The organism is Lutaonella thermophila, from assembly GCF_055387725.1.
On the sequence record NZ_AP043783.1, the window covers coordinates 1276798 to 1334468 of the forward strand.

58 protein-coding genes and 1 tRNA gene (2 of these 59 only partly in view) are annotated in these 57671 nt (G+C 33.5%); 37 read left to right on the top strand and 22 right to left on the bottom strand.

Annotation, left to right across the window (positions count from 1 at the left end):
- The 3 genes from ACZ5CF_RS05900 to ACZ5CF_RS05910 form a co-directional block, all read right to left on the bottom strand.
- On the bottom strand, window positions 1-127 hold the beginning of the coding sequence (locus tag ACZ5CF_RS05900; protein WP_464578220.1) for a TonB-dependent receptor. 2057 nt of this gene lie to the left of the window's left edge; only the first 127 of its 2184 coding nucleotides appear in the window; its start codon is at window positions 125-127; the stop codon falls past the left edge of the window.
- 52 nt (window positions 128-179) lie between these two features.
- Window positions 180-494: a DUF6660 family protein gene (locus tag ACZ5CF_RS05905; protein WP_464578221.1), complete on the bottom strand. Its 315-nt coding sequence runs from the start codon at window positions 492-494 to the stop codon at window positions 180-182.
- A 113-nt stretch (window positions 495-607) separates the two neighbouring features.
- A tRNA-Arg gene (locus ACZ5CF_RS05910) sits at window positions 608-681 on the bottom strand.
- 106 nt (window positions 682-787) lie between these two features.
- On the opposite strand from ACZ5CF_RS05910, the gene ACZ5CF_RS05915 reads away from it, so the two are divergent.
- Window positions 788-1300 carry an adenine phosphoribosyltransferase gene (locus tag ACZ5CF_RS05915; RefSeq protein ID WP_464578222.1) on the top strand — a complete coding sequence of 171 codons (513 nt, stop codon included), beginning with the start codon at window positions 788-790 and terminating at the stop codon, window positions 1298-1300.
- Here the strand turns inward: ACZ5CF_RS05915 and ACZ5CF_RS05920 are convergent.
- On the bottom strand, window positions 1297-1449 hold the full coding sequence (locus tag ACZ5CF_RS05920; protein WP_464578224.1) for an SsrA-binding protein: 153 nt from the start codon (window positions 1447-1449) through the stop codon (window positions 1297-1299). The genes ACZ5CF_RS05915 and ACZ5CF_RS05920 overlap by 4 nt on opposite strands.
- 157 nt (window positions 1450-1606) lie before the next feature.
- Between ACZ5CF_RS05920 and ACZ5CF_RS05925 the strand changes: the two genes are divergently transcribed.
- The 11 genes from ACZ5CF_RS05925 (at window position 1607) to ACZ5CF_RS05975 (ending at window position 17331) form a co-directional block, all read left to right on the top strand.
- Window positions 1607-2545: a calcium/sodium antiporter gene (locus ACZ5CF_RS05925; protein ID WP_464578225.1), complete on the top strand. Its 939-nt coding sequence runs from the start codon at window positions 1607-1609 to the stop codon at window positions 2543-2545.
- 151 nt (window positions 2546-2696) lie between these two features.
- Window positions 2697-4883 (top strand): glutamine synthetase III family protein, encoded by a 2187-nt coding sequence (locus ACZ5CF_RS05930; protein WP_464578226.1) that lies wholly within the window; start codon window positions 2697-2699, stop codon window positions 4881-4883.
- Between the two features lie 347 nt (window positions 4884-5230).
- Entirely contained in the window at window positions 5231-6406 is a 1176-nt protein-coding gene (locus ACZ5CF_RS05935; RefSeq protein WP_464578227.1) for an AIR synthase related protein, read from the top strand.
- A 43-nt stretch (window positions 6407-6449) separates the two neighbouring features.
- The gene (gene prfA / locus ACZ5CF_RS05940) at window positions 6450-7526 is read left to right on the top strand and encodes a peptide chain release factor 1 (RefSeq protein WP_464578228.1); all 1077 of its coding nucleotides are present in this window, start codon (window positions 6450-6452) and stop codon (window positions 7524-7526) included.
- A gap of 71 nt (window positions 7527-7597) precedes the next feature.
- Window positions 7598-8428: an orotidine-5'-phosphate decarboxylase gene (gene pyrF / locus ACZ5CF_RS05945; RefSeq protein ID WP_464578230.1), complete on the top strand. Its 831-nt coding sequence runs from the start codon at window positions 7598-7600 to the stop codon at window positions 8426-8428.
- The gene (locus ACZ5CF_RS05950; RefSeq protein WP_464578231.1) at window positions 8428-9228 is read left to right on the top strand and encodes an ABC transporter substrate-binding protein; all 801 of its coding nucleotides are present in this window, start codon (window positions 8428-8430) and stop codon (window positions 9226-9228) included. Before pyrF ends, ACZ5CF_RS05950 begins: the two co-directional genes overlap by 1 nt.
- Before the next feature lie 217 nt (window positions 9229-9445).
- On the top strand, window positions 9446-9958 hold the full coding sequence (locus ACZ5CF_RS05955) for a hypothetical protein (RefSeq protein ID WP_464578232.1): 513 nt from the start codon (window positions 9446-9448) through the stop codon (window positions 9956-9958).
- Window positions 9959-9960: 2 nt separating this feature from the next.
- Window positions 9961-10911 carry an MBL fold metallo-hydrolase gene (locus ACZ5CF_RS05960; protein WP_464578234.1) on the top strand — a complete coding sequence of 317 codons (951 nt, stop codon included), beginning with the start codon at window positions 9961-9963 and terminating at the stop codon, window positions 10909-10911.
- 82 nt (window positions 10912-10993) lie between these two features.
- Window positions 10994-14410 carry a methylmalonyl-CoA mutase family protein gene (locus ACZ5CF_RS05965; RefSeq protein ID WP_464578235.1) on the top strand — a complete coding sequence of 1139 codons (3417 nt, stop codon included), beginning with the start codon at window positions 10994-10996 and terminating at the stop codon, window positions 14408-14410.
- 112 nt (window positions 14411-14522) lie between these two features.
- The gene (locus ACZ5CF_RS05970) at window positions 14523-15872 is read left to right on the top strand and encodes a hypothetical protein (RefSeq protein ID WP_464578236.1); all 1350 of its coding nucleotides are present in this window, start codon (window positions 14523-14525) and stop codon (window positions 15870-15872) included.
- 67 nt (window positions 15873-15939) lie between these two features.
- Window positions 15940-17331, top strand: a complete 1392-nt coding sequence (locus ACZ5CF_RS05975) for an alpha/beta hydrolase (protein ID WP_464578237.1) — start codon at window positions 15940-15942, stop codon at window positions 17329-17331.
- Here the strand turns inward: ACZ5CF_RS05975 and ACZ5CF_RS05980 are convergent.
- The gene (locus tag ACZ5CF_RS05980; protein WP_464578238.1) at window positions 17310-17723 is read right to left on the bottom strand and encodes a hypothetical protein; all 414 of its coding nucleotides are present in this window, start codon (window positions 17721-17723) and stop codon (window positions 17310-17312) included. The genes ACZ5CF_RS05975 and ACZ5CF_RS05980 overlap by 22 nt on opposite strands.
- A 112-nt stretch (window positions 17724-17835) precedes the next feature.
- On the opposite strand from ACZ5CF_RS05980, the gene ACZ5CF_RS05985 reads away from it, so the two are divergent.
- Window positions 17836-18276, top strand: a complete 441-nt coding sequence (locus tag ACZ5CF_RS05985; RefSeq protein WP_464578239.1) for an Lrp/AsnC family transcriptional regulator — start codon at window positions 17836-17838, stop codon at window positions 18274-18276.
- A 3-nt stretch (window positions 18277-18279) separates the two neighbouring features.
- Here ACZ5CF_RS05985 and ACZ5CF_RS05990 read toward each other — a convergent pair whose 3' ends face one another.
- From ACZ5CF_RS05990 to ACZ5CF_RS06005, 4 genes are read right to left on the bottom strand one after another with little or no spacing between them, the layout of a single operon-like run.
- The gene (locus tag ACZ5CF_RS05990; RefSeq protein ID WP_464578240.1) at window positions 18280-19839 is read right to left on the bottom strand and encodes an amidohydrolase family protein; all 1560 of its coding nucleotides are present in this window, start codon (window positions 19837-19839) and stop codon (window positions 18280-18282) included.
- Window positions 19840-19861: 22 nt separating this feature from the next.
- Window positions 19862-22375 carry a M14 family zinc carboxypeptidase gene (locus tag ACZ5CF_RS05995; protein WP_464578241.1) on the bottom strand — a complete coding sequence of 838 codons (2514 nt, stop codon included), beginning with the start codon at window positions 22373-22375 and terminating at the stop codon, window positions 19862-19864.
- A gap of 48 nt (window positions 22376-22423) precedes the next feature.
- On the bottom strand, window positions 22424-23173 hold the full coding sequence (locus tag ACZ5CF_RS06000; protein ID WP_464578242.1) for a DJ-1/PfpI family protein: 750 nt from the start codon (window positions 23171-23173) through the stop codon (window positions 22424-22426).
- 4 nt (window positions 23174-23177) lie between these two features.
- Entirely contained in the window at window positions 23178-24383 is a 1206-nt protein-coding gene (locus ACZ5CF_RS06005; protein WP_464578243.1) for an MFS transporter, read from the bottom strand.
- Between the two features lie 179 nt (window positions 24384-24562).
- Here ACZ5CF_RS06005 and ACZ5CF_RS06010 point away from each other — a divergent pair, with 179 nt between their 5' ends.
- Window positions 24563-25234, top strand: a complete 672-nt coding sequence (locus ACZ5CF_RS06010) for a DUF1684 domain-containing protein (protein WP_464578244.1) — start codon at window positions 24563-24565, stop codon at window positions 25232-25234.
- Here the strand turns inward: ACZ5CF_RS06010 and crcB are convergent, their stop codons facing one another.
- The 3 genes from crcB to ACZ5CF_RS06025 all read right to left on the bottom strand — a co-directional run bounded on the left by crcB (window position 25235) and on the right by ACZ5CF_RS06025 (window position 26974).
- Entirely contained in the window at window positions 25235-25600 is a 366-nt protein-coding gene (gene crcB / locus ACZ5CF_RS06015; RefSeq protein WP_464578245.1) for a fluoride efflux transporter CrcB, read from the bottom strand.
- Between the two features lie 4 nt (window positions 25601-25604).
- Complete coding sequence (locus ACZ5CF_RS06020) at window positions 25605-26621, bottom strand: SRPBCC family protein (RefSeq protein WP_464578247.1); 1017 nt, start codon at window positions 26619-26621, stop codon at window positions 25605-25607.
- Between the two features lie 179 nt (window positions 26622-26800).
- Window positions 26801-26974: a hypothetical protein gene (locus ACZ5CF_RS06025; RefSeq protein WP_464578248.1), complete on the bottom strand. Its 174-nt coding sequence runs from the start codon at window positions 26972-26974 to the stop codon at window positions 26801-26803.
- Between the two features lie 364 nt (window positions 26975-27338).
- On the opposite strand from ACZ5CF_RS06025, the gene ACZ5CF_RS06030 reads away from it, so the two are divergent.
- A complete protein-coding gene (locus ACZ5CF_RS06030; RefSeq protein ID WP_464578250.1) occupies window positions 27339-27725 on the top strand; it encodes a pyrophosphohydrolase domain-containing protein in 387 nt (128 codons plus the stop codon).
- A 25-nt stretch (window positions 27726-27750) separates the two neighbouring features.
- Here the strand turns inward: ACZ5CF_RS06030 and ACZ5CF_RS06035 are convergent, their stop codons facing one another.
- Window positions 27751-28818, bottom strand: coding sequence for a branched-chain amino acid aminotransferase (locus ACZ5CF_RS06035; protein ID WP_464578251.1), 1068 nt, complete (start codon window positions 28816-28818; stop codon window positions 27751-27753).
- A gap of 117 nt (window positions 28819-28935) precedes the next feature.
- On the opposite strand from ACZ5CF_RS06035, the gene ACZ5CF_RS06040 reads away from it, so the two are divergent.
- The 9 genes from ACZ5CF_RS06040 to ACZ5CF_RS06080 all read left to right on the top strand — a co-directional run bounded on the left by ACZ5CF_RS06040 (window position 28936) and on the right by ACZ5CF_RS06080 (window position 37226).
- On the top strand, window positions 28936-29397 hold the full coding sequence (locus ACZ5CF_RS06040) for a DUF4920 domain-containing protein (RefSeq protein WP_464578252.1): 462 nt from the start codon (window positions 28936-28938) through the stop codon (window positions 29395-29397).
- Between the two features lies 1 nt (window position 29398).
- Complete coding sequence (gene mnmC2, locus ACZ5CF_RS06045; RefSeq protein WP_464578253.1) at window positions 29399-30067, top strand: tRNA (5-methylaminomethyl-2-thiouridine)(34)-methyltransferase MnmC2; 669 nt, start codon at window positions 29399-29401, stop codon at window positions 30065-30067.
- On the top strand, window positions 30064-30969 hold the full coding sequence (locus ACZ5CF_RS06050; protein ID WP_464578254.1) for a TIGR01777 family oxidoreductase: 906 nt from the start codon (window positions 30064-30066) through the stop codon (window positions 30967-30969). The genes mnmC2 and ACZ5CF_RS06050 overlap by 4 nt, the downstream gene beginning before the upstream one ends.
- Before the next feature lie 93 nt (window positions 30970-31062).
- Window positions 31063-31632: a nucleotide exchange factor GrpE gene (locus ACZ5CF_RS06055; protein ID WP_464578255.1), complete on the top strand. Its 570-nt coding sequence runs from the start codon at window positions 31063-31065 to the stop codon at window positions 31630-31632.
- A 9-nt stretch (window positions 31633-31641) separates the two neighbouring features.
- Entirely contained in the window at window positions 31642-32757 is a 1116-nt protein-coding gene (dnaJ, locus tag ACZ5CF_RS06060; RefSeq protein WP_464578256.1) for a molecular chaperone DnaJ, read from the top strand.
- A 137-nt stretch (window positions 32758-32894) separates the two neighbouring features.
- Window positions 32895-33830: an ABC transporter ATP-binding protein gene (locus tag ACZ5CF_RS06065; protein WP_464578257.1), complete on the top strand. Its 936-nt coding sequence runs from the start codon at window positions 32895-32897 to the stop codon at window positions 33828-33830.
- Window positions 33823-35160, top strand: coding sequence for an ABC transporter permease (locus ACZ5CF_RS06070; RefSeq protein WP_464578258.1), 1338 nt, complete (start codon window positions 33823-33825; stop codon window positions 35158-35160). The genes ACZ5CF_RS06065 and ACZ5CF_RS06070 overlap by 8 nt, the downstream gene beginning before the upstream one ends.
- Window position 35161: 1 nt before the next feature.
- On the top strand, window positions 35162-36016 hold the full coding sequence (locus ACZ5CF_RS06075) for a mechanosensitive ion channel family protein (RefSeq protein ID WP_464578260.1): 855 nt from the start codon (window positions 35162-35164) through the stop codon (window positions 36014-36016).
- Between the two features lie 46 nt (window positions 36017-36062).
- A complete protein-coding gene (locus ACZ5CF_RS06080) occupies window positions 36063-37226 on the top strand; it encodes a sigma-54-dependent transcriptional regulator (RefSeq protein WP_464578262.1) in 1164 nt (387 codons plus the stop codon).
- Window positions 37227-37371: 145 nt separating this feature from the next.
- On the opposite strand, the gene ACZ5CF_RS06085 is transcribed toward ACZ5CF_RS06080, so the two are convergent.
- Window positions 37372-38193, bottom strand: a complete 822-nt coding sequence (locus tag ACZ5CF_RS06085; RefSeq protein WP_464578263.1) for a hypothetical protein — start codon at window positions 38191-38193, stop codon at window positions 37372-37374.
- 188 nt (window positions 38194-38381) lie between these two features.
- On the opposite strand from ACZ5CF_RS06085, the gene ACZ5CF_RS06090 reads away from it, so the two are divergent.
- From ACZ5CF_RS06090 to ACZ5CF_RS06100, 3 genes are read left to right on the top strand one after another with little or no spacing between them, the layout of a single operon-like run.
- Window positions 38382-39260 (top strand): PPK2 family polyphosphate kinase, encoded by an 879-nt coding sequence (locus ACZ5CF_RS06090; protein ID WP_464578264.1) that lies wholly within the window; start codon window positions 38382-38384, stop codon window positions 39258-39260.
- Between the two features lie 11 nt (window positions 39261-39271).
- Window positions 39272-40672, top strand: a complete 1401-nt coding sequence (locus ACZ5CF_RS06095) for a M20/M25/M40 family metallo-hydrolase (RefSeq protein WP_464578265.1) — start codon at window positions 39272-39274, stop codon at window positions 40670-40672.
- 58 nt (window positions 40673-40730) lie between these two features.
- A complete protein-coding gene (locus ACZ5CF_RS06100) occupies window positions 40731-41663 on the top strand; it encodes a peptidylprolyl isomerase (protein WP_464578266.1) in 933 nt (310 codons plus the stop codon).
- Between the two features lie 39 nt (window positions 41664-41702).
- Here ACZ5CF_RS06100 and ACZ5CF_RS06105 read toward each other — a convergent pair whose 3' ends face one another.
- Window positions 41703-42266, bottom strand: a complete 564-nt coding sequence (locus tag ACZ5CF_RS06105; protein ID WP_464578267.1) for a thioredoxin family protein — start codon at window positions 42264-42266, stop codon at window positions 41703-41705.
- 92 nt (window positions 42267-42358) lie between these two features.
- On the opposite strand from ACZ5CF_RS06105, the gene ACZ5CF_RS06110 reads away from it, so the two are divergent.
- Both ACZ5CF_RS06110 and ACZ5CF_RS06115 read left to right on the top strand, forming a co-directional pair.
- On the top strand, window positions 42359-42664 hold the full coding sequence (locus tag ACZ5CF_RS06110; protein WP_464578269.1) for a phosphoribosylpyrophosphate synthetase: 306 nt from the start codon (window positions 42359-42361) through the stop codon (window positions 42662-42664).
- 16 nt (window positions 42665-42680) lie between these two features.
- The gene (locus ACZ5CF_RS06115) at window positions 42681-43013 is read left to right on the top strand and encodes a tRNA-binding protein (protein ID WP_464578270.1); all 333 of its coding nucleotides are present in this window, start codon (window positions 42681-42683) and stop codon (window positions 43011-43013) included.
- Between the two features lie 47 nt (window positions 43014-43060).
- On the opposite strand, the gene ACZ5CF_RS06120 is transcribed toward ACZ5CF_RS06115, so the two are convergent.
- From ACZ5CF_RS06120 to ACZ5CF_RS06130, 3 genes are all read right to left on the bottom strand, one after another.
- Window positions 43061-45589 (bottom strand): M14 family metallopeptidase, encoded by a 2529-nt coding sequence (locus ACZ5CF_RS06120; protein WP_464578272.1) that lies wholly within the window; start codon window positions 45587-45589, stop codon window positions 43061-43063.
- 87 nt (window positions 45590-45676) lie between these two features.
- Window positions 45677-46048, bottom strand: a complete 372-nt coding sequence (locus ACZ5CF_RS06125) for a PUR family DNA/RNA-binding protein (protein ID WP_464578273.1) — start codon at window positions 46046-46048, stop codon at window positions 45677-45679.
- A gap of 79 nt (window positions 46049-46127) precedes the next feature.
- The gene (locus ACZ5CF_RS06130; RefSeq protein WP_464578274.1) at window positions 46128-47885 is read right to left on the bottom strand and encodes an ABC transporter ATP-binding protein; all 1758 of its coding nucleotides are present in this window, start codon (window positions 47883-47885) and stop codon (window positions 46128-46130) included.
- 144 nt (window positions 47886-48029) lie between these two features.
- Between ACZ5CF_RS06130 and ACZ5CF_RS06135 the strand changes: the two genes are divergently transcribed.
- The 4 genes from ACZ5CF_RS06135 to yajC all read left to right on the top strand — a co-directional run bounded on the left by ACZ5CF_RS06135 (window position 48030) and on the right by yajC (window position 50983).
- On the top strand, window positions 48030-49130 hold the full coding sequence (locus ACZ5CF_RS06135; protein WP_464578275.1) for a Glu/Leu/Phe/Val family dehydrogenase: 1101 nt from the start codon (window positions 48030-48032) through the stop codon (window positions 49128-49130).
- Window positions 49131-49241: 111 nt separating this feature from the next.
- On the top strand, window positions 49242-50153 hold the full coding sequence (gene nusB, locus ACZ5CF_RS06140) for a transcription antitermination factor NusB (RefSeq protein WP_464578276.1): 912 nt from the start codon (window positions 49242-49244) through the stop codon (window positions 50151-50153).
- Window positions 50154-50195: 42 nt separating this feature from the next.
- Entirely contained in the window at window positions 50196-50684 is a 489-nt protein-coding gene (locus ACZ5CF_RS06145; protein WP_464578277.1) for a DUF1573 domain-containing protein, read from the top strand.
- Window positions 50685-50689: 5 nt separating this feature from the next.
- Window positions 50690-50983 (top strand): preprotein translocase subunit YajC, encoded by a 294-nt coding sequence (gene yajC, locus ACZ5CF_RS06150; RefSeq protein WP_464578279.1) that lies wholly within the window; start codon window positions 50690-50692, stop codon window positions 50981-50983.
- Between the two features lie 56 nt (window positions 50984-51039).
- On the opposite strand, the gene ACZ5CF_RS06155 is transcribed toward yajC, so the two are convergent.
- From ACZ5CF_RS06155 to pepT, 3 genes are all read right to left on the bottom strand, one after another.
- Window positions 51040-51630 (bottom strand): YdeI/OmpD-associated family protein, encoded by a 591-nt coding sequence (locus ACZ5CF_RS06155; RefSeq protein WP_464578280.1) that lies wholly within the window; start codon window positions 51628-51630, stop codon window positions 51040-51042.
- A gap of 48 nt (window positions 51631-51678) precedes the next feature.
- Entirely contained in the window at window positions 51679-51828 is a 150-nt protein-coding gene (locus tag ACZ5CF_RS06160) for a hypothetical protein (RefSeq protein ID WP_464578282.1), read from the bottom strand.
- Window positions 51829-51896: 68 nt separating this feature from the next.
- Entirely contained in the window at window positions 51897-53129 is a 1233-nt protein-coding gene (gene pepT / locus ACZ5CF_RS06165) for a peptidase T (RefSeq protein WP_464578283.1), read from the bottom strand.
- A gap of 117 nt (window positions 53130-53246) precedes the next feature.
- On the opposite strand from pepT, the gene ACZ5CF_RS06170 reads away from it, so the two are divergent.
- Window positions 53247-54293, top strand: coding sequence for a quinone-dependent dihydroorotate dehydrogenase (locus tag ACZ5CF_RS06170; protein ID WP_464578285.1), 1047 nt, complete (start codon window positions 53247-53249; stop codon window positions 54291-54293).
- Here the strand turns inward: ACZ5CF_RS06170 and ACZ5CF_RS06175 are convergent.
- Entirely contained in the window at window positions 54290-55909 is a 1620-nt protein-coding gene (locus ACZ5CF_RS06175; RefSeq protein WP_464578287.1) for a class I SAM-dependent methyltransferase, read from the bottom strand. The genes ACZ5CF_RS06170 and ACZ5CF_RS06175 overlap by 4 nt on opposite strands.
- A gap of 66 nt (window positions 55910-55975) precedes the next feature.
- Between ACZ5CF_RS06175 and ACZ5CF_RS06180 the strand changes: the two genes are divergently transcribed.
- From ACZ5CF_RS06180 to ACZ5CF_RS06190, 3 genes are all read left to right on the top strand, one after another.
- The gene (locus tag ACZ5CF_RS06180; protein ID WP_464578288.1) at window positions 55976-56590 is read left to right on the top strand and encodes a LysE family translocator; all 615 of its coding nucleotides are present in this window, start codon (window positions 55976-55978) and stop codon (window positions 56588-56590) included.
- 41 nt (window positions 56591-56631) lie between these two features.
- On the top strand, window positions 56632-57498 hold the full coding sequence (locus tag ACZ5CF_RS06185; RefSeq protein ID WP_464578290.1) for a hydroxymethylglutaryl-CoA lyase: 867 nt from the start codon (window positions 56632-56634) through the stop codon (window positions 57496-57498).
- Between the two features lie 139 nt (window positions 57499-57637).
- Window positions 57638-57671, top strand: the start of a protein-coding gene (locus tag ACZ5CF_RS06190) for a porin (RefSeq protein ID WP_464578292.1). 1130 nt of this gene lie beyond the right edge of the window; the window shows 34 of its 1164 coding nt (coding positions 1-34); it begins with the start codon at window positions 57638-57640; its stop codon lies off the right edge, out of view.

Below are 57671 nucleotides of genomic sequence, written 5' to 3' on the forward strand. Positions count from 1 at the left end.
ATACAGTAGCACCAAAAAGGGGTTCGTTTTCTGTTTCAGATAAAACTTTTATAGTGATATTATTTTGAGCATTAATTTTTAATAAAGAGAATAGTAAGAGCAAAATGCCCAATACTGAATTTTTCATTTTTTTTGTTTTTAAAATGTTATTTATTAGCTAATTAAAAATTGGCTGGTTGTTAGCTAATAAATTTAGGAGGGTGCCAAATAGAAAACAGAAAATTGTATTGATAATTAGTGTTGTATTCTGTTAAAACCTCTGTTGAGATAAGTGTTTTGTGTTGAAGGGTGTAGTATGGTATGGGTTGGTAGGTAATGGTAATTCCGCAACAAAAGCAAATGCATGCAAAAGAACAAGAATCGTCCGTGTCCTCTTGGTGATTATGTTCTGTGGTAGCGCCTAAAACCAAGTCTTCTGTGTTGTAACCGTCAGAGCAAGGTTTAGTTGCCAGAACAAGCAAAATAGTTGCTAGTATTAATGTTACCAATTTCATATAAATGCAAAGGTATAAGTTTAGGTTGAGTTTAATTAAAAATAATTTTAAAAACATAGGCAGAAAAAAAAACAAAAAACCGCATAACACAGTTATGCGGTTTTTGTTGGTAGTGACCTCGGCAGGACTCAAACCTGCAACCTCTTGAGCCGTAATCAAGTGCTCTATTCAGTTAAGCTACGAGGCCATTTTGCGGGTGCAAATATAATGGGTTTTGGTTTGTTGTGCAACTCAAAATTTAATTTTATGTGTTGTTTTTAGGTTTCCTATATTTGACCATACAAATAAAAGCTATGAATATAGAAACATATATTAGAGATATTCATAATTTCCCTAAACAAGGCATTATCTTTAAAGATATCACACCATTAATGGCGCACCCGGAAGCCATGCAAAAAACGGTACAAAGCTTATTAAATTTAGTTGGAGAAGATAAAATACATAAAGTAGTAGGCATAGAAAGCAGAGGTTTTTTCTTTGCTACACTTTTAGCCCAGCACTTGCAAGCTGGATTTGTACCGGTTAGAAAAAAAGGAAAATTACCTTTTGATACCATATCTGAAACGTATGATTTAGAATATGGTAAAGACAGTATAGAAATACATAAAGATGCTATTAAACCGGGAGAAAATGTATTACTTCACGACGATGTTTTGGCTACCGGTGGTACTGCAAAAGCAGCTTGTAGCTTAATTGAACGGTTAGGAGGTAATATTATACAATGTAATTTTTTAATAGAACTTACTTTTTTAAACGGACGAGAAAAGCTAGAGAACTACCCGGTAAAATCACTTTTATCCTATTAATCTAAAGCGTTTTTTGTTACAAAAGCACGCCAACCTATAATTGCAAGTTGCCATTTTTTTGCTTTGGTCAAGTCTAAACGCTTTTTTGTAAATGAAGGCAAAAGTATTTTATTGAGTTTAGCAAGTAGTTTAAAGAGTGTTTTTTTCATTAGTAAAACTTTTGTTATCACAAAATTACACGAAAAAATGTTCAGATTAGAAAGCTAATGTGCTTATAAAGATTAATAAGTAAATATTTTTTTAGAAAGGATTCTCACAAAAATACATAAGCTAAATTTCATGTAGTATATTTGCAAAAAACTATTTATGCTTAATGCTTTTCTTATTGTTGCCGGATTAGCGCTGTTAATTTTAGGGGGAAACTGGTTGTTAAAATCTGCCGTTGCACTCTCACTTCAATTAAATGTCCCCAAAATAATTATTGGAATGACAGTAGTTTCTTTTGCTACATCAGCTCCAGAATTAATAGTAAGCGTAAATGCAGCGTTAGATGGTTTTCCTGATATAGCCTTGGGTAATGTAGTAGGTTCTAATATAGCCAACTTAGGATTAGTACTGGCAATAACTATAACACTCTCTAAAATAGAGGTAGAAAAAAGCTTTTATACAACAGATTGGCCTGTAATGATGGTGGCTTCTGTATTGCTTTATTTCTTTTTAACCGGAGATTTGGTTATAAAACAATACGAAGGAATCATCATGTTTAGCTTTTTATTAGTGTTTTTAGTGTATTTACTTAAGTTTCAAAAAACGGCTGTAGTTGATGAGGCTCCTGAAGATGATGAACTTTTACCTTTATATAAAACTGCACTTTTTTTAATAATAGGAGGAGTTTCTTTGTGGGGAGGCTCTGAGCTTTTAATAAAAGGGGCAGTTGGCTTAGCTGAGCTTTTTGGAGTAAGCGAAAGAGTAATTGCAGTAACAGTAATATCTGTTGGTACAAGTATTCCCGAATTAGCAGCATCTATAATTGCAGTGCTTAAAAAAGAGAAAGCAATTTCGTTAGGAAACCTAATAGGTTCTAATGTGTTTAATATTTTAGCCGTGCTAGGGCTAACAGCAATAATAACACCTATACCTGTTGTAGATAGTAGGCTATTATCAAATGATATTTACTGGATGTTAGCCATTTCTTTTTTAATTCTTCCACTTGTTTTCTTACCAAAAGGCTTACGATTAGGTTGGAGAGATGGTATTGTGCTACTTGGTATTTATATAGCCTTTGTTTATATAACATCAATATAATCGACATCACCCCCTAAAAAATAGGGGTTTACTTGTTTTATTTTGTGTTTTTAATCGTTTATAGGTGTTTTTTATAGGGGTGTTGTAAAAAAAAAATATTGTTTTTTGATTGATATTCATATATTTGTTGAAAATTTAAACAACAATTATTATGTCTACAATCAGGTTCAAAGCACTTCAAGAAACCTTTAACCGAAAACCTATTACTATAACAGAAAATGGAAGACGCTCAGAAGCATTTGGGAGTCATGTTTTCGATGAAAATGTAATGAGACAATACCTTACCAAAGAAGCATTTAAAAATGTAATGGATGCAATAGAGTTTGGTAAGAAAATAGACAGAAGCCTTGCCGATCATGTATCAACTGGTATGAAAGAATGGGCTATTTCTAAAGGAGCAACCCACTACACACACTGGTTTCAACCACTTACAGGTGCAACTGCTGAAAAGCATGACGCTTTTTTTGAACCTCTTGGTAACGGACAAGCAATAGAGAAGTTTGGCGGAGGACAATTAGTACAACAAGAACCTGATGCATCAAGCTTTCCGAGTGGCGGTATTCGAAATACTTTCGAAGCACGAGGTTATACAGCTTGGGACCCAACTTCACCGGCATTCATTTACGGCACTACACTTTGTATACCTACTGTTTTTGTTTCGTATACCGGCGAAGCTTTAGATTATAAAACACCACTTTTAAGAGCGCTTCAAGCTGTAGATCATGCAGCTACAGCAGTGGCAAAATATTTTGATAAAAACGTAACCAAAGTCAACGCTACTTTGGGTTGGGAACAAGAATATTTTTTGATTGATAAAGCATTAGCAGCATCAAGGCCTGATTTAATTTTAACCGGAAGAACATTATTGGGTCATGCACCAGCTAAGGGGCAACAATTAGACGATCATTATTTCGGATCAATACCCACCAGAGTAATGAGTTTTATGCGCGACCTTGAAAACGAGTGTATGAAATTAGGAATTCCGGTAAAAACCAGACATAATGAAGTTGCACCAAACCAATATGAGTTAGCTCCAATTTTTGAAGAAGCTAACTTGGCTGTAGATCATAATTCATTGTTAATGGACGTAATGTCTAAAATTGCAGAGCGCCATGACTTTGTGGTCTTATTTCACGAAAAACCATTTGCCGGGATTAACGGATCGGGAAAACATAATAACTGGTCTTTAGCAACCAACACTGGGGTAAACCTCTTGCAACCAAGCAGTACCCCAATGAAAAACTTACAATTTTTAACCTTTTTTATAAACACAATTAAAGCTGTAAACGATAATGAAGAATTACTTAGGGCCTCAATAGCATCTGCAAGTAATGATCATCGTTTAGGAGCAAACGAGGCTCCTCCAGCCATAATTTCTGTATTTATAGGAGAGCAATTAACCAAAGTTTTAGACGAGTTAGAAGATGTTTCTAAAGGAAAATTATCTCCCGAAGAAAAAACAGAACTAAAGCTTAATGTAGTTGGTAAAATACCTGAGATCTTATTAGATAACACCGACAGAAACCGTACTTCACCATTTGCATTTACAGGCAACAAGTTTGAGTTCAGAGCAGTTGGTTCTAAAGCTAACTGTGCTAAACCAATGACCGTTTTAAATACAGTAGTTGCAAAGCAATTAATGCAATTTAAAGAAGAGGTAGATGCTTTAATTACCAATAAAAAACTTAAAAAAGACGAAGCTATTTTTAATGTTTTAAGAGAATACATAAAGGCATCTAAACGTATTAGATTTGAGGGTGATGGTTATAGTGAAGCTTGGGAAAAAGAAGCAGCTAAACGTGGTTTAAGTAATAATAAATCTACTCCTGAAGCCCTAAAAGTGTTAGTAAATAATAACACGGTTAAGCTGTTTGAAGAAATGGGAGTAATGAACCATAAAGAAATAGAAGCCAGATACGAAATAGAGCTAGAAGAGTACACCATGAGGGTACAAATAGAAGGACGAGTGTTAGGAGATATAGCCAGAAATCATGTAATACCTACAGCTGTAAGATACCAAAACACACTTATAGAAAATGTACAGGGCTTAAAAGATGTTTTTGGTGACAAGTTTACAAAAGTGGCTAAAGAGCAAATAGATTTAATTGAACAAATATCTAATCACATAGCGCAAATAAACTCTAAAGTAAACGCTATGATAGAAGAGCGTAAGAAAGCTAATAAATTAGAAGACGCTCAACAAAAAGCAGAAGCATACTGCTTTAAAGTAAAACCATATTTTGAAGAAATTAGATACCATTGTGATAAGTTAGAATTGTTGGTAGACGATGAACTTTGGACATTAACTAAGTACAGAGAACTTTTGTTTACTCGTTAAATAGCAGTAAAATTCTTGTTAAACCCATTGTTTGCCGCAATGGGTTTTTTATTGTTAGCTGTTAATTGTGCGTTTCATCGAGAAATTGTATCATTTGCAATAAAATAGAGGGGTGGCTTTTTTATAGAGAACTATATTTTAATACATTTACATAGCTATTAATCAATTAAGTACTAAGGCTAAGATGTAACTAAAAAGCCTAATGTTGCTAACCCGTTTTAGTAACAGGTTTACTTAAGAATCAAAAAGGTGCGTTTTAAAACGCACCTTTTTTTGTAAAGTAAATTCTAATTGTAATACGTAGTGCCAATAAACTTTAATACTTTTGCATTACAATTTTCTAAGTCATGTCTCAATCCAGTAAAAGATACCAACAACGTGGGGTATCGGCCACCAAAGAAGATGTTCATAATGCTATAAAAAACCTAGACAAAGGCCTTTTTCCAAAAGCATTTTGTAAAGTAATACCGGATTACTTAACCAATAGTAAAGAGCATTGTGTAGTTATGCATGCAGATGGTGCCGGCACAAAAAGCTCTTTGGCGTATATGTATTGGAAAGAAACCGGAGATTTATCGGTTTGGAAAGGTATTGCGCAAGATGCATTAGTGATGAATTTAGACGATTTACTTTGTGTAGGTGTAACCAGCAATATTTTATTATCATCTACTATCGGCCGGAATAAAAACTTAATTCCCGGCGAAGTAATATCGGCCATAATAAATGGCACGCAAGAGCTAATAGAAGAACTTGCACAGCAAGGCGTAATTATTCATGCTACCGGAGGTGAGACAGCCGATGTGGGTGATTTGGTTAGAACCATAATTGTAGACTCTACAGTTACAGCCAGAATTAAAAGAGAGCACATAATAGACAATGCCAATATACAGGCAGGAGATGTTATTATTGGGTTGGCTTCTTTTGGTAAAGCAACCTATGAGACGGAGTATAATGGGGGCATGGGCAGTAATGGTTTAACATCGGCAAGGCATGATGTTTTTAATAAATATTTGGCTGAAAAATACCCTGAAAGTTTTGATCCGAATGTGCCGGAAAATTTGGTGTATTCAGGAGCTGTAAAACTTACAGATACCGTTAAAGATGTACCTTTAGATGCTGGAAAACTTGTGCTTTCTCCTACCAGAACATATGCGCCTGTAATTAAAAAGGTATTAGATGAGTGCTCTAGAAAAAATATTCACGGGATGGTGCATTGTAGTGGTGGGGCACAAACAAAGGTGTTACATTTTATAGACAATCTTCATGTAATTAAAGATAATTTATTTAAGGTGCCGCCTCTGTTTAAATTAATACAAGAACAGTCAGGTACAGACTGGAAAGAAATGTACCAGGTATTTAATTGCGGGCACAGAATGGAGCTTTATGTGCCGGAAAATATATCAGAAGAAATTATAGCAATTTCAGAATCATTTAATATTCCGGCTCAAATTGTTGGTAGAGTAGAAGCCTCACAAACAAAAAAATTAACTATAAAGAGCGAATACGGTACTTTTGAATATTAGAACAAGAATATTGTAAATTTGCAGGTAAATAGATTTTGTGCAGATGATAGATAAGTTAAACATAGTAAAGCAGCGTTTTGATGAAATATCTGATCTGATAATACAACCGGATGTAATTGCAGATCAGAAAAGATATATTCAGCTTAATAAGGAATATAAAGACCTCAAAGAGATTGTAGATAAAAGAGAAGAGTATAAAACACTTTTAGATAATATTGCAGAAGCCGAAGAGATTATAGAAGATGGGAGTGATGAAGAAATGGTAGAAATGGCAAAAATGCAATTAGAAGAAGCTAAAGAAAAACTTCCTGCATTAGAAGAAGAAATTAAGTTTTTACTTATTCCTAAAGATCCTGAAGATGCAAAAAATGTGGTGATGGAAATTAGAGCCGGAACAGGAGGGGATGAAGCAAGTATTTTTGCCGGTGATCTCTTTAGAATGTATAGCAAATATTGTGAGAAGAAAGGCTGGAAAACTTCTGTAGTTTCGTTTAACGAAGGAACTTCAGGAGGATATAAAGAGATTATTTTTGAAGTTTCTGGAGAAGATGTTTATGGAACTTTAAAATTTGAAGCCGGGGTTCACAGGGTACAACGTGTACCACAAACCGAAACGCAAGGTAGAGTTCATACCTCTGCAGCAACTGTTATAGTGTTACCCGAAGCCGAAGAGTTTGATATTGAGTTAGATATGTCTGAGGTTCGTATTGAGCGAACCACATCTACCGGTCCGGGAGGTCAATCTGTAAACACAACCTACTCGGCTATTAAACTACATCACGAACCAACAGGATTAATAGTAAGCTGTCAAGACGAGAAATCGCAACATAAAAACCTTGAGAAAGCACTTAAGGTATTACGCTCTAGACTCTATGAGATGGAGCTTGCTAAAAAGCAGGCAGAAGATGCTGCCAGACGCAAAAGCATGGTAAGTAGCGGAGACCGTAGTGCTAAAATTAGAACGTATAACTATCCGCAAAGTAGGGTTACAGATCACAGAATTAACTTAACGCTTTATGATTTAGATAATATAATTGATGGCGATTTAGATAAGTTAATAGAAGAGCTTAAGTTGGCCGAAAATACAGAGAAGCTAAAAGAAGCAAATGAAATTATATAACAACTAATAATATATTTTAGTAAAAATGTCATGCTCTACTTTGAGTATGACATTTTTTTTAGGTAAACGCAATGACAACACAACAACTCATTACGCAAATTCATAAAAAACAGTCTTTTTTATGTGTTGGGTTAGATACAGATATAACTAAAATACCGACACATTTATTAAATGAAGACGATCCTATTTTTGAGTTTAACAAAGCTATTATAGAGGCAACCCAAGAATTTGTAATAGCCTATAAACCCAATATTGCTTTTTATGAGGCACACGGGGTTTCTGGGTGGCAATCTCTTAAAAAAACCATTGATTATATAAACACTAAATATCCTGAAGTTTTTACCATTGCCGATGCTAAAAGAGGCGATATTGGTAATACGGCAAGTATGTATGCAAAGGCCTTTTTTACCGATATGAATTTTGATGCCGTTACAGTGGCGCCATACATGGGGAAAGATTCTGTAGAGCCTTTTTTAAGCTTTAATAATAAGCACACTATTTTATTAGCTTTAACTTCTAATCCTGGTGCATTTGATTTTCAGACGATGCAACTTACAGGAGGAGAACCACTATTTAAAAAAGTAATAAACACCTCTAAAACGTGGCAAAATAGTAAGCAATTAATGTATGTAGTTGGTGCTACTAAAGCTACTTACTTACAAGAAATTAGAGAGCTTTTACCCGAAAGCTTTTTATTAGTGCCCGGAGTTGGCTCTCAAGGTGGTAGTTTAGATGAGGTTTGTAAATACGGTTTAGCTCCTAATGTAGGCTTAATAGTTAACTCGTCTAGGGGTATAATTTATGCTTCAAATAAAGAAGACTTTGCACAAGCAGCTACAGAAGCTGCTAAATTATTACAGCAGCAAATGGCAAAGCAGCTAAAAAAGTTTAACCTTGGTTAATGAATACTACAATTACTATAACCGATCAACTTAATCGTACACTTTCATTATCTAAAAAGCCTACCAGAATAATATCTTTAGTTCCCTCTCTTACAGAGTTAATTTGCTATTTAGGATTAGAAAGCAAATTAGTTGGAATTACTAAGTTTTGTGTACATCCTAAGCATTTAAAAAGTCAAAAAAATATCATTGGAGGTACAAAAAATGCATCTATTTCTAAAATTAAAGCACTTAATCCTGATTTAATTTTATGTAACAAAGAAGAGAATACTTTAGAGTTGGTACAAAAACTACAAGAGGTTGCACCGGTACACGTGTCTGATATTTATAATATAAACGATACCGTATTATTAATAAACCAATATGGTAAACTGTTAGACTGCGAGACAAAAGCAAATGCATTAGCTAGTAAACTTATTAATAAAACAGAAGAATTTAAGGAGTTTGCAAATCAACAAAAATGTCTTTCTGTTGCATATTTTATATGGTATAACCCGCTCATGGTTGCTGCAAACAATACATTTATAAATTATATGTTGCATCTAAACAATTTTAAAAATTGCTTTCAAGATTTACAGAGGTATCCTACGGTTACACCAGAAATCATAAAACAAGCTAACCCCGAAGTTATTATGCTTTCTTCAGAGCCGTATCCGTTTAAAAATAAGCATATTAAAATTTTTCAAGAAATGATACCACAAGCCAAAATTTTATTGGTAGATGGCGAGTATTTTAGCTGGTACGGATCACGCTTGTTAACTGCTTTCAAATATTTTAAAACATTACGAGAAAGTATATAAAGAAAACCGATGCTTGTAACATCGGTTTTCATTAGCTAACTCAAAATAATTGTTTTAGTGGACTGCCATTAAGGCGTTGCAAATTACAAGCAATTATTTTTCTTTTTTGTTAAATTAATATTAGAATATTATTAAAATAACGCTAAAACTTTAACGCTGATTTACAATTAGTTAACGAATTAAATCTTAAATTTAGTATGTACATAAGGCTTAAAAAATGAAAAAAATTATACTTTGTTTCTTCTTTTTAATTGGTCAATCAATTGTGGGTCAGAATTCTTCTGCATGTACAACTAAATTTCATGATGATTTTGATTTCTGGATAGGCAACTGGAATGTTGTAAAACCAGACGGTACTTTGGCGGGTACTAACACAATTTCTAAAATCCAGGATGGTTGTATAATTAAAGAAAATTATAAAAGTGCAGCAGGTAATTATACTGGTACGAGTTATAATTTTTATAATTTACAAACAAAACAATGGGAACAAATTTGGATAGACAATCAAGGACAATCATTACATTTAAAAGGAAATAGAGAAGGTAATAAAATGATTTTAATGAGTGATGAAATTGCCAATAGCAATGGAGTTTTGTACGTTAATAAAATTACTTGGACTATTAATTTAAATAATACTGTAAGGCAACATTGGGAGGTATCTTCAGATACAAAAAAATGGACAACCGTTTTTGATGCTGTTTACATAAAACAGCCTCTAAAATCTAATTAATTATGAGGTATATATATTATGGCTGTTTGCTTATAGTTTTAGGCTTACTGCTTGGGTGTTCTTTTTCTAAACCAAAAAATAAAGCAACACAAAATTCTAATCAGTTTTTAGTGGTTTTAGGAACTATACAAGATGCAGGCTACCCGCATATAGGGTATCCAGAAGAGTTTGAGGAAGCTAAAAAAGCATCTTATTCAAAAAAAATGGTTTCTTGTTTAGGCCTTGTAGATAAACAAGAAAATAAAACGTGGATGTTTGATGCCACCCCAGATTTTCCGGAACAACTTAACCACCTTATAACTAACTATGGTGCTGCTAAAAACATGTTAGATGGTGTTTTTTTAACCCATGCTCATATAGGGCATTATACAGGTTTAATGTACTTGGGTAGAGAAGCAATTAATGCCAAGAATGTTAAAGTTTATGCAATGCCCAGAATGAAAACCTTTTTAGAAAATAATGGTCCGTGGAGTCAGTTAGTACAGCTTAAAAATATTTCGTTGCAAACACTACAAGACAATAAAGCAGTTAAGTTGTCTGAAAGCTTAAGTGTTACGCCAATTAAAGTTCCGCATAGAGATGAGTTTTCAGAAACTGTAGGATATAAAATTGAAGGAAAAAACAAATCAGCATTATTTATTCCGGATATAGACAAATGGCATTTATGGGATAAAGATTTATTAACCGAACTAAGAGGTGTAGATTATGCGTTTATAGATGCCACTTTTTTTAAAGATGGCGAGGTTAGTAGGCCTATGAGCCAAATACCACATCCGTTTATACAAGAAACGGTTGAGCTATTTAAAAACCAACCTAAGTCAGTAAAGCAAAAAGTAATTTTCATTCATTTTAATCATTCAAATCCTGCAATTCAAAAAAATAATCCTTCTAGAATAGCATTAGAAAAACAAGGATTTAATTTTGCAGAGACCGGAGATGTTTATTCGCTTTAAACAAATTACTTACCGTTTTTAGAGTATAGCTATTTCATTGCATATTTCGTAAATTGCGGGCCCTAAATAGCTAACAAAACAAATGAAACAAGTAAAACCGTATCAGCCCAAGAATAAAGTTAGAGTAGTTACAGCAGCATCATTGTTTGATGGCCATGATGCAGCAATCAATATTATGCGCCGAATAATACAAGCAACCGGCGTAGAGGTAATTCACCTTGGGCACGACCGTAGTGTAGAAGAAGTAGTAAATACAGCTATACAAGAAGATGCCAATGCAATAGCTATGACGTCTTACCAAGGAGGTCATAACGAGTATTTTAAATACATGTACGATTTGCTTCAAGAAAAAGGAGCAGGTCATATAAAGATTTTTGGAGGTGGCGGAGGAGTTATCCTTCCGGAAGAAATTAAAGAACTACATGAATATGGTATAACCCGAATTTACTCACCTGATGATGGTAGAGAAATGGGGCTACAAGGAATGATTAACGATCTTGTAGAAAAATCAGATTTTCCTATTGGAAATCAATTAAACGGAGAAGATAAACTATTGCCTAAAAAAGATCCTAAAGCTATTGCCAGATTAATATCGGCAGCAGAAAATTTTCCTGAAATAGCAAAAGATACCATAACAGCTATTAAAGAAAAAAATAAAGAAAAAACAATTCCTGTTTTAGGAATTACAGGAACTGGAGGTGCAGGGAAGAGTAGTTTGGTTGATGAAATAATTAGAAGATTTTTACTTGATTTTCCTGATAAAACCCTAGCAATTGTTTCTGTTGATCCTTCTAAACGCAAAACCGGTGGAGCTTTATTGGGAGATAGAATTAGAATGAATGCTGTAAACAACCCAAGAGTTTACATGCGCAGTTTGGCAACAAGACAAAGCAATTTAGCGCTTTCTAAACATGTTGCCGAAGCAATCGAAGTGTTAAAAGCAGCAGAATACGATTTAATCATATTAGAAACTTCAGGTATTGGTCAGTCTGATACAGAAATTTTAGATCACTCAGATGTTTCACTATATGTAATGACGCCAGAATTTGGTGCTGCTACCCAGCTTGAAAAAATAGATATGCTGGATTTTGCAGACTTAGTAGCTATTAATAAGTTTGATAAAAGAGGTGCGTTAGATGCTTTACGCGACGTTAAAAAACAATACCAACGCAATCATAATTTATGGGATGCTAAGCCGGAAGATTTACCGGTGTTCGGTACTATAGCTTCTCAGTTTAATGATCCCGGAATGAATTCACTCTACAAAGCTATAATGGATAAAATTGTAGAGAAAACGGGTGCTGCTTTAACCTCTACTTTTGAGATTACCGACGAGATGAGCGAAAAGGTATTTGTTATACCACCTGCAAGAACACGTTACTTATCTGAAATTGCAGAAAATAATAGAGCATACGATAAGAAAGTAACAGAGCAGGTAGAAACGGCTCAGAAATTATACGGTATTTATAAAACAATAGAAACATTATCTGGTGTTGCACCAACACTCGAAAAATCCGGAATAGCAGTATCAAATACCGAAAATAACCAAGAGATAGTTAAGCTTTTATTAGCCGAATTTGATAGGGTTAAAATGGATTTAGACCCTTATAATTGGGAAGTTATTGTTGGTTGGGAACAAAAAGTAAATCGCTATAAAGAACCAATTTATAGCTTTACAGTTAGAGATAAAGAAGTTAAAGTACAAACTCATACCGAGTCTTTAGCACACACACAAATTCCTAAAGTTGCGCTGCCTAAGTTTAAGGCTTGGGGAGATATTTTAAGATGGAATTCACAAGAAAATGTTCCGGGAGAATTCCCATATACAGCAGGATTATACCCGTTTAAACGTACACAAGAAGACCCAACAAGAATGTTTGCCGGAGAGGGTGGACCTGAGCGTACCAACAGACGTTTTCATTATGTAAGCTTGGGAATGCCTGCAAAAAGACTTTCTACAGCTTTTGATAGTGTTACACTTTATGGAAACGATCCGGACAAAAGACCGGATATTTACGGAAAAATTGGTAATGCAGGAGTATCTATTTGTTGTTTAGACGATGCAAAAAAACTGTACTCCGGTTTTAACCTGGCAGACCCGATGACATCGGTAAGTATGACCATAAATGGACCGGCTCCCATGTTGTTAGGCTTCTTCATGAATGCAGCAATAGATCAGCAGTGTGAAATCTACATTAAAGAGAATGGCTTAGAAGAAGAGGTAGAAGCAAAAATCAACAAAATATACCAAGAGAAAGGAGTACCAAGACCAAAATATAACGGCGAGCTACCCGAAGGGAACAATGGGTTGGGATTAATGCTTTTAGGTGTTACCGGAGATCAAGTTTTGCCAAAAGATGTTTACGAGAATATTAAAGCAAAAACCTTATCGCAAGTTAGAGGTACTGTACAAGCCGATATTTTAAAAGAAGATCAGGCACAAAACACCTGTATTTTCTCAACAGAATTTGCATTGCGTTTAATGGGCGATGTACAGGAATATTTTATAGACCATAATATTCGTAATTTCTACTCGGTTTCTATTTCCGGATACCACATAGCAGAAGCCGGAGCAAACCCTATAACCCAATTGGCATTTACTCTAGCTAATGGGTTTACTTATGTAGAATACTATCTCTCTAGAGGAATGGATATAAATAAATTTGGTCCAAACCTCTCGTTCTTCTTCTCAAATGGTATAGATCCGGAGTATGCTGTAATTGGTAGGGTAGCAAGAAGAATTTGGGCAAAAGCATTAAAACACAAATATGGTGCTAACCCGAGAGCACAAATGCTAAAATACCATATACAAACTTCGGGTAGAAGCTTGCATGCTCAAGAGATAGATTTTAATGATATTAGAACAACTTTACAGGCGTTGTATGCTATTTATGATAACTGTAATTCGTTGCATACCAATGCATACGATGAGGCAATTACAACACCAACAGAAGAGTCTGTTAGGAGAGCAATGGCTATACAATTAATAATTAATAAAGAGCTTGGGTTGGCCAAAAATGAAAATCCATTACAAGGCTCGTTTATAATAGAAGAATTAACAGATTTGGTAGAAGAAGCTGTTTTAGCTGAATTTGATAGAATTACCGAGCGTGGAGGTGTGCTTGGTGCTATGGAAACCATGTACCAACGTAGTAAAATACAAGAAGAAAGTTTATACTACGAAACGCTAAAACACAATGGTGATTTGCCAATAATTGGAGTTAATACTTTCTTGAGCTCTAAAGGTTCGCCAACTATAATTCCGGCAGAAGTTATTAGAGCTACAGAAGAAGAAAAGCAACAACAAATTTCAACACTGGAAAATCTACATAAAGCCAATGCTAAAGCTAGTGAAGAAGCATTGCAAAAGGTAAAGCAAGCTGCTATTAATAACAAAAATATGTTTGAGCAGATTATGGAAGCTACTAAAGTTTGCTCATTAGGTCAAATTACTAATGCACTTTTTGAAGTTGGCGGACAGTATAGAAGAAATATGTAGTACTTAATAGCAACTTAGTCAAATAAAAGCCTCCACATAGGAGGCTTTTTATTTATTAGTAACTTTAAAAGTTATTATTGGCTTTTGGTGTAATTTTTGAGGTATAAAACGTATGAAAAACCACTATTTTTTACTGTTTATTATTCTATTTGTAGGTAACGTAACAGTTCAAAAAAAAAGTACTTCGGTAGAATTTAAAAATCTTATTCCTCATCAAATTTATCAACCAAAACATCTAAAAAACACACATCAATCTGTTTTATTTATTTTCACTACAGATTCTGTTTTACAGCCTGTTGTTAAAAGGTTTCATAAAATTGCTAATGAGCTTTCTTTTTTGGTGGTAGTAGCGCAAGTAAATGAAGCTATTACATACGATGAAAATATTCGTAATGTAAGAGCTTTGTTTTCTAAGGTTGATAAACAATATGCGCTTAATTACAATCAGATTTATACTATCGGAATTAAAGAGGGTGCTAAAGTAGCTACATCTATGGCTTCTATTTATAACAAAGTAAAAGGAGTTATTGCTTGTGGTTCTGCAATACCATCACTAAAGTATACTCCTAAAAAAAATACTTTTTCTTTTGTTGCAATTAGCAATGATGAAAACCCCAGATTGTTTGAGATACAGCTTTTGTTAGATTACTTAAATTATAGAAAGTTTGACACAGAATTTCACTTGTATGCTGCCCACAACTTACTACCTCCGGAAAAAGTTGTGTATAGAGTATTACAGCGCTTTAAAGTTAAAGCAATGAATAAAGGATATATAAAAATAGATTCTGTGTTTATTGATAATGCTTACCAACATAATTTAGCTGTTGTAGATACTCTGGTAAACAAAGGAAAGCTGTTAGATGCATACGATGAGCTTTCTTATATGATGAATACTTTTAGATTTTACAAGAATATTAAACCGCTTAAGTTACGGCAAAGAGAAATTAAACGTAGAGGCCCTTATAAACTTCAAAAACAATATATGTCTAATACATTTACAAAAGAAATTGTAATGGCAGAACAATATTTACTGTTTTTACAAGAAGATATGGCTGAAGGAAATTTACAAGACTTAGGTTTTTGGGATTATGAAATTAAAGAATTAACTAAGCAAGAAAAGAGCAAGAATGCATTTAATAAAAAAATGGCTATTAGGCTTAAAAACTTAATTTTTGAGACCACTAACCATTTACTAAAAACAACAAAAGATACTGTTAAACAAGACACACGTTTGTTTGGAAATATACTGTTAACACTTGTAAAACCTAATTATTACAAAGCATACTTAAATAGTATACAGATTGCATGTAATAAAAATGACTATGGTATGGCACTATATTATACAGAGGAGCTCTTTAAAAATGGGTTTACAAACTTACAAGCACTTAAAGAAACCGAAGGAACCGCCTTATTAAGAATAATGCCCGAGTTTAAAGAGATAGTTAATAAGTATCTAAAATAGATATAGTTTAAATTATAATTAACAACTTTTAGAAACACATTTAGTATTTTTATAAAAAGCAAATGGTTTGTACAGACTACTTTATGTATTTATTTTTATTCCTATTATATCTTTTTCACAAGATGTTTTTTATAAGGGAAAAGTTATCCCAAAAGTACTAATCTCAGACGCTATTAATGAAAGTTATAGTTTATACCTTCCCACAACTTTTAACAAAGATTCACTTTCTCCAATACTTTTTATTTTTGATCCTTCTGGAAGTGGAAAAACAGCGATCAACGTTTTTAAAGAAACTTCAGAAAAATTCGGATTAATTTTAATCGCAACTAATGATGCAAAAAATGGACCTTACGATAAAAACTTTGAAATAGCCAACAGGCTGTTTGAGTCGGTGTTTTCGACTTTTAAAGTTAATGACAAGGAAAAGTACCTTGCAGGATTTTCTGGAGGCTCTAGGATGGCATCTGCTATTGCATGCTTAACAAATAGTTTTTATGGGGTGATAGGTTGTGGAGCATCTTTTGAATCTAAAATAAAAGACTTCACTCCAAATCACACATCAAGTTTTAAATATGTAGGTGTTGTTGGGGATGAAGATATGAATTACCAAGAAATGTATAATGCAAAATTTTATTTAGATAAACATGAAATAGATAATACTCTTATAACTTTTTCTGGAGGTCATCAATGGCCATCAAGTAAAGAAATTGACCAGGCGTTTATTTGGTTCAAAATAAATCGAATAGTAGATGATTCTTCTTTATTTGAAATGGATTTTGTTTTAAAGACATACAAAGATGCTATCAAAAGAATAAATACAGAGATTAAGAATAATAATTTAGTTGAAGCTATTTTTCAATTAAAACAGGTTAATAAAATTTATTCTAAAATTATAAATACAGATTCTTTAAATACTAAAATTAAAAACATAGAGAAAACAAGTGATTATGAAGAACAAAATAAAAAAGTAAAATATATTGTAGAAATAGAAAACACTTTAGTAGAGAGCTTCATAAACAAATTTAATATTGAAGTTTTATTGGCAGATAGCGAGGATAACTTTAGATGGTGGACAGATGAGTTAAAAAAATTAGATGAAAAATATCTAAACAACTCAAATACTTTATTTAACAAAATGGCTAAGAGAATAAGGTATAGGCTTTATGCACTAGCAATAGAAACATCTTTTTCTTATAGCTTAATTAATGATAAAAAAAGGGCTTTATACTGTGATAAATTGCTAGTAATACAATTTCCAAAGAAAGCCTACCCTTATTTTAGAATAGCAAAACGATATGCAGAATTAAAAAATCACAAATTAATGTATTATAATCTTGAAAAAGCGTTAGAGTTGGGAATTAGTGTAAAAAAAATAAAATCTGATGTTGTTTTTAATGAATATCACAAAAAAGCGAGGTTTAAAAAATTAATTGAAAATTATAATGAATTCTCCCAATAAGAACGCTCTTTAGAAAAATCAGATATTTCTTTTCTTAAAACTGCAATATACTCTTTAGATTGTTGATAGTTTTGTTCTAAATAATCACAATAAGTATTAAGCTTATTACTTATTTGTTTGAGAGCTTTTAATCTTCTTTTTTTTATTTTTTTACTATAGGATGTAGTAACTAAAGCAATTTTTGGAGCTAAACTCATAGCGTCCATAACCAAATTAATAGCATACCTGTCGGTTTTATTTTTAGATCTGTGCATTGCTAAAACCGATTTATTATCTGAAATAAAGGCTGCCAAGGCTCTACTTAATTTAAAAACAGAAATAGCCTTTTGGTACACTTTTAATTGGTGTACGTTGTTATACTCAGGACTATATGAATAATCTGAAGTCATCATTGCTTTTTCTAATACAAAATTACGAGTAGAAAAACCGATAACGCTTTTAAATATAAAGTAAAATGCATATTTTAGTTTAAAACATAGGTTAAAAAGTGTTAATTAATTTTAAATGATAAAAGATAAGATAGACTGGCAGATTTTAAAAGAGTTGCAATTAAATGCAAGACTTACCAATGCAGAGATTGGCAGAAGAGTAGGGCTTACTTCGCCTGCAGTTTCAGAACGAATAAAAAAACTTGAAGATAGTGGTATTATAAAAGGATATTCTGCTACTGTTTCATATTACGACATTGGCTATCAACTTAAAGCAATAATTACTTTAAGGGCATTTATGGGGAGATTAAAGCCTTTTTTAGAAATGGTTAAAAACTTAGAAGAGGTTATAAACTGCTATCGTGTAACCGGCAACGAAAATATTGTACTTGAGGTTGTTTTAAAAAATCAAAAACATTTAGAGCAATTTATAGATAAACTAATAACTTATGGAGAGACAAAAACACAAATTGTACTTTCTCAGGTTGTAGAAAATAAGCCGATTAACAAACTGTAAAATTTATTGTTTTCCGGGTTGTTTTAGTTTCCAATTGTTTTTTGCTTTTTCTACATTTACCATAGCTTTAACTTCAGATAAAAGTTTTTTAGCATCGTAAATAATACCGTCTTTTATAGTATATTTTACTCCACCAACTCTAACTATTTGGTTTGTCTCTGTAAGTTTAATAGCTCCGGTACCGTAAAGCGATTTTAAATTCTCTAACGGATTTACTTCTACAATAACAAAATCAGCCAATTTTCCTACTTGTACACTTCCTATTTTATGATCCCAACCCAGCGCTTCTGCTCCATTTAAAGTAGCTGCTCTTATTACTTCTAACGGATGAAAACCTGCTTCGCGTAACAATTCTAACTCTCTAACGTAAGAAAAGCCATAAAGTTGGTAAATAAATCCGGAATCTGATCCTACGGTAACTCTACCTCCTCTGTTTTTATATTCGTTTACAAAGGTCATCCATAGCTTATAATTGTTTTTCCAGGCAACTTCTTGTTCTGTACCCCAATAGTGCCAATAGCTGCCATGTGATATTTTACTTGGCTCATAAAATTTCCACAAAGACGGTAAGGTGTATTCTTCATGCCACTCTGCTCTACGGGCTCTATGTAAATCTCTACTTGCTTCGTAAATATTAAAGGTTGGATCTAAAGTAAAATCTAATGCTAAAAGCTCATTCATTACATTGTTCCAATGTTCAGAGTAAGGTACTGCAGCTTGTTCCCAAAGTTTGCCGGCTTCTTCAAATCTATGTTGTTCGTTTTGGTAATTGTAGTTTAATGGGTAATGCTGCACGGTTTTGTCATTAAAGAGCGCTTCGGGAAGTCCGTACCAATGTTCCATAGTAGTTAAACCTGCTCGTGCAGAGTGTAATACGTTCCATCGAGCAACACTTAATTGAGCATGGTGACAGGCAGAGCGCAACCCTAATTTTTTGTTTTCATCTAAAGCAGCTTTCATAATTTCAGGTTCTGCACCAAAAAATTTAATTCCGTCTGCTCCCTTTTTTGCATTTTCTCTAACCCAAGCTCTTGCTTGTTCTGCTGTGCTGATGGGTTTACTACTTCCCTGACCAAAACCGGTATAGGCAAAAATTCTAGGTGCAACAATTTGGTTGTTGGCACTTTTTTGTTTTAAACTTAGTGTAAAATCTACACCACGTCCGCTGGGTTCTCTAACCGTGGTGATACCATGTGCCATCCAAAGTTTAAAAACATATTCGGGTTCTGCACCTTGAGCTATACCACCTATATGACCGTGCATATCAATAAAGCCTGGCAAGAGATACATTCCGGAAACATCTAACTCTTTTCCGCCGGGCTTAAGTTTTGGTCTATTACTGTTTTTAATTTCAACCCCCGGGTAACCAACAACTTGTATGGCTGTAATGGTATTGTTTTCTACAACAATATCTATCGGACCTCTCGGTGGTGCACCATCTCCGTTAATTAAAGTAACACCTCTAATTATTAATTGATTAAACGGACCGTCTCCGGTGTGTTGATTTTGACTAATCCCTAAAAAGCAAAAGGAAAGAGTTACTAGTAAAAATATGTTTTTCATCTTTATATAATATTGGCAATTGTTAAGGTACTCTAATGAGATTTCCTAAAAACATTGCATTTAAAAATAGCTTGTTTGTGCCATACCAAGACCCTCTAAAATTAGGATTATCTGCAAATAGAACAACCTTACCGGAACCTACTTTAGACACTATAATTGAAGCTGATTTCTTTAACTGATCTATATTTTTAGCAGATATAAAACCATCAATATGCGGACTTTTAGTGTATTGTGCTACGGTAGCATATGAGTTTTTACTGGGCGCAATAAACACAGTGTTGTTTTTGTAAACCGGTAAAAGTTTAGAGGTATAACCAAAACCAACCGGATGAGAAATATCTAAATCTACCTGCACAATAGCACCACCCAAACGCTCTCTCCCTAAGTGTTCTGAAGCTTCAACATATGGCAATCTTTTTGTAAGCGTATCTTTTTCTTTATCGTTAATTTTTTCAGAAACAAGCTTGTTTTTTATTGCCCAGTTACATGCGCCTGCAATTGTAATTAACGTGTTACCTTTAGCTACCCAATCTTTAATTTTATCTATTTCAGGTTGGTTCAAATCAGCATAACTTCCGGAGACCATAACCAATACATTGTATTTGTCTAATGAGGCTCTTTTAAAAGTGTGAATTTGCATTTTGGTAATTGGCATATGAACTCTGGTATCTAACAAATGCCAGACTTCTCCAGCTTCGTAAGAGTTAACCCCATTACCAATTAATAAAGCTGCTTTTGGTTGTTTTAAAACACTAAAGTTTCTACTTCCTAAATCTATTCCGGTGTTGCTAAAACCTGTATTTACAGCATATAAAGGAGCGTTAAACTTTTGTTGAGCGCTATTAATAATATCAAATAATTTGGTTGGCTCTATGGATTGCATACTCACCGGAATTAAAATACTGCCATAACCAAAACTTTTAACTCCTCTGTTTGTATTAATGCTGAATGGTTTTAAAGCCGAAGCAACTTTAACTTTATTGTTTTGTAAGTAATTAACAACAGCATGGGCATTGTAATCGGTCCAATCCAATATGTAAGCATAATTTGCTTTTGTTACTTTTGGGTAGTTTAAAATATTCTCTGTTGTTGTTATTAAAACATTATCACTATAAGATTTTTGTGGTGCATAAGCTATGTTATAAAAATTAGTTAAACTCCAAGCAGAAGCATCATAAAATACACTATCACGGTACGTTTTATAAGTTTCAAATACAGTTTGTACCATTCTTCTTTGTTCTTGTTGTAACGGTACAAAAAAATCATCTCCTAAATTGTATACTTTAATTTTATGAAGCAATAATTTATCTAAAAAAGCTTTTGCTCTGTTAAAATCAGAAGTGATAGAAAATTTATAGGCTACAGCTCCAGAAGTTGGTTTTTGTGAAATGGCAGTTTTAAAAAATTTATGTTGATAAGCTCTTAACCTTTCTTTGTTTTCTACGGCAGCCCGAATGGTTGCTAAGCTAGAGATGTATTGATTTCTAATAGTAAACGGAAAAGAAATGGTGCCGTAATGCGTGTCTTGTAAATGACCTCTAGAGCTAGCTTGCTCAAACAATAGTGCTAAAGCACCTTGTAAATCCGGGTAAGATGATCCGTAGCCGGGATAAGTGCCATCAAAGGCTTCTTTAGTAAAATACAAAGCCCCAATGCTATCTAAATCTTTCACAAAATAATTGGCAAAAATCGAATTTAAATCTTCATAATTTTCTTTTGGCATTAGGGGTTCTTTAGAACCGATGGGTTTCATAGGTTCAAAAAAGTAATGGCTGTTGGTTCCCATTTCATGAAAATCTGTTACAACATTAGGATACCATTCATGATACCATTTTAATTTTCCTCTACTTTCAGGATTAATAGCAAGTAGCCAATCTCTATTTAAATCAAACCAATAATGATTGGTTCTTCCTCTTGGCCAACCCTCATTATGTTCAGCATCTAAAGGGTCTGAAACCAACGGATTAGCTTTAAATTGATTAGCCCATTGTGTATGCCTATCTCTGCCGTCAGGATTAATGGTTGGGTCTATAAAAACAACAGCGTTTTGCAAGTAAGATAGTATTGTATTGTTATTAGATGCGACTAAAGTATATGCCGTAAGCATAGCAGCCTCTGCACTGGATGGCTCGTTACCGTGAACATTATAACCTAATTGAATAAAAATAGGAAGAGCTGGAGCCGATGTAGGCGTTTCCGAAGGGTTTGTATAAGCCAAATGCTGCTCTTTTAACGAACTTAAATTATTTAAATGTTCGGGAAATGTAATGGTTAGCATTACCAAATGCCTGTTTTCGTGGGTTTTGCCGTAAACAGTTATACTTGCTTTGTCTGATAGTTCTGCAAGTTTGTTAAAATAGGCTACAATTAAATCGTGTCTAGTGTGCTGACTTCCAATCGGGTATCCTAAAAAGGCTTCGGGAGTAGGAATTTGTTGATTGTAGGGTTCGTATTTCTCTAAGAAATAATCTTGAGCAGTTACAGAGGTTACCAGTGCTAAATGTACTATTAGCACCAGTAGTTTTATAATTTTCATTTTGGTTGATTAAAAAGTAATGTGTTATAAATGTAGGTAAATAGTTGATTATTTTATAATTAGATGTGGTATTTTTTGAAGGTCCCAATTAATAACCAACCCTTTTGCTAAGCTTTCTGCAATCTCTTTACCGTATAATAATTCGCACAAATACAAAGCGGCTTCAAAACTTTTAGCTCCACCGGCAGAAGTTATATACTTACCGTCATGTACAAAAAGCACATTTTTTCTGATATCTAATTCGGGAAACATAGCTTTCATTTTATCTATGTCTGATGGGAAAGTGGTAGATACTACATTATTTAATAAGCCGGCTTTAGCTAATACAAAAGCTCCATCACAATGCGATGTAACAAAACTGGCTTGTTGTGCTGTGCGTTTCACAAAATTTATCATAATAGTGTCTTGCAAATCGGTATCTAAATGGTGCTCTGCACTAGGAACAACAAGTATGTCTATTTTAGGGATAGAGTCGGTCGTGTAATTAAAGTCCGGTAAAATTCGTAATCCTTCAAAAGTTATGATAGGATTGTTGGTATTTGCAACAGTAAAAACATTCATAGGCTTAATACCTTCTCTAAATTTTGTATGCTGAAAAATATCGAAAGGAGCAGTTAACTCTGTATTATACACACCATCCATAATTAAAAAGCCTACGTTGTAGGCATTTGGATTTAAATTGGGTTTATATGATTGTATTTGTGTAGCAGATGCTTTAGCATTTTTGTTATTAGATTTTTTCTCGCCACAACTTATTACTGTTAACAGTAAGCAAATGCCTAATATTATATTTCTCACGATGTTATATTTTTTCTTTGTTTAATAATTGTTTTAAAATTAGTAAAGTAATAACACAAACAATCATTAAAAGTGTAACAAAATACCAAGTGTTCTCGAACCCAAATTTATTTACAAACTGCATTCCGGTGTTGTGCCCAAAAATATGCGCAATAGAGAAAGAAATACTATAAAGTGCCATGTACTCTCCTTGGTTACCTCTTCTGGCTCTATCCATAGCAAATGCATTGGAGAAAGGAAAAGCAATCATTTCTCCAACGGTCATTAATAACATGCCTATAACCAATACACCTTTCCATGAAGCAATATTTAACACTAAAAAGCTAAAGGCAGTTAATACGACTCCCAGAATTACAATTCCGATTTTAGACCATTTTGAGTATTCTAAAAATTTAACTAAGGGCATTTCTAATGCAAAAATTAAAAAGCCATTCATTCCTAAAAGTAAACCAATTTCCAGCTCGGTTAGTTTATGAACGTCTTTGTAGTAAATAGGCATGGTAGAGAAATATTGTAAAAAGGCTAATCCGAATAAAACCATGCTTATAAAAAACATCCAATAGGGAATATCTTTATAAACAGAGGCCGGGTTGGTGTTTTTTACTTCGTCTAAAATTCTAGTCTTTTTTGGGTGCAGTACATTAAGCAGTACAAAAGCAGCAGCAATACAGGTTAATCCGTCTATCCAAAATAATCCGTTATAACCAATAGTGGTTATGATTATACCGCCAATTGCAGGTCCGGCAGAAAAACCTAAGTTAATAGCCAATCGTATAAGGGTAACCGATCGGGTTTTATTTTCAGGTTTGCTATAAGCGCTAAGAGCAACAAAAAGTGCAGGCCTAAAGGAATCGGCTACAGACATTAAAACAAAAATACCGATACATAGTAAATAAAAAGTTGTTAAAAATTGTACCAGTACAAAAAGCAAACCGGTAGCAAATAAACTTACTGCCATTACTTTGTAATACCCAATTTTATCGGTCAGTTTTCCGCCTAACCACGAACCTACAACAGAACCCAACCCAAAACAAGACATAATCCAGCCTACATCTGATAAAGTAAAATTCAAATCTTTAGTTAAATACAAAGACAAGAAAGGTATTACCATTGTACCTGCCCGGTTTATTAGTGTTATTAATGCTAACCACCAAACCTCAGTAGATAATCCGGAGAAAGAACTTAAATAACTTAGGTATAATTTTTTCATATTTTTGGTCTGGGTATTAAAACTAAATAAGCCCGGGTATTTTCCGGGCTGTGTTTAATACTATTTTCTTATGATAGAATAACTACAGCAGATACCTACACACAACAACGCCTGATTGTTTTTGGGTATATAAAGTAGTTATTGTCATACTTATTTAATTTAAGCAAAGCTATACAAAAATGTTTTTAACCATAATTAAATTTAAAAAAATAACAGTTGTGTACATAATAATGTGCACATTGTTGTTTTCCTGTAAGTCTGATAAACAATACCATAAAACAGTTACTCATAAGGAAAAAGTAACAAGTAGCACTTTGCTTAAAGATATTTATGAGTTTCAAGATAAAACAAATGCTGAGTTTAAGAATGCTACAACATCTCCGTTGCTTGAAAAAGATAGAAAAGACTTTGTTTCGTTGCCTTTTTTTGAGCCAGATACTTCCTATGTTGTTAAGGCTAAATTTATAAGTACTCCTAATGAGCTGCCTTTTTTTATGCCAACCACTACCGGCAGAACTCCAGAATATAAAAAGTATGGTGAAGTACATTTTAAACTAAAAGGAGAAACGTTTAAACTAAATGTGTATCAAAATCAAGAGCTTTTGCTCTCAGAAGAATATAAGGATTATTTGTTTTTGCCCTTTACAGATAAAACTAACGGTAATGAAACGTATGCAGGTGGTAGGTATATAAATTTATCTATTCCTGTATCAGACTCTATAACATTAGATTTTAATAAGGCGTATAACCCATATTGCGTATATAATCCAAAATATTCGTGCCCAATTGTGCCTTCAGAAAATTATTTACCTATTGCTGTTAAAGCAGGAATGAAAGCCTGGAATAAGTAATTATTTACTAATGTAAAAACCTAAAAAAGTAACAGCAATTCCTATAATTGTGCTGGCACATACGTATAGCAGTGCTGTAGTGAAGTCGCCATTTTTAAGCAGAAACGTGTTTTCGTAAGCAAAAGCAGAGAATGTTGTAAAACCTCCACAAAGTCCTGTAGCTAAAAATAAAATGTGATTTTGTGATAGCCAATTGGTTTTAAGAGCATAGCCCATAACCAATCCTATTAGAAAGCACCCAATAATATTTGCTGTAAATGTGCCATACGGAATTTTAAACGATGCAAGATTTAAATGCTTTCCCAACAGGTATCGTAAAACACTTCCAATACCGCCACCAATAAATACTAAAAGGGCCTGTTTCATTTTGTTATTTAATAGGAATGTAAATTTCTGTTACCCAATCTGCCGGATTTGGGTAATCTCCAGGATCGTTAGTATAAATTTCAAAGGGGTATTCTTCTGCAGGCTCTAAATTGTTTTCAGATATGTAATCTCTTGCTGCTTCCCAAGCTTTACCAAGATGCGTATAATTACCTTTTAAGGTTGTTTTTAAAACTTTTAATTTAGGCATATAACCACATAAAATATTACTGTCTCCGGTAACAATAATACGTTCTTTTACCGGTATGGCATTGCTCATAATTACATTTCCATTTTCAGCATTCATTTCTAAATAAATAGTAAAAGGCATACCGGTAGGGGTAATGTTATGTTTGTTTAAAAAGTTGCTAAGAGCACCATACTGCTCTGCCATAGTATTGCTAATATTCGAAGCAGTTGCCGATGTTGTTTTATACAAGTAAAAACCGCCACCATATTCTGTAATTCCGTTAACAGAAATGCTAAATTTATTCATACTTGTTGTAACAACACTATCAAGTTTTTCAAGCCCTCTTTCATAATCATTACCAATTATTTTGTCCATCCCGCCATTAAATAATACATAAGCTTTTTCAAAAAAGCTACTCGTGCCGGTTATACCCCAAGTAACATTAGTTTGATTATTTTCCGGACTCAATTTCCAGTAAATTGTAGATGGGGTTGTATCTTCTCCAAAATAAATATGTTGAGCTATAGAGTCTTGCGTACTGTAAATGGTTTTAATAGAGCCGTTACCTAATAGATCTCCTTCCCAACTATAACTAGCACCAACACCTTCTGTAGTTTTGGCATACGTAAGTTTAGCCTCGGGCTCTTTTTCTAGCCAGGGCGACCAAGAAGGCCAATTTTTCAAATCATTTATTTGGTTATATAGTACTGCTTGTGGAGCATTTATTGTTTTTGTTCTCGATACATTAAAATCTGAGGGCTGAACAGCTATAATTATAGAACCTATAATTATTACAAGAAGTATTAAAAACAGTAAGTATTTTAAGAATTTCATGCAGGTACGTGGTTTTTAAAAAGCTAGTCTAAGATACACAAAAAGCTACTTTTTTCAAGTGTAGTGTACATTAAAAAAAGAATAAAAATCAGAATTGGAAAATACAAAAGAAGAGCCGCAATTTTTAAAACTAAGTTAAAAATTGTAAATACAAGAGAATGGTTAGCTTAATAAAAGCATTAAACAGCTTTCTTTAAATCGTTTAGTTTACGTTCAGAAAGTTCGTTTTGTTTAACGCTAAAAATATACGTTTTCTCTTTTTTAGGAGATGGCTTGGCAGCATTTACACTGAAAATTAGAAGAACCACATTTAATACTACCAGCACTAATAATACTGTTAAGAATGTCATCATTGCTTTTTAAAATTTTAACCACAGAACAAAATTAGCTCTTTTTATTTTCTAAAAAAAAAATGTAAGAAAAAAATTAAAAATATTTTACTATTAAGCTAATTGTCAATTATATAACGCGTTAATTTTTAAGATAGTATTTAATAGCTAATAAAATTGCCATAAACACCACGAAACCTATTAAAACCCAAAAAGCACCTTTATAATGTTTAGTATGTAATTTTTTGTCTTTTTTATAACTAACAACAATTATTAAAGTAAAAGCGATGACAAAAAATATTGCAAATACTAACTGACCACTGGTAAACATATTGTATATTTTGTGCGAAAATAATAACTATACCATCTATTAAAAAATAAAACGCTTATGAAAGATAAAATAGAGGCTGTAAAAAAGTTTCACGAAGCTTTTGGTTTAGGAGTAAAAACAAGTCCGGTTGCTAATTTAGGTGTTGCAAAAAATACACTCAGATACAATTTAATGAAAGAAGAAAACGAGGAGTATTTACAAGCTGCAAATAACGGAGATTTAGCCGAAGTAGCCGATGCGTTAGGCGATATGCTTTATATACTTTGCGGAACTATTATTGAGCATGGCTTACAAGATAAAATAGAGGAGGTTTTTACAGAAATTCAACGAAGTAATATGAGTAAATTAGGAGAAGACGGTAAGCCAATTTACAGAGAAGATGGTAAAGTTTTAAAAGGGCCAAATTATTTTAAACCCGATATAGCCAAAATTTTACAAGAATAAAAAAGGGAGCGTCAAGCTCCCTTTTTTATATTTTATGCCTCCAGCCAAAGTTATCCGGAGCTTTGTTGTATTGTATATCTAACAATCGTTTTTTTAATCGTTTTGCATACGAATCTTCAATGTCAGGCAGAGTAAAATCAAATTCTTTATAGCCAAAACCACTAATAGGGCTAATTACTGCAGCTGTGCCACTACCAAACATTTCTTTAAGTGTATTGTTTTTTGCTGCTTCTACTAATTCATTCACAGAAATTCGTCTTACTTCAACAGTTATCCCTTCTTCTTTAGCAAGTTCAATCACACTTTTTCTGGTAACTCCATCTAAAATGGTATCACTAACCGGGCTGGTTATTAAGGTGTCGTTTATTCTAAAAAATACATTCATTGTGCCGGCTTCTTCAAGATACTCATGAGCAATAGAGTCTGTCCAAATAATTTGTTGATAGCCCATTTCTTGTGCTATCTTGGTTGGGTAAAACTGACCTCCATAATTTCCGGCAGCTTTAGCATAACCAAAACCACCTTTGGCAGCTCTGCTATACTTTTCGGCAATTCTAACTTTAATAGTACCGGAGTAGTAAGATTGTGCCGGCGAACAAATAATCATAAACATATATTCTTGCGCCGGTGAAGCCTTAACACCTTCTTCTGTTGCTATAATAAACGGTCTTATGTAAAGTGAATTTCCTATCCCTTTGGGCACCCAATCTTTATCTAAGCTTAACAATGTTTTTAAACCATCAAAAAAATACGATTCAGGAACTTCAGGTATTGCCAGTCTTTTAGCCGATTTATTTAAGCGTTTAAAGTTTTCTTCGGGTCTAAATAACCAAACATTATCATCATCGTCCTTATAAGCTTTAAGTCCTTCAAAAACAGCTTGCCCATAATGAAAAACACTTGTTCCGGGAGTAAAAGAAAGAGGCTGATACGGAACTACTTTGGGGGCATTCCATTGGCCATTCTTATAGGTTGCCAAAAACATGTGATCTGTAAAAACTTTACCAAAAGTTAGGTTTTTAAAATCAACATTGGGAAGTTTGGATTGAGTTACTTTTTCAACGAAAATTGTATGTAGAGAATTATTTTTCATCAGTAAGAAAATTTAGTGCAAAATTAACTAATTAATAGGGTATAATAAGTGTACTAATGCTTTTTATTTGTTTAATTTGTAAATTATTATAACTAAAAAGTTAAAATTAAACAAGACATGAAAAAACTATTGGTTTTATTTACTTTACTTACAATTATAGCATGTAGTGAAAGCAAAAAATATGATTCTTTTGGAGAAAAAATTACAGCAAAATCTGCTAAAGAAACTTCAGAAATATATAATGATTACAAAAGCTTAAACGAAGGAGATACGCTCTCAACAAAATTTAAAGCAGTTGTAACAGATGTATGCAAATCTAAAGGATGTTGGATGAAGCTACAGCTTGAAGATAACCAAGAAGTAATGGTTAAATTTAAAGACTATGGCTTTTTTGTTCCTAAAGATATAGAAGGTAAAGAGGTAATTGTAAATGGGAAGGCTTTTGTGAATAGCATGTCGGTTGATGAGCAACGCCATTATACAGAAGACGCCGGACAATCACCAGAAGAAATAGCTAAAATAACTACACCCAAAAAAACATACTCGTTTGAGGCAGACGGAGTGCTTATAGCGCAATAAAGTGAAGCGAAGTATTATTACAACAGCAGACGGATCTAAAACCATAAAGATAGAAGACTGGAATGAGCACTATCATTCTAAACATGGTGCTATAGCAGAAGCATATCATGTATTTATACACCATGGATTGCACTATTTTAAAGAAGCTAAAGAGCTTTCTATTTTAGAAATGGGTTTTGGCACCGGATTAAATGCTTTTATTACTTTTTTAGAGTCTGTTAAAAATAATCTGCAAATAACATATACCGGCATAGAGGCGTACCCGGTTAGTACAGAAGAAGCTTCTTTGTTAGAGTATGCAAAAGCATTGCAGGCAGACAAATACAAACATGTTTTTGAGAAATTGCATCATGTTTCTTGGGAAACCCAACACCAAATCTCATCTAGTTTTTATTTACAAAAACACAAACGTTTGTTTAGTGACGTTAGCTATAATCAAGAGTTTACTATAATTTATTTTGATGCTTTTGGTGCCAGAGTGCAACCGGAATTATGGACAGAAGAGATTTTTAAAACTATGTACCAAGCATTAAAACCTAACGGTGTTTTAGTTACGTATTCTGCAAAAGGAAGTGTAAAAAGAGCTATGCAGGCTGTAGGATTCACCGTAGAAAAACTTCCCGGACCACCAGGCAAAAGAGAAATGTTAAGAGCAATAAAAAAAGTATGACAATATTAATAACAGGAGCAACCGGCTTGGTAGGCAGTAAAATAGTAGCATTGTGTTTAGCTAATAATTATACTGTACATTACTTAACTACCCAAAAAAGCAAATTACAAAACGAACCCAATTATAAAGGTTTTTTCTGGAACCCGGAGCATAATGAAATAGATTTGAATTGCTTTAACAAAGTAGATGCGATTATAAATTTGGCAGGAGCTACTATTGCAAAACGCTGGACCAAATCTTACAAGCAAAAAATAATAAACAGCAGGATACAATCTCTTAAAACCTTACACAAAGCCATACAAAGTTTACCTGAGCACAACATAAAAATGTTGGTATCTGCCTCTGCAATAGGTGTTTACCCAAGCTCTTTAACTGAATTTTATTCAGAAAATGATGAAGCAGATAACTCTTTTTTAGCCCAAGTAGTACAGCAATGGGAAAAGGCAGCTTATAGTTTTAAGCAATTTTCAATGTCGGTTTGTATGTTAAGAATAGGTTTGGTTTTAGATAAAAACCAAGGGGGACTACCAGCCTTGGTTAAACCTGTTAAATATTATGTGGGAGCTCCACTTGGGAGCGGAAAACAGTGGCAATCTTGGATTCATATAAATGATATTGCCAGACTTTTTTTGTTTGCCGTAACTAATAATTTAAACGGAGTTTACAATGCAGTGGCTGCAAATCCGGTTACACAAAAACAATTAGTAAAAACAGTTGCAAAACAACTAAAAAAAACACTTTGGCTGCCCAAAATACCTTCGGTTTTTTTACGGTTATTATTAGGAGAGATGGCTTATGTAATCTTAGCAAGCCATAAAGTGTCAAACAAAAAAATAATAGAAGCTGGTTTTAATTTTAACTACAATACTGTAGACAAAGCTTTAGCTGATATTTTAGCTTAAAACATTGCTTTTTTTAGTGACAATTTGACATTTTTAAATAAATGGCAATACTTTTGCCAACCTTAATTAAAGGTGTTAAATACGATTAAATCTATGAGTAAAAAAAATAAACAAGAAAAAGATACGGCAGTAAAAGAACAAGAAGTTAAGCAAGAGCAAATGAACAAGGAAAACGATGCAGCAAAAAATCAAGCTGAAGAAAAGCAAGAAAAAACTGCCGAAGAACAGTTAAAAGAAGAGTTAGCAAAAGAAAAAGATAAATTTATACGCCTTTTTGCCGAGTTTGAAAACTTTAAAAAGCGTACAACTAAAGAAAGAATAGAGTTATTTAAAACAGCTGGGCAAGAGGTGCTAAGTGCTATGTTGCCTGTTTTAGATGATTTTGATAGAGCTTTAGCAGAAATATCTAAAACAAAAGAAAAAGAACTTTTAAAAGGAGTAGAGCTAATTAACAACAAGCTAAGAGAAACGCTAAAATCTAAAGGGTTAGAGCAAATGGAAGTTAATAAAGGCGATGTTTTTGATGCCGAAATCCATGAGGCCATTACACAAGTTCCCGCCCCTTCAGATGATATGAAAGGCAAAATAATAGATGTTGTTGAAAAAGGATACAAATTAGCCGATAAAATTATTCGTTATCCTAAAGTAGTTGTAGGACAGTAATATAAGTGTATGAAACAAGATTATTACGAAATACTTGGCGTAAGTAAAAACGCTACTGCAGCCGAAATAAAAAAAGCATATCGCAAAAAAGCATTAGAATATCATCCGGATAAAAACCCGGGTGATACCAAAGCCGAAGAAATGTTTAAAAAAGCTGCCGAAGCTTACGAAGTACTAAGCGACCCGGATAAACGTGCTAAGTACGATCAGTTTGGGCATGCTGCATTTGAAGGCAATGGTGGCTTTGGTGGAGGAGGCATGAATATGGAAGACATATTTAGCCAGTTCGGAGACATTTTTGGTAGTGCTTTTGGTGGTGGCTTTAGTGGCTTTGGTAGCTTTGGTGGTGGTCAAAGAAGAGTAAAAGGAAGCAATCTAAGAATTCGTGTAAAATTATCGTTAGAAGAGATTGCAAATGGTGTAGAGAAAAAAGTTAAAGTAAGACGTAAAGTTCAAGCTCCGGGAGTTTCTTATACCACTTGTGGTACTTGTAATGGTAGTGGTCAGGTAACCAGAATCACCAATACCATTTTAGGTAGAATGCAAACCTCTACTACTTGTAATACTTGTGGTGGTGCGGGTCAGGTAATAGGCAATAGGCCTGCTGGTGCAGATGCAGACGGACTTATAATTGAGGAAGAAACCGTAAGTATTAAAATTCCGGCTGGAGTTGTAGATGGAATGCAGTTAAAGGTAAGTGGTAAAGGAAACGAAGCACCCGGGAATGGTATTCCGGGAGATTTGTTAGTTGCTATTGAAGAAAAAGAGCATCCAACATTAAAACGTGAAGGAGATAATTTACATTACGACTTATATATTAGCATTCCTGAAGCTGTATTGGGTACATCTAAAGAGATAGATACTGTTAGTGGTAAGGTTAGAATAAAACTTGAAGAAGGAATTCAGTCGGGAAAAATTTTGCGCCTACGCGGAAAAGGAATGCCAAATATTAATGGCTACGGAAGAGGAGATTTGTTAGTTCATGTAAATGTTTGGACACCAAAAGTTCTTAATAAAGAACAGCGCGAATTTTTTGAAAAGATGATGAATCACGAAAACTTTGAGCCAAAACCTCAGAAAAGTGATAAATCATTTTTTGAAAAAGTAAAAGACATGTTTTCATAGCTAAATAAAAACTATAAATTAAAGCTCGGTTTACAGCTGTAGGCCGAGCTTTATTTTTTTAAACACAAACATTTTAAAAAAATGCAAACTTGCCTTAGGGTTTCGTGTATTTAAAATATATTTGAAAAAAACCATATATGGAGCATTTACTGGTAGCAAACCAAGTAACCAAACAATTTGGAAATTTCACTGCCTTAGACCAAGTTTCTATTCATGTGCCTAAAGGAGAAATATTTGGACTGTTAGGCCCGAATGGAGCAGGAAAAACAACACTAATCAGAATTATAAATCAAATAACCTATCCGGATACCGGTACTGTGCTCTTTAACGGAGAAGCGCTGCAACCCCATCATGTACAACAAATTGGATATTTACCAGAGGAGCGCGGGCTCTACAAAAGCATGAAAGTAGGAGAGCAAGCTCTTTATTTAGCTCAGCTTAAAGGATTAAGTAAAGCAGAAGCTAAAAAGCGACTTAAAATGTGGTTTGAGAGACTGGAAATTGGAGATTGGTGGAACAAAAAAGTACAAGAACTCTCTAAAGGGATGGCCCAAAAAATACAGTTTATAGTAACAGTACTTCATGAACCACAATTGCTAATTTTTGATGAACCATTTAGTGGTTTTGATCCTATAAATGCTGCACTAATTAAAGATGAGATTTTACGGTTAAAACAACAAGGTGCAACTGTAATTTTCTCTACACACAGAATGGAGTCTGTAGAAGAACTCTGTGATTATATTGCCTTAATAAACAAGTCAAAGAAAATTCTGGAAGGAAAATTAGTAGATATTAAAAGGCAAAACAGAACCAACACTTATCAAATAGGGTTATTAACACCTAATAAAGAAGCTGTTAAGAAAGAATTGCAAGAAAAGTTTCAGGTGTCGCCAGCTTCTTTTAAATCTTTAGGAGAAGAGCTAAAACTTAAAATTAAGCTAACAAACGGGCTCACATCTAACGAGCTGTTACAATACTTAAGTAATAAGGCAGAGGTTACATATTTTGCAGAAGTTATACCTACTGCAAATGATATTTTTATACAAACAGTAAAAAATAGCAATCGTGAATAAATTAGGGTTAATCATAAAAAGAGAATATATAGCAAAGGTTAGAAATAAATCGTTTATAATATTAACCATTTTGAGCCCGCTACTGATTGTTGCTATGAGTGCTTTAATAGTTTTTTTAACCCGTGTTAATAGCGATGAGGTTAAAACTATTGCCATATTAGACGAAAGTAATTTGTTAAGTAACAGTTTTACTGCTACTTCAGAGCTTTCTTTTGTAACAATTAAAAACAGTAATCTAAACGAAGCTAAACAAAAAGCATTAGCTTCTAAACACTACGGTTTATTGCATGTACCTGCCGGTAAAACTCTTGAAGAAGTTGCAAAAAACATATCGTTTTATTCAGAAAAATCTCCCAGCTTAAATGTACTGGGTACGTTAGAGAATACCATTCAAAAAAAACTAAGAGAGCAAAAGTTAAAATCGTATGGCATATCTGATGATGTTTTAAAAGATATTAGTAAAAATTACGAGATTAATACAGCGAGCTTTTCTGGAGAAAAAAAGCTAAAGGGTATAAACGAGATGAAAGCCATTATTGGTGGAAGCATGGGCTATTTAATAATGATGTTTATTATTATTTATGGTGCTTTTGTAATGCGAAGCGTTATTGAAGAGAAAACTTCCAGAATAATAGAAGTCATTATCTCGTCTGTTAAACCTTTTCAGTTAATGTTGGGTAAAATTATAGGTACGTCGTTAGCCGGAATAACTCAGTTTGTAATCTGGATAGTTTTAGCCGGAGTTCTTTTTGTTGTGGTAATGAGTTTATTCGGGTTAGATTCTGAAGCTATAACAGCAACAAGCAACCTCTCGCCAGAAGCTGTAGAGGCAGTTAATGCAGCTTCTAACTCTTCAGATAAAATGACATTGTACATTAAAGAAATTTTAAAACTCCCTTGGTTTACTTTGCTGTTTTTCTTTGTTATTTACTTTTTGTTGGGGTATTTAATTTACAGCTCTATTTATGCTGCAATTGGGGCAGCAGTAGATAACGAGACAGACACTCAGCAATTTATGTTTCCTGTAATTATGCCATTAATGTTGGCCGTATATGTAGGATTCTTTTCGGTTTTCGAAAACCCACACGGGCCTATAGCTGTTGCCTTTTCTATTTTTCCGCTTACATCACCAATTGTTATGTTAATGCGCTTGCCAAGTGGCATTGGTCCGGATGGTGTTCAGCTTTGGGAGCTTTTAACCTCAATAGCGTTATTAATTGCTACTTTTATTTTTATTGTTTGGTTGGCAGCCAAAATATATAGAGTAGGAATTTTAATGTATGGCAAAAAGCCTTCGTATAAAGAGTTATATAAATGGTTAAAGTATTAGTATGGAAGTTGTAAAAAATATATTTAATCAATTAAAAGAGTTTTTGTCTTGGTCTATTTATCAAGACAAAAACGTATCTATTACCCTTGGCACAATACTTTTAATTTTAGTTAGCTGTGTTGTTGCTCACTACTTACTAAAACTTATAAGACGAATAATTACAGCTAAACTGCCGTTAGACGATAAAAACAAATTTATAAGCATTTTTAAGTTTGTAAACTATGTAATTTATATTATTGTAATTGTTACCGTATTACATTCTTCGGGGGTTAACTTAACGGTACTTTTAACGGCTTCTGCTGCTCTATTTGTTGGATTGGGGTTTGCGCTTCAGTATTTATTTCAAGATATAATATCAGGAATACTAATTATTTTAGATCAATCTTTACATGTGGGCGATATCATAGAAGTAGATGATAAAGTTGGTCGTGTAGTAGATATTAAACTTCGTACAACAAGAGCCATAACTCGCGATGATAAAATAATTGTAATCCCAAATCATAAATTTTTAACCGATGCTATTTATAACTATACTCAAAACCACAGAACAACCAGAGAGCATGTAAAAGTTGGAGTAGCTTACGGTAGCGATACGCGATTAGTAGAAAAGCTTTTATTAGAGTGTGTAGCAAACCAAAAGGGAATTTTAAAAAATCCAAAGCCTTTTGTGTTATTCGAAGATTTTGGCGATTCGGCATTAATGTTTGGCGTTTATTTTTATATAAATGATAGCTTTATAGACCCGAGAATTAAAAGTGATTTACGATTTAAGATAGATCAAACTTTTAGAGAGCATAACATTACAATACCATTCCCTCAAAGAGACATTCATTTGTACCAACACAAAACAGAATAATACAAAGAGGCACGGTATATGATGTTTAAAAAATAAAAGATTAACTATGCCAAAAATATTAGTAATAGAAGACGAAGCAGCTATACGTAGAGTATTAGTAAAAATACTTACCGAAGAAAACACCAACTACCAAGTAGAAGAAGCCGAAGACGGTTTAACCGGTATAGAAAAGGTTAAAAAAGAAGATTTTGATTTGGTTCTCTGCGATATAAAAATGCCCAAAATGGATGGGGTAGAAGTATTAGAAGCAGCAAAAAAGGTTAAACCAGAGGTGCCGTTTGTTATGATTTCGGGGCATGGAGATTTAGATACAGCAGTTAACACCATGCGTTTAGGTGCTTTTGATTATATCTCTAAACCACCAGATTTAAACAGGCTACTAAATACAGTTAGGAACGCTCTCGATAAAAAAGAACTCGTAGTAGAAAATAAAATGCTCAAAAAAAAGGTGAGCAAAAACTACGAAATGATTGGTGAGAGTAAAGCCATAACACACATTAAAGATATTATAGAGAAAGTAGCCCCAACAGACGCCCGTGTTTTAATTACTGGTCCTAATGGAACCGGTAAAGAGTTAGTAGCTCATTGGTTACATCAAAAAAGCGATCGCTCATCAGGGCCGTTAATAGAGGTAAATTGTGCTGCAATTCCATCAGAACTTATAGAGAGCGAATTATTTGGACATGTAAAAGGAGCATTTACATCGGCTGTAAAAGATAGAGCTGGAAAATTTGAAGCAGCAAACGGGGGTACTATTTTCTTAGATGAAATTGGCGACATGAGCTTATCGGCTCAAGCTAAAGTATTGCGTGCTCTACAAGAAAATAAAATATCACGAGTAGGTAGCGATAAAGATATTAAGGTAGATGTTAGGGTGATAGCTGCAACAAATAAAGATTTAAAAAAGGAAATAGAAAAGGGTAAATTCAGAGAAGATTTATACCATCGTTTGGCAGTTATTTTAATAAAGGTTCCTCCATTAAACGACAGAAGAGAAGATATTCCGCTTCTCATAGAGCACTTCGCTAAAAAAATTGCAGAAGAGCAAGGGAATGCTCCAAAAAAATTTTCAGATAAAGCCGTAAAGCTTTTGCAAAACTATGATTGGACAGGAAATATTAGAGAATTACGAAATGTTGTTGAAAGATTAATTATCTTAGGGGGCAAAGAAGTTACTGAAGAAGATGTAAAACTCTTTGCTTCTAAATAAAAAAAGAGACTGTCTTTTTAAGTTTTTGAGCATCGTCGTTATTCATTTTCTATAGTTGCCCGTGACGACGGCTCGAGGATAGCTAGTGGTATGAATTATCCAAGAAACTTATAGACAGTCTTCTTTATGTGACCTTTTTTAAGGCCTACTTTTTTGTGCAGTCTACCAATTTTTGCATGGCATTATCTGCTATTTCTTTTGCTTTTAGTATGTAATAATTTTTAGTTTGGTCTAAACTTTCTTTTTCTAAATCTGTGTATGTTTTACTATAATTTTTTAAGATACTGTAAGCTGTTTTACAATCTAATGCTATGGTAAGCTCATAAATTGCTGTTTCTAAATTTGCCAACGCATCTTCGGTTGCTATTTTTAAATGTTTTTGTTTTGCGAGCTCTTCTTGTCGGGCTTTTTCTAAAGCTTCTTTAAGCCTTCTTTGTTCAGCAAGCTTTTCTTCTAGTTTTCTTTTTTCTTCTTCAAGTCTCCGTTTAGCTTCTTCTAGCTTTTGCTCTTCTTCAGTTAACTCTTGTTTTTTAACCATTATATTTTCTGCAGCAACAGTTTCTGTATTATCTATAGTGTAAACAGTTGTATAAGCAATACCAGAAGTACACTCATCTAAAAAACCAATAACATCTTGTGCATAAGCATGCCCTTTTTTGGTATAAAACCTACCTTTATCCCAATCTTCAGCCTCTGCTGCTTTGGTTAAATTCTCTATACCGTCTAAAATGGCATTTTTAGCTTTATCACATCCACAATCGTCTATTACTTCTTGAGTTTTTTTAAACGCTTCAACAGCACGTTCTGCATAATAACGCTGATGATCAAAATTATCTGCTTTTAATGATTTTTTTGCATGAAATAACGCGTAGCTTGCTGCCGAATGGGCTTTGGTACACGCATCATTTGTGGGAGTTATAGTAGCAGTAAGAATGCTCATCCATAGCAAAGAAATAGTTGCTTTCATACAGTTAAGCTAATGGTTTAATTTTTTAGACTTGGGTTGTTTTGGAAATTATAACGGCTTACATTTTACTTAAGTATAATTTTTTAAAAAATTCGATGAAATGCATCATTTTTATATTTCAACACTTCGTCTGTTATAGTAACGTGATTTTTCTTTTCTTTATATATCTTTAAGTCAAATTTTTTTAGATGAAAAACATTAATCCAGACTATTATAAAGTAAATCAACAAGTTAGCTTATCAAAATTTTCAACTTTCGAAGATTTTAATAAAGACAACAACACATTAGAAAAATGGTTAGAGAAGGTTAGGCAAAAATTAGGGGAGTTTCAAGACATAATGTATGCACACAACAAATATGGGGTGTTAGTATGCTTACAAGGAATGGATACAGCTGGAAAAGACAGCCTAATTAGAGAAGTTTTTAAAGATTTTAACTCCAGAGGTATAATAGTACACAGTTTTAAAGTTCCTACAGCTTTAGAGCTTTCACATGATTATTTGTGGCGTCACTATATTGCATTACCTCCAAGGGGGAAGTTTGCAGTTTTTAATAGAACGCATTACGAAAATGTATTGGTTACAAGAGTACATCCGGAGTATATTTTAAACGAGAATTTACCGTATATTAATAGTGTACAAGATATAGATGATGCTTTCTGGGAAACAAGGTTTGAGCAAATAAATAATTTTGAAAAGCACATAGCTCAAAACGGAACATTAATTTTTAAGTTTTATTTACATTTATCTAAAGAAGAACAACGTAACAGATTACTGAGAAGGTTAGAAAAAAAAGAGAAAAACTGGAAATTTTCTCCTGGCGACTTAAAAGAACGTAAACTATGGGATAACTATATAGCGTGTTATGAAGAAGCTATAAATAAAACTTCTAAACCACATGCACCATGGTATGTTATACCGGCAGACAATAAAAAAGCTGCCAGATATATAGTAGCTTCTATCTTATATAATACATTAACCACGTATAAAGATATAAAAGCACCAGAGTTAGACCCAGAAATTAAAGCCAATATAGAAGCGTATAAAAAACAATTACAAGCAGAATAAAACAATTACAAATGCTCAAAAAAATTTTAATAATATGTGTTTTGGTTACCTTTCAAGTAACCGCTCAGAATAATGCAGATGCTTTACAAATTCAGAAAATATACAATGCAGCCTTAACAGAAGGTAAGGCTTACCATTGGTTAGATTATTTATCTAATCAAATAGGGGGTAGGCTTTCGGGCTCTTTAAACGCACAAAAAGCAGTAGAGTACACAAAGGCGCAATTAGATTCTTTAGGATTAGATAGGGTTTGGTTACAACCCGTTATGGTACCAAAATGGGTTAGAGGAGCACCGGAATATGCATACATAGAAACCGCTCCGGGAGTAACTACACCTGTACCTATCTGTGCTTTAGGAGGGTCTGTTGCTACACCTCAAGGAGGGTTAAAAGCAGAAGTTGTTGAGGTTAAAGGAATAGAAGAGTTATCTCAACTTGGCGAAGAAAAAATTAAAGGCAAAATAGTTTTTTACAATAGGCCAATGCAAGCTAACCTTATAAACACTTTTAAAGCTTATGGAGGCTGTGTTGATCAACGTTATGCAGGCGCCATGGAGGCAGCTAAATACGGAGCCGTAGGAGTTATTGTAAGATCGTTAAGTTTGCGTTTAGATGATTATCCGCATACAGGCTCAATGAGCTACGGAGACACTCCGGTACATAAACGCATTCCGGCTGCAGCTATTAGTACAAACGGTGCAGAACAATTAAGTGCTTTGTTGGCATTAAACCCGGAACTTAAATTTTATTTTAATCAAAATTGCAAACAGTTTGATGATGTGCTTTCATATAATGTTATCGGAGAGATTAAAGGAAGCGAATTTCCTGATGAAATAATTTTAGTAGGAGGGCATTTAGATTCTTGGGATTTAGGAGATGGTTCTCATGATGACGGAGCAGGTTGTGTACAAAGCATGGAAGTTTTACGATTATTCAAAAAAATCGGGTACAAACCTAAGCGCACTATTAGAGTAGTACTTTTTATGAATGAAGAAAATGGTTTGCGGGGAGGAAGAAAATATGCCGAAGAAGCTAAAAAAAACAACGAAGAACACATATTTGCGCTAGAAAGTGATGCAGGAGGATTTACACCAAGAGGATTTTCTTTTGATTGCTCTCAGGCAAACTTTGAGCAAGTTTTACAATGGAAACCACTTTTTGAACCGTATTTAATTCATTTATTTGAACGTGGAGGAAGCGGCGCAGATATTGGCCCGTTAAAAGACGGAAGATTAGTTTTGGCGGGATTAAGGCCAGATTCACAACGTTATTTTGACCATCATCATGCAGCTAACGATACATTTGAGCATGTAAATAAAAGAGAACTAGAACTCGGGGCAGCTACAATGACTGCCTTAGTTTATTTGTTTGATAAGTATGGGATTATAAAACCTGCCAATATTAAAGGATAATTAACTAACGGTTGCTGGTAAAAGTTCTATATTTGCCGTCAACAAAAAAATAAACACCATGCAAAACGGTATTTACGCCAAATTTAACACCAGTAAAGGAGAGATTGTTGTAAAATTAACACACGATAAAACACCAGGAACAGTAGGCAATTTTGTAGCCTTAGCTGAAGGAAGTATTGATAATGATTTTAGATCTAAAGGAGAGCCTTATTATGATGGTTTAACCTTTCACAGAGTTATAAACGATTTTATGATTCAAGGTGGATGCCCACTCGGAAATGGAGTAGGTGGTCCCGGATACCAGTTTGATGATGAATTTCATCCAGAATTACGTCATAATGGCCCGGGTGTATTATCTATGGCTAATGCCGGGCCAAACACCAATGGGAGTCAATTTTTTATTACGCATCTAGAAACCCCGTGGTTAGATGATAAACATACTGTTTTTGGATTTGTAGAAACAGGTATAGAGGTTGTTAATGCTATTGAGCAAGGAGATAAAATTAATAACATTGAGATTATTAGAGTTGGTGAAGAAGCAGAAAACTGGGATGCTGTGAAAGCATTTAAAGATTTTCAAGACGGTAAAGAAGAACGCGAAGCCAAAGAGAAAAAACAAAGAGAAGAAGCGTTAGCTAAACTTACCGAAGGATTTGATAAAACAGAATCCGGTTTGTATTATAAAATTTTAGAAGAGGGTAAGGGAGCAAAAGCTCAAAAAGGTCAAACTGTTTCTGTACATTATGAGGGGCAGTTAGCAAACGGTATGCTGTTTGACTCTTCTTACCAACGTAAAGAGCCAATAAGCTTTACTTTGGGCGTAGGCCAAGTTATACCGGGTTGGGATGAAGGAATATCTTTATTAAGCGTTGGAGATAAAGCACGCTTAATCATTCCATCTAACTTAGCATATGGCTCCAGAGGAGCAGGTGGAGTTATACCTCCTCATGCAACATTAATTTTTGATGTAGAATTAGTAGATGCAAAATAAACTAATAAAAAAAGCGCCTTTTTTAAGGTGCTTTTTTTATTAGATTTTAGTAGCCCATTTTATATTACAACCAATACTTGGTTTTTGATCTTTAGATACCGGTTTGTTGTTTAAAATAGCATCTAAAGCCGCACGCATATCTTTCCCTGTAACCGGTATATCATTCCCGGGTCTTGAGTCGTCAAGCTGACCTCTATACACAAGCTTTAAATCACTATCAAAAATATAAAAATCAGGAGTGCAAGCAGCATCATATGCTTTAGCCACTTCTTGCGAATCATCATATAAATACGGAAACGGATATCCTTCTTGGGCAGCTGTTTTTTTCATGAGTTCCGGAGAATCTTCAGGGTAGTTAACAATATCATTACTAGATATAGCTACAAAACCAACACCTTTGTCTTTGTAATCATTCGCTAAAGCAACAATCCCTTTATTAACATGCTTAACAAATGGGCAGTGATTACATATAAACATTACAACAGTTGCTTTATCTCCTTTAACATCATCTAATGTTAATCGCCTGCCGGAAACTGTATCGGGTAATTTAAAATCGGGTGCTTTAGTACCTAAAGGTACCATATTACTGGGTGTTCTTGCCATAAGCTTTATATTGTTTTAATTACCAATTTCACTAACCTTGTATAAAGTTAAAAAAATTGTAACTTTAATAGAAACCTTACAAATATAGTGTTATGAAAAAATCATACGAAACACTGGTTGAAGCCATACAAGATTTAAAACAACAAGGTTTTACTGATGATTTAAATTTGTGTTATGAGGGGCTTGAGAATAAAAACAAAAAGTGTGTGCATAAAGCAGAAGAATTTAATGTTGTAGCATTTTACAGGTTTGAAGGAGCCACAAACCCTTCAGATAATGTTATTTTGTATGCAATAGAAACTTCTAACGGAGATAAAGGTTTGTTAGTTGATGCTTATGGGGTATATTCGGGAAATATTTCACCAGAAGTTATAAAAAAACTAACTATTAACCGATAAATATTATAAGAGTAATATGGCACTTTCTTGGGATGAGTTATCTAGAGTAGATATGCGAGTAGGAACTGTTTTAGAAGTTTTACCTTTTCCGGAAGCCAGAAAACCGGCTTATAAACTTAAAATAGATTTTGGTTCGGAGATTGGCATAAAAAAATCATCAGCACAAATAACAACAAAATACACTCCCGAAGATTTGGTTGGAAAACAAGTAATAGCAGTAGTTAATTTTCCGGTAAAACAAATAGCAACTTTTATGAGTGAATGTTTGGTTTTAGGAGCAGTAAATAAAGACGAGGTTACACTATTACAACCCACTCATAAGGTAGAAAATGGTTTAAGAATAGCATAAAAAAAGGCTCGTATTTATACAAGCCTTTTTTTACAGTACTATATATTCTACATTATTTTAGAAAAGAAAATAGCATTCATTAATAATTTATTTGTACCATACCAAAAAGCTCTAAAATTGGTATTATCTGTAAAGGCTATTACCCTACCTTTGCCCATTCGGTTAATTTTAACGGGAACACTGTTTTTAAGCAGCTCTAAATTTTCTTCAGATATATACCCGCTTAATAAAGGTGAGTTAGTGTACTGAATAGGATTGTTAAAACTGTGTTTATCTGGTTCTAAATAAATGTTAGTGTTTCTAAAAAGAGCAATTTCATTGTTTTTATAGCCAAAATTTATTGGGTGAGAACGGTCTATTTTAGCTTCAAAAATAGCTCCTCCTGTTACTTGTGCCCCGTAAAATTTATTACGTTGGTCAAATCTCACATTTTTGGCTACTAACTCTTCTTCGTTCTTTTTAAATTCAGCACTAATAAACTCATTATTTTTTAGCCAGTTAACAGCATTTCGGTAACCAATTAAAGTACCACCGTTTTTAACCCACTCTTTTAAATTTTCTGCAGCCGTTTTACTTATGCTGTTGCCTCCCCAAGAGTTAGGTATAATAAATGCGGTGTATTTGCTTAAATCTATACGGCTTAAGTAACTAACATCTATTTTAGTTATGTGCATGTTGTAACGTTGGTCAAACAAATGCCAAATTTCACCGGCATCGTAAGGAGTAACACCGTCTCCTACTAATAAAGCAACTTTAGGTTTTTTTACCGGTTCAAAATCATTACTTCCTAAATCAATACCTTCGGTTAAACCGGTATTTACACCATTAATTTCTATATGATTTTCTACTGCTACTTTAACTAAAAAATTGTAGAGCATATCAGAATTCATGTTCTGGTTTTGCACCGGTATCATAATGGTTCCGTAATCATACTTTTTTCCGTTTAACGTAAAAGGTGTTCTAGCAACTTTGGCACGTAATCCTTTACTTAATATTGTGTTTAATGCTTTTGGAGTGTAATACTCATGCCACTCAAATAAATAAGCATAATTAGATTTTGCAGAGACAACACCTTGTTTGTGTTTAAGGTTGGTTACTACATTACCCAGGTAATTGGTAGAGGTTGTTTCTGTGTAATCTACATTAAAAGCAAGCGGAAAAGTCCATGCAGAGATATCATAAAACAAACTATCTGTAAAAGTTGTTCTTTTCTCGAACATGGCTTTTATAAGCCTCGGATTTTTTTGATTTAATGGTACCGCAAAACTGCTTTCTTTAGCAAAACGTTTACCATTAATGGTAGCATCATCTTTTAAATAATGAAAGGTGATTTGATGTCGCTTTAAAATCTCGGCTAAATGATAGGTTTTAGCTGCATCTTTTTCGTCACCAAAAACAAGTACTTTGTTTTTTTCTTTAGCTGCTTCTTCTCTGGCATTTTTGTAGAAATCTCGTTGGTAATTTAAAATAGATACACGTAATTTTTTTGCAGCTTCTAGAGTAGATAATGCAGCTGTAAATTGATTTCTGATGGTGAAAGGAAAGGTAAGAACTCCGTTTTCACTTTGTTGTATATGTCCGCGAGAGCTCCCTTGTTCAAACAAAATACCAATACTTCCATTAACGTCCGGAAATGTAGAGCCCTTACCGTAGTAATAGTCATCAAAGTTTTCTTCAGAATAATATAAAGAACCAATTTTATCTAACGCTTTAGCGTGGTATTTAGCAATTTCTTTAGTTAGCTCTTGGTTCATTTTAGGAGTTAACGGATGAACTCTTGATGGAACTCCTGGCTGAAAAAAGAAGGTAGAGTTTGTACCCATTTCATGGTGGTCTGTTAAAATATTAGGCAACCATTTATGAAAAGTTGCAATACGCGCTCTACTTTCCGGCAATTGTACCGGAAGCCAATCTCTATTCATATCAAACCAATAATGATTGGTTCTGCCACCAGGCCAAACTTCATGGTATTCTCTGTCATTGTTATCAGGATTTAACATACTACTTTTATTGGTATTAGCCCAATATGAAAAGCGTTGTAACCCATCCGGATTAAAAGAAGGATCAAATAGTATTACAACATTTTTAAGCAGCTCGTCTATTTCCGGACCTTCTGCTGCAGCCAAATAGTATGCAACGGCCAAAGCAGCATTACTTCCGCTGGGCTCATTCCCATGAATAGAGAAACCTTGGTACACTACAATTGGCATATTGTTGGTGTCTAAAGAGCTACTATTTGCCTCTGTAAGCTGTATGTGTTGCTCTCTAATAGATGAGATGTTTTTATGGTTTTCCGGTGATGTGATTGTTAATAACAATAGTGGCCTGTCTTCAAAAGTATGACCTCTGTTTTCTATGGTAATTCTATCGGAAACCTCTGCTAGTTTTTGCATGTACAGTGCAAGTTTATCGTGTGTTACATGCCATTGGCCCACCTCATGACCAATAATTTCTTTAGGAGTTGGTATGTTAGGATTGTAGGTTACGTTGTCTGGAAGGTAATAATTTAAAGTTACTGTTTGTTGTGCTTGTAAGAATGAGGATGCTAAAAATAAAAGAACTACAATTTTTCTCATAATTAGTCTGGGTTGGAGTTTTAGTTTGGTTAAAGATAAAAAAAAACGGCTTCTGAAAAGAAGCCGTTTAAAACAATAGGGTATATTTTAGATATCTTCAAAGCTTACATCGGTAAAAGAGTCTGTAGAGGGAGTTTCACCACTATTATCTACATCATCTTTTTTGAAGTCTTTTTGATGACGCTCAGAAATTACCTCTTCGCCTTTTTCATCAATAATGTATTGCATTACTTCGCCTAAAATTTCTTTAAAGGCGTTAAAATCTTCTTTGTACAAATAAATTTTGTGCTTTTTGTAATGAAATGAGCCATCTTCGTGAGTAAACTTTTTGCTCTCTGTGATGGTTAAATAGTAATCACCGGCTCTTGTTTCGCGAACATCAAAAAAGTACGTTCTTCTTCCGGCTCTTAATACTTTTGAGAAAATTTCGTCTTTCTCGAGTAAATCTTTTTCGCTCATAATCCCTCTAATCGTTTAGTTTGATTGTTACGTTATGTAGTCCAAAAATGTAAAAAAAAACATAATCAAACAACTTTTTTTAAAATTCTTTCTCAGATAGCTGATTCTCATAGAGTTCTTTGTAGTAACCAGGTAAATTTATAAGCTCGTTATGGCTGCCTTGTTGTATAATTTTACCATCTTCTAATACTAAAATTACATCTGCATTCTTAACAGACGAAACTCTATGGCTTACAATTACGGTAGTTTTATTTTTAGAAATTGCTTGTAAATTATTTAAAATTTGTTCTTCAGTTTCAGTATCTACAGCCGATAGGCTATCGTCAAATAAATAAATAGTTGCATCTTTAAGTAACGCTCTTGCAATAGAAACCCGTTGCTTTTGTCCGCCACTAAGTGTTATGCCTCTTTCACCTAAAACGGTATCATATTTTTTGGTAAACTGAATAATGTTGTCATGAACAACGGCTTTTTTAGCAGCTTCTTCTATTTCTTCTTGGGTTGCATTAGGTTTTCCAAACTTAATGTTATTAGCAATTGTATCAGAGAACAAAAAAGCATCTTGTGGCACTACACCAATTGCTTCGCGTAAGTTTTTAATATTAATTTCTTGAATAGGTTTACCATCAATTAATACGCTTCCTTTAGTAGGCTCGTAAACTCTGCTGATTAAATCTAAGATTGTAGATTTACCGGAACCGGTTTTACCAATTATAGCTAAAGTTTGTCCGCTTTTGATAGCAAAAGAAACATCTTTTAGCGCAGTTATATTAGTGTCTTGGTAAGTAAACCAAACATTTTTAAACTCAATATCTCCTTTAATTGGGGTTGCATGAGAGACATTGTTTGTAATTTCTGGTTGGATGCTTAAAAATTCGTTGATTCTTTTTTGTGACGCTTCTGCTCTTTGTACAATAGATGTTACCCAGCCAATTACAGCAACCGGCCAAGTTAGCATGTTTACATAAATTATAAACTCTAAAATTACACCAACTGTTGCTATCTCACCATTAATATATTGCCTTCCGCCAATGTAAATTACAAACAAGTTACTTAACCCAATAAGCAAAATCATTAAAGGCATAAACCAGGCATTAACCCTTGCTAAATCTAAACTTTTGTCTTTACCCAAATTTGCTAATCGGGCAGCTTCTGCATTCATATTTGGTTCTAAACCATAGGCTTTAATTACAGAAATTCCGGAGAAAGTTTCTTGAGAAAATGTAGATATAGTAGATAAAAACTCTTGTACAACGGTACTCTTTTTATGAATTATTCGGCTAATCCTGTAAATTAAAAAAGATAAAACAGGTAGTGGTATTAATGTGTAAAGTGCTAGTGTAGGTGCAGTTATAAACATTATAGGAATAACACAGGCAAAAAGCGTTAAAGTTTGTATGCTATACATAATTGCCGGTCCGGCATACATTCTAACCTGACCTACATCTTCGCTAATTCTGTTCATTAAATCGCCGGTACGACGTTGTTTGTAAAAATTCAGGCTCAGCTTTTGATAATGCTGGTAAATTTCGTTTTTTAAATCAAACTCTATATACCTAGATACATTAATAATAGTTTGGCGCATTAAAAAGGTAAAAAATCCGGCAAGTAGGGCACTACCAATAATAATTACAATATACTCTATTAATTGTCCTTTTATAGTAGCAATGTTCGCAGTTTCAGAAGTGAGATACTTTTCTACTGCATCTAAAGATTTCCTTACGTAAGGAGGTAAAACCAACGAAAAAACCCTGGCAATAATGGTAATTAAAATACCTATAAGAAGTTTGTATTTGTACTTTTTAAAGTACTTATTAATGGCTTTTAGCTCTTTCATGCGTGTTTTTTAGGTAATTATGTTTTAAAAAATCACAATTTAACGTTTGTTTAATTGCTGCAAATTGAATAATCTTTTACTTTTGCGCCGTATTTTTAACAATACTTTAAAAAATACAAATACTATTAATTTAATTTAACGTATATGGAATCTGAAGTTCTTTCGGTAAACGAACTTAAAAAAGCCGACCCGGTTTTTGGCCAACTTTCGTTTGATAATCATGAACAGATTGTATTTTGCAACGACAAAGATACAGGTTTAAAGGCAATAATCGGAATTCACAATACCGTGCTTGGACCTGCTTTGGGCGGTACTAGAATGTGGGCTTATAATAATGAGTGGGAAGCGTTAAACGATGTGTTAAGACTCTCTAGAGGGATGACATACAAGTCGGCCATCACCGGATTAAATCTTGGTGGGGGTAAAGCTGTAATAATTGGCGATACCAAAACACAAAAAACTCCGGAATTAATGAAAAAATTCGGAGAATTTGTGCACTCACTTAGCGGAAAATACATTACAGCTGAAGACGTTGGTATGGAAACTGCCGACATGGATTTGGTTAGAGAGGTTACACCGTATGTTACCGGTATATCTGAAGAAAAAGGAGGAGCAGGAAACCCATCGCCTATAACAGCTTATGGTGTTTTTATGGGAATGAAAGCTGCTGCTAAATATAAATTTGGAGATGATAACCTTGAAGGCAAGAAAATACTTGTACAAGGTATTGGTCATGTTGGAGAAGTCCTGGTAGAGCACTTAAATAATGAAGGCGCAGAAATTTATATTGCAGATATAAATCAGGACAGATTAAATGAAGTGAGCCAAAAGTACGGTGCTAAAATTTTAAATGGTGATGTTTACAGTGCAGATGTAGATATTTATGCACCTTGCGCACTTGGAGCAACAATAAACGATGATACCATTTATAAGATAAAAGCTCAAGTTATTGCCGGAGCTGCTAACAACCAATTAGCAGATGAGGTTAAACACGGAGCATTGCTTAAACAAAGAGGTATAGCTTATGCACCAGACTTTTTAATAAATGCAGGTGGTATTATTAATGTGTATGCAGAGCTTGAAAACTACGGTAAAACAGAAATTATGCGTAAAACTGAAAACATTTACAATACTACCTTAGAAATTTTCGAGCATTCAGACAATCATAACATTACAACTCACCAAGCTGCATTTAAGATTGCTCAAGCAAGAATAGATGCAAGAAAATTAGAAAAGAATAGTTAAAACATTTTAGAATAATACTATTTTTGCAGGCGAAAGGAACCAAGTTTCTTTCGCCTTAATTTTTAATGTTCTTTATATATGCTTACACGCCGACACATAAGGGTAAAAGTAATGCAAGCTATATACGCTATGTTACAATCTAAACATAGTGATGTAGATGCCCAGCAAAAATTTCTATTTACCAGCATAGAAAGAATGGAGAGCTTGTATTTACTGTTGCTTAGTTTGTTAATAGAACTCAGAAAAACTGCTCAGAAACAACTTGAAATTGCCCAAAAAAAATATTTAGCTACAGAAACAGATAAAAATCCCAACACAAAATTTGTTAATAATTACATACTTCAGTTATTAGCAAATAATGAGCATGTTTTAGATGCTTTAGAAGCTAAGAAAATTAAGCATTGGGAGTTAGATGATGAATATGTAAGATTGGTTTATGATGCAATAGTAGAAAGTGAAATCTATAAAGATTACATGAAAACTACAACCAATAGCATTAAAGAAGACCAGTCTTTTTTTGTAGAACTTTATAAAGAAATAATTGCTCCACACCCAAAGCTTTACGAATATATAGAAGACCATAGTTTAACCTGGCTAGACGATTTACCATTGGTTAATACTATTATTCTAAAGAAAATAAAAAAAATAAACCAAAATTCTTCTAAAACAATCTTTATTGAATCACTTTATAAAGATCAAGAAGACAGAGAATTTGCCAAAAATTTGCTTTTAAAAACAGTTTTAAACGATGAGAAGTTAAGCAAAGAAATAGAAGGCAAAACACCTAACTGGGATAAAGAGCGTATTGCAGAGGTAGATAGTATACTACTAAAAATGGCCATTGCAGAGTTTTTATACTTTCCATCAATTCCGGTTAGAGTTACCATAAACGAGTATTTAGAGATTGCTAAAGAATACTCTACACCAAAGAGCAGTATTTTTATAAATGGGGTATTAGACAAACTGGTTAAAGATTACCAAACTAACCAAAAGTTAAATAAAATAGGTAGAGGCCTGATGTAATAAAATATGTTTATTTTTAGGCCTGAAAAAATTAAAAAAACCATGAAAAAAACATTAGTACTTACTGTTTTAGGCATTATGGCTGCTACAGTATCATGTAAACAAAAAGAAGATGCAGCCAGCAAAATAAAAGCAGAAAACTTAGAGATGGCTACTGAAAGAGATCAGCAAGCAACTAAGTTTCCTGTAATGACTTTTGAAAAAATAGAGCATGATTTTGGAACTATACAACAAGGTCAGGCAGTAGAAACTGTTTTTAAATTTACTAACACAGGAGAGGCTCCGTTAATTATAACCGATGTAAAAACCAGTTGCGGTTGTACAGTGCCAAGCTACCCAAAAAATACTCCTATTGCACCAGGAGAAACAGGAGAGCTTACTGTTAAATTTAATGGTTCGGGAGCAAGTAATGTTATGAAAACGGTTACGGTTTCTGCAAACACAGAAAAAGGAAAAGAAGTATTAAAAATTAAAGCATTTATAGAAGGTACAGGAAAAAAATTACCTGCACCAATCATTAAAAAGCAATAAACTAAATGGAAGCAATTTTTCAGAACTCATTATTTCCGTTCTTGTTAATGTTTGTGGTTATCTACTTTTTTATGATTAGACCACAAATGAAACGTCAAAAACAAGAAAAGAAATTTATAAACGAATTAAAAAAAGGAGACAGAGTAGTTACCAAAAGCGGGATGCACGGTAAAGTGTTAGAGCTTAACGATAACGATAATACGTGCATTATAGAAACTCCTGCCGGTAAAATTAAGTTTGAACGCTCTGCAATTTCTATGGAAATGAGCGCTAAACTTAACGCTCCTAAGAAAAAATAATATTATACTACAGCTCAACTAAAAAAGCATCATTTTTTAATGATGCTTTTTTGTTTTTAACGGTATTTATCATGTAAGCCTAATCCTTGTTTTATAAGTAATATACTTTTTTCTAACCTGCTTTGCTTTGTTGCTTCTCTTTTAGCAGTGCCAATATGTTCTATATATTCTCGTTGCTTATAAGGGGGTAATACATTAAAAGAGTTAGCAAGTTCAGAATCACTTTGTAAAGCGTTGTTTAAAATTTGTGGTATTTGTAGTTGCTCTTTTTTTTGTGGCTTAATCTCTAAGCCTCTTTTTTGATTTTCTATTGCCTCATTTACATAGCGTAAAACTTGCTCTTTTTTTACTTCAGATAGATTTGTAAAACGCCATTGCCTGAGCGCTTTAGTTTTTCCTTCTTGTGCATTTATTAAAACTTGATCTGGGTCTGATAGTAAAGCTCCATTAAAAAACCATAATCCTACATAATTTTTAAAAGCCCCAATACCTACAACATTTTTATTACAAACTGTATAGGTGGGAGCCCCCCATTTTATAGTTTCTTCGAGCTCTGTAGTCAATAAAATTTCACGCAATAGCAGTAAAATATCTTGCCATTGAGTTTGTGCTTCAAAAAAATCATCAGGAGTTTTAAATCGTTTCATACTTAATAGCTTTGTACTTGCTAATATAAAGAAACGATTGTGTAATTTTTATTCTGAAATTTTTATTCGTTTTATTATATACTTGTACACAAGTAAATAAAGTGCGCAAAAAATTCCGAAGAACATCATTTCCGGAGTAGAAAAAGTCTCAACAATAAAATTGTTAATTGCGGTTAAGCCGGTTGTTACCTTTTCCATAGTAGTTAGGATTAGTATACCTTATAACGTTTAAAATTAAAATTAAGTATACTAATCCTAACAATAAGTTATTTTTTGGCTTTCTCTGCAGTTAATTGTGCAATTCTAACAATTACTTTGGTTGCTTTTTCCATGCTCTCTACCGGAACATACTCGTATTTACCATGAAAATTATGTCCGCCTGCAAAGATATTAGGGCAAGGAAGTCCCATATAGCTTAACTGTGAGCCGTCTGTTCCACCACGAATAGGTTTTATTATTGGTTTTATACCAAGATCTAACATGGCTTGTTCTGCAATCTCTACAATATGAAACACAGGTTCTATTTTCTCTTTCATATTGTAATATTGGTCTTTTACACTAGCAGTAACAGCGCCATTATATTTTTGGTTAAGTTGTGTGGTGATGTTATTTATTACTTGTTTTCTGGCTTGAAAAGTATCTTTGTCGTGGTCTCTAATAATTAATTGTATCTGGGCATTTTCTACATCGCCTTTTAGGCTATACACATGAAAAAATCCTTCTCTATGCGTTGTTTTTTCAGGGACTTCATCTTTTGGCAGCATTGCTATAAACTCATTTGCAATTAAAATAGCATTTACCATTTTGTTTTTAGCATACCCGGGATGAACACTTTTCCCTTTAATTGTGATTTCTGCTCCTGCTGCATTAAAGTTTTCAAATTCTAACTCTCCTGCCTGACTGCCATCCATTGTATACGCCCAATCGGCAGCAAACTTTTTTACATCAAATTTATGAGCACCTCTGCCAATTTCTTCATCGGGAGTAAAGCCAACCCGTATAGGTCCGTGTTTAATTTCCGGATGATTTATAAGATATTCCATTGCAGTTATGATTTCTGCAATACCAGCTTTATCATCGGCACCAAGAAGCGTAGTACCATCTGTAGTAATTAATGTTTGTCCTTTATATTGTAACAAATCTTCAAAGTAATCGGGCGATAAAACAATGTTTTTTTCTTTGTTAAGAACAATATCTTTACCGTCGTAATTTTCTATAATTTGCGGATTAACATTTGTACCTGTAAAATCCGGTGTAGTATCAAAATGGGCAATAAAACCAATAGTAGGCACATGGTAATCTACATTGCTTGGCAATGTAGCCATAATGTAAGCATTCTCATCAATGGTAACATCTTGCATTCCAATATTTTTTAGCTCTTCAACTAATTTATTGGCAAGATCCCATTGTTTTTGTGTACTTGGTGTAGTGTTACTATTTGGATCAGATTGTGTATCAATTTTCACGTAATCTAAAAATCGTTTTACTATTGGTTTCATATAAAAACTAATTACTGGTGCTACTTTCAATTCTGGCAAAAATAGCACTTAAAATATTTAAGCAAGTTGCATTGGGTGTTTTTTTAATAAGAGCTATTTTTGTGCAAACTAATGCACATGTACAAATTATTAGTTAGGCCTTTTTTGTTTTTGTTTGATGCAGAACAAGTTCATCATTTTACCTTCAAAACCATTAAACTCATCAACCAAATTCCCGGTGTTTCTTTAATAATTAGAAGCATTTATACTATTGAAGATAAAAAACTTGAACGAGAGGTTTTTGGACTTACTTTTAAAAATCCAGTTGGACTAGCTGCTGGCTTTGATAAAGATGCTAAACTACATAGTGAGTTGGCTAATTTTGGATTCGGATTTATTGAAGTAGGAACAGTAACTCCGAAACCACAAGCTGGAAATCCTAAAAAACGATTGTTTAGGTTAAAACAAGATTCTGCAATTATTAACAGAATGGGATTTAATAATGCAGGAGTAGAAGCGCTTGTTAACAGATTAAAAAAGAATCAAAAAAAACTACAACAAAAAAATGTTCTTGTTGGAGGAAATATTGGTAAAAATAAAACAACCCCAAACAATGAGGCGGTTAAAGATTATATATACTGTTTTAACGCACTTTATAATTATGTAGATTATTTTGTGGTTAATGTAAGTTCTCCCAACACTCCCGGACTGAGAGAACTACAAGAAAAAGAGCCTCTAACTAAAATTTTAAACACATTACAACAAGAGAATGCAATAAAAGCGCAACAGTTGCAAGTAAAGCCAAAGCCTATTCTTTTAAAAATTGCGCCAGATTTAACCAATAGTCAGTTATTAGATATTATTGAAATTGTAAAAACTACAAATATTGCCGGATTAATTGCCACCAACACAACATTAAACAGAGAAGGGCTGATTTCAGACAATAAAAATGAAATTGGTGGGCTAAGCGGGAAACCGCTTGCTAAACGCTCTACAGAAGTTATTAAGTTTTTACATGAAAACAGTAAAGGAGCATTCCCTATAATTGGAGTAGGAGGGATTCATGATGTGAATGATGCTAAAGAAAAAATTAAAGCCGGAGCAACCCTAATTCAGCTTTATACCGGATTTGTTTACGAAGGGCCTTCGCTTGTAAAAAAAATTAATAAGGCTCTTTTAAATTAAGCATTCCCTTTTAGCAAACTAATGCTTACGGTAGCTAAATCAGAGTTAGGAAATTTTGCAAAAGTACTTTCATCTACCAGTAAACCGGCTTTTGCAGCTGCTTTTTTAAACACGTCTATTTCTACAATATACTGATCAGAGTATCCGTGTGTAGCATCATAAGCTGTAGCAGCTGTTTTACCTAAATTGTTTGCAGCCAATGTGGGGTTAATGGTATGCAGTTCTATAACTAATAAGCCGTATTTTTCTACATATGGCTTCCATTTTTTAAAATGCTCTACCAGGTTTTGATATACTTTGTTGTTGTTTATTAAAGCACCCTTATGAGCAAAAGCGCCTGTAGATGTACTAATTTCACCAGGCTCATTTTCTGGCTCAGACCATATTCGGTTATGATCTAAAAAAGTTCTAACGTTTAATAAGTCTTTTAAATTAATGTTATAATTTTCCTTTAAAGTTTTATTAAGTTGGGCCGGATTACCAATATCTCCCCAAATAACTTTAGCCCAAATATCTGCCTGTATTATATTAGCTCGAGTAACTTTTAGAGCAGTTTCATTATAATCTACTCCAACTAAAAATAGTGGGTGTTCTTCTAAATACTGGCCTCTTTTGGTTTGCTTTTCTATTAAATTAAAAAGATGAATTAAAAAAGCTCCGTTACCGCATCCCATATCTAAAATACCTTTGGGTTGCTGCTTTATAGGCTCTTTATTAAATATTTTAATTATAATCTCATCTATCTTCTTAAAATAAGCTGCATGAGCACCACCACTTCCCCAAACATTCATTTCTCTATCTACATGCACTTCGGTTTGGTGAGCAGAAATATCCCGTAAAAAAGAAGGGTTTTCAAAAATTAATTTATCTAAGTTTCTAAGCGTAGGGATATAAGAAACGGTAACTCCGTAAGCGCTTGCTCTTTTGGCAAAAAACAGTCCTTTTTCTGTAAAACTGTAGGTGCCGTTTTTTTTGGTAAACCAATTTAAATGGGTTAAAAAATCAAGCACTTTTTCGAAAGTTTTAGGGTCTTTATGGTATTCTTCTGGTTTAAAAGAAGCTTCCATAAAATATTTATGAAACATACCACCCATTCCTAAAAGTACTACTGTTGGTCCTACTAAAACACCTTCAATATGTTTTAAAATTTGTTGCTGTACCTCACGCTCTTCTGGGTTGTTACTTAATTGTAAATTAAATTGTTTTTTGTAACGTTTAACTACAGTTTCTAACTGTATTAATAATTCTTTGTTAAAGGAGCGCAGACCATATTTTTCTGTAGCTTTTAAATAGTTTACTGCATCTTCGTATAAATAAATATGATTTATAGCAATGTTGGTTTTAGTGTTGCTGCTAAGTGTAATAGTGTTGGTTTTATTATCTACGTCGTAATTAAGCCAGCCTTGTGAGGCTAAAACTCGTAAGGCTACATTTAAATACCCAACATTTGCGTTAATTGTTTTTACTATTTGCTGTAGCGTTATTTTGTTTTCTTTAACTATAAGCTGTAATACTCCTTTATTGTGCAGTGCATATGCTGTTGGTGTAGTTGCTAATCCGTCTAAATGTCTAAATAATTCTTCTCTGTAAGTTGCTTTTTGTGCTTTAGATAACATAGTTAGTTTTAAATAAGCAAATCAAATATAAAGATTTCATACTTTTGAGCGTTAAGAATATTTATTTTGAACACAGAAATACTTGTAACATTTATTGTAGCCAGTATGATGCTTACGGTGTCTCCGGGACCCGATATTATTTATGTTTTAATGCAAAGCATCACTAACGGAAAAAAATATGGTATTGCCACAAGTGCCGGATTGGTTACCGGTATTATAGTGCATACAACATTAGTTGCTTTTGGAGTATCTGCTCTAATAAAAGAGAGTCAAACACTATTTACAATCATTAAAGTTTTTGGAGCGTTTTATTTGTTTTATCTGGCTTATAGAGTTTTTAAAGAAACCTCTAATTTGAGTATAAATCAGCAAATAGTGCCTCAAAAAAAGCTTACCGAATTATACAGGCAAGGGTTTATTATGAATGTGCTAAATCCTAAAGTTTCTATTTTTTTTCTGGCTTTTTTTCCTGGTTTTTTATTTAGCTCAAGCCTATCAACAATAACACAATTTTATGTTTTGGGCATTGTCTTTATGCTACAAGCTTTTTTAATTTTTTGCTTGGTTTCTGTATTAGCAGGAAGTATAGCAACATATTTAAATAATAACAAAGCAACCCGGTTGTTTAAATGGTTACAAATTATAGTGTTTATAGGAATTGGTATTTTTATACTCTTGTAAAATAGTAAGTAAGTATATTAAACCTGTTTATATTTATAACAGTGAATAATAAAGTAAAGATTATAGAATGTCCCAGAGATGCCATGCAAGGCATTAAAATGTTTATACCTACACAAAAAAAGGTACAATACATTCAATCTTTATTACAAGTTGGGTTTGACACCATAGATTTTGGAAGCTTTGTGTCGCCCAAAGCTATACCTCAAATGGCAGATACGGCTCAGGTACTCTCTGCGTTAGATTTATCTAAAACCAAGAGTAAGCTATTGGCAATTGTAGCTAATGTAAGAGGTGCGCAAGATGCTGTACAATTTAAAGAAATTCATTATTTGGGTTATCCGTTTTCTATTTCAGAAAACTTTCAAATGCGTAATACGCATAAAACCATTGCACAAAGTATAGATGTTTTAAAAGAAATTTTAGAGATAGCTCATGCAAACAATAAAGAGGTTGTAGCTTATTTGTCTATGGGGTTTGGTAACCCATACGGAGATCCGTGGAATGTAGAAATTGTAGCAGAGTGGACTGAGCGATTGTATAACATGGGTGTAAAAATTTTATCATTATCCGATACAATCGGAAGCTCTACACCAGACGTTATAACTTATTTGTTTTCTAACCTAATACCCAAATACCCGGAAATAGAATTTGGAGCACATTTGCATACCACCCCAACCACTTGGTTTGAAAAAGTAGATGCAGCTTATAAAGCAGGCTGCAGACGTTTTGATGGAGCAATACAAGGATTTGGAGGCTGCCCAATGGCCAAAGATGAGCTTACAGGAAACATGCCTACAGAGAAATTACATTCGTACATGACGTCTGTAAAAGCAGAAACAGGTATTAGTGCTATGCACTTTGAAAGTGCTTATAACGAAGCTTCTAAAATATTTAATGCATATTATTAGTATTATTTATAAAGACGATAAGTAATTATAAAAAAATATTATTTAAAATTAATCTAAATTAAGTTTGCAGACTTGTTTGAGCGTTTTATATTTGCCACCGCAAAAAACAATTGTTTATAACAAGTCTAAATAAACTTAAATGAAAAAAATACTTACTACCGCTGTTGTACTGC

Excerpts from the sequence above, each read along its gene's own strand:
- ACZ5CF_RS05905 (WP_464578221.1), bottom strand. The coding sequence starts at position 494 with ATGAAATTGGTAACATTAATACTAGCAACTATTTTGCTTGTTCTGGCA.
- ACZ5CF_RS05915 (WP_464578222.1), top strand. The coding sequence starts at position 788 with ATGAATATAGAAACATATATTAGAGATATTCATAATTTCCCTAAACAA.
- ACZ5CF_RS05920 (WP_464578224.1), bottom strand. The coding sequence starts at position 1,449 with ATGAAAAAAACACTCTTTAAACTACTTGCTAAACTCAATAAAATACTT.
- ACZ5CF_RS05925 (WP_464578225.1), top strand. The coding sequence starts at position 1,607 with ATGCTTAATGCTTTTCTTATTGTTGCCGGATTAGCGCTGTTAATTTTA.
- ACZ5CF_RS05930 (WP_464578226.1), top strand. The coding sequence starts at position 2,697 with ATGTCTACAATCAGGTTCAAAGCACTTCAAGAAACCTTTAACCGAAAA.
- ACZ5CF_RS05935 (WP_464578227.1), top strand. The coding sequence starts at position 5,231 with ATGTCTCAATCCAGTAAAAGATACCAACAACGTGGGGTATCGGCCACC.
- prfA (WP_464578228.1), top strand. The coding sequence starts at position 6,450 with ATGATAGATAAGTTAAACATAGTAAAGCAGCGTTTTGATGAAATATCT.
- pyrF (WP_464578230.1), top strand. The coding sequence starts at position 7,598 with ATGACAACACAACAACTCATTACGCAAATTCATAAAAAACAGTCTTTT.
- ACZ5CF_RS05950 (WP_464578231.1), top strand. The coding sequence starts at position 8,428 with ATGAATACTACAATTACTATAACCGATCAACTTAATCGTACACTTTCA.
- ACZ5CF_RS05955 (WP_464578232.1), top strand. The coding sequence starts at position 9,446 with ATGAAAAAAATTATACTTTGTTTCTTCTTTTTAATTGGTCAATCAATT.
- ACZ5CF_RS05960 (WP_464578234.1), top strand. The coding sequence starts at position 9,961 with ATGAGGTATATATATTATGGCTGTTTGCTTATAGTTTTAGGCTTACTG.
- ACZ5CF_RS05965 (WP_464578235.1), top strand. The coding sequence starts at position 10,994 with ATGAAACAAGTAAAACCGTATCAGCCCAAGAATAAAGTTAGAGTAGTT.
- ACZ5CF_RS05970 (WP_464578236.1), top strand. The coding sequence starts at position 14,523 with ATGAAAAACCACTATTTTTTACTGTTTATTATTCTATTTGTAGGTAAC.
- ACZ5CF_RS05980 (WP_464578238.1), bottom strand. The coding sequence starts at position 17,723 with ATGATGACTTCAGATTATTCATATAGTCCTGAGTATAACAACGTACAC.
- ACZ5CF_RS05985 (WP_464578239.1), top strand. The coding sequence starts at position 17,836 with ATGATAAAAGATAAGATAGACTGGCAGATTTTAAAAGAGTTGCAATTA.
- ACZ5CF_RS05990 (WP_464578240.1), bottom strand. The coding sequence starts at position 19,839 with ATGAAAAACATATTTTTACTAGTAACTCTTTCCTTTTGCTTTTTAGGG.
- ACZ5CF_RS05995 (WP_464578241.1), bottom strand. The coding sequence starts at position 22,375 with ATGAAAATTATAAAACTACTGGTGCTAATAGTACATTTAGCACTGGTA.
- ACZ5CF_RS06005 (WP_464578243.1), bottom strand. The coding sequence starts at position 24,383 with ATGAAAAAATTATACCTAAGTTATTTAAGTTCTTTCTCCGGATTATCT.
- ACZ5CF_RS06010 (WP_464578244.1), top strand. The coding sequence starts at position 24,563 with ATGTTTTTAACCATAATTAAATTTAAAAAAATAACAGTTGTGTACATA.
- crcB (WP_464578245.1), bottom strand. The coding sequence starts at position 25,600 with ATGAAACAGGCCCTTTTAGTATTTATTGGTGGCGGTATTGGAAGTGTT.
- ACZ5CF_RS06020 (WP_464578247.1), bottom strand. The coding sequence starts at position 26,621 with ATGAAATTCTTAAAATACTTACTGTTTTTAATACTTCTTGTAATAATT.
- ACZ5CF_RS06025 (WP_464578248.1), bottom strand. The coding sequence starts at position 26,974 with ATGATGACATTCTTAACAGTATTATTAGTGCTGGTAGTATTAAATGTG.
- ACZ5CF_RS06030 (WP_464578250.1), top strand. The coding sequence starts at position 27,339 with ATGAAAGATAAAATAGAGGCTGTAAAAAAGTTTCACGAAGCTTTTGGT.
- ACZ5CF_RS06035 (WP_464578251.1), bottom strand. The coding sequence starts at position 28,818 with ATGAAAAATAATTCTCTACATACAATTTTCGTTGAAAAAGTAACTCAA.
- ACZ5CF_RS06040 (WP_464578252.1), top strand. The coding sequence starts at position 28,936 with ATGAAAAAACTATTGGTTTTATTTACTTTACTTACAATTATAGCATGT.
- ACZ5CF_RS06050 (WP_464578254.1), top strand. The coding sequence starts at position 30,064 with ATGACAATATTAATAACAGGAGCAACCGGCTTGGTAGGCAGTAAAATA.
- ACZ5CF_RS06055 (WP_464578255.1), top strand. The coding sequence starts at position 31,063 with ATGAGTAAAAAAAATAAACAAGAAAAAGATACGGCAGTAAAAGAACAA.
- dnaJ (WP_464578256.1), top strand. The coding sequence starts at position 31,642 with ATGAAACAAGATTATTACGAAATACTTGGCGTAAGTAAAAACGCTACT.
- ACZ5CF_RS06065 (WP_464578257.1), top strand. The coding sequence starts at position 32,895 with ATGGAGCATTTACTGGTAGCAAACCAAGTAACCAAACAATTTGGAAAT.
- ACZ5CF_RS06075 (WP_464578260.1), top strand. The coding sequence starts at position 35,162 with ATGGAAGTTGTAAAAAATATATTTAATCAATTAAAAGAGTTTTTGTCT.
- ACZ5CF_RS06080 (WP_464578262.1), top strand. The coding sequence starts at position 36,063 with ATGCCAAAAATATTAGTAATAGAAGACGAAGCAGCTATACGTAGAGTA.
- ACZ5CF_RS06085 (WP_464578263.1), bottom strand. The coding sequence starts at position 38,193 with ATGAAAGCAACTATTTCTTTGCTATGGATGAGCATTCTTACTGCTACT.
- ACZ5CF_RS06090 (WP_464578264.1), top strand. The coding sequence starts at position 38,382 with ATGAAAAACATTAATCCAGACTATTATAAAGTAAATCAACAAGTTAGC.
- ACZ5CF_RS06095 (WP_464578265.1), top strand. The coding sequence starts at position 39,272 with ATGCTCAAAAAAATTTTAATAATATGTGTTTTGGTTACCTTTCAAGTA.
- ACZ5CF_RS06100 (WP_464578266.1), top strand. The coding sequence starts at position 40,731 with ATGCAAAACGGTATTTACGCCAAATTTAACACCAGTAAAGGAGAGATT.
- ACZ5CF_RS06105 (WP_464578267.1), bottom strand. The coding sequence starts at position 42,266 with ATGGCAAGAACACCCAGTAATATGGTACCTTTAGGTACTAAAGCACCC.
- ACZ5CF_RS06110 (WP_464578269.1), top strand. The coding sequence starts at position 42,359 with ATGAAAAAATCATACGAAACACTGGTTGAAGCCATACAAGATTTAAAA.
- ACZ5CF_RS06115 (WP_464578270.1), top strand. The coding sequence starts at position 42,681 with ATGGCACTTTCTTGGGATGAGTTATCTAGAGTAGATATGCGAGTAGGA.
- ACZ5CF_RS06120 (WP_464578272.1), bottom strand. The coding sequence starts at position 45,589 with ATGAGAAAAATTGTAGTTCTTTTATTTTTAGCATCCTCATTCTTACAA.
- ACZ5CF_RS06125 (WP_464578273.1), bottom strand. The coding sequence starts at position 46,048 with ATGAGCGAAAAAGATTTACTCGAGAAAGACGAAATTTTCTCAAAAGTA.
- ACZ5CF_RS06130 (WP_464578274.1), bottom strand. The coding sequence starts at position 47,885 with ATGAAAGAGCTAAAAGCCATTAATAAGTACTTTAAAAAGTACAAATAC.
- ACZ5CF_RS06135 (WP_464578275.1), top strand. The coding sequence starts at position 48,030 with ATGGAATCTGAAGTTCTTTCGGTAAACGAACTTAAAAAAGCCGACCCG.
- nusB (WP_464578276.1), top strand. The coding sequence starts at position 49,242 with ATGCAAGCTATATACGCTATGTTACAATCTAAACATAGTGATGTAGAT.
- ACZ5CF_RS06145 (WP_464578277.1), top strand. The coding sequence starts at position 50,196 with ATGAAAAAAACATTAGTACTTACTGTTTTAGGCATTATGGCTGCTACA.
- yajC (WP_464578279.1), top strand. The coding sequence starts at position 50,690 with ATGGAAGCAATTTTTCAGAACTCATTATTTCCGTTCTTGTTAATGTTT.
- ACZ5CF_RS06155 (WP_464578280.1), bottom strand. The coding sequence starts at position 51,630 with ATGAAACGATTTAAAACTCCTGATGATTTTTTTGAAGCACAAACTCAA.
- ACZ5CF_RS06160 (WP_464578282.1), bottom strand. The coding sequence starts at position 51,828 with ATGGAAAAGGTAACAACCGGCTTAACCGCAATTAACAATTTTATTGTT.
- pepT (WP_464578283.1), bottom strand. The coding sequence starts at position 53,129 with ATGAAACCAATAGTAAAACGATTTTTAGATTACGTGAAAATTGATACA.
- ACZ5CF_RS06170 (WP_464578285.1), top strand. The coding sequence starts at position 53,247 with ATGTACAAATTATTAGTTAGGCCTTTTTTGTTTTTGTTTGATGCAGAA.
- ACZ5CF_RS06175 (WP_464578287.1), bottom strand. The coding sequence starts at position 55,909 with ATGTTATCTAAAGCACAAAAAGCAACTTACAGAGAAGAATTATTTAGA.